The sequence below is a fragment of the Micromonospora wenchangensis genome, from assembly GCF_002210435.1.
In the GTDB taxonomy this organism is placed as follows: Bacteria; Actinomycetota; Actinomycetes; order Mycobacteriales; family Micromonosporaceae; genus Micromonospora; species Micromonospora wenchangensis.
Genome location: NZ_MZMV01000010.1, coordinates 113,836 through 161,953, shown reverse-complemented (window position 1 = coordinate 161,953; position 48,118 = coordinate 113,836). Strand labels below are relative to the sequence as shown.

Below are 48,118 nucleotides of genomic sequence, written 5' to 3'. Positions count from 1 at the left end.
GCCGCCGCCCTGTCTGTCCGTGCGCCGGGCGCGACCACCGCCGGCCGGATGCGGTCCGGTCAGCCGGGAAGCGGTTGGGCGGCGGGACCGTCCCCGATGAGCCGGAAGTGCTCCTCGCCGACCGGCTCCACCATGCCGTCCTTGACCAGCGCGGCGAGCGCGCGGGCCCGCTGCACGTCGTCGTGCCACACCTGGTCGAGCCGCTGGTGCGGCACCGGGCCGGTGGCGTCCCGGAGCACCCCGAGCAGCAGTCCGCGTACCTGACGGTCGGTGCCGGCGTACCGCTGGACCTTGCGGGTCGGACCGGTGGGCGCTGCCTGGCCGGAGGCCCGCCAGGCGCAGATCGACTCGACCGGACAGCCCGTGCAGCGCGGCGAGCGGGCCGTGCAGACGATCGCCCCGAGTTCCATGAACGCGGCGCTGGCCAGTGCGGCGGCGGCCGGCTCCACCGGCAGCAGCTCAGCGCAGGCGACCAGGTCGGCCGGCGTGGTGGCCGGGCCCGCATCCGGTTCACCGGCGACGGCCCGGGAGACGACCCGCCGGACGTTCGTGTCGACCACCGGGTGCCGCTGGCCGTAGGCGAACGCGGCGACCGCCCGCGCCGTGTACGTCCCGATGCCGGGCAGCGCCAACAACTGGTCCAGTTGGTCGGGCACCAGGCCGCCGTGCCGTTCCACGATCGCCACCGCGCACTCGCGCAGCCGTACCGCGCGGCGTGGGTAGCCGAGCCGGCCCCACATCCGGATCGCCTCGGCCGGAGTGTCGGCGGCGAGGGCGGCGGGATCGGGCCAGCGGGCCAGCCAGGCATGCCAGGCGGGCAGGACACGTACCACCGGGGTCTGCTGGAGCATGACCTCGCTGACCAGGATCGGCCAGGCCCCGATGCCGGGTACCCGCCAGGGCAGGTCGCGGGCGTTCTGCTCGTACCACCGGCTGACCAGGGTGGTGAATGTGGGTTCAGTCATCGCGCCGACGATGATGTCACGCGATGCCTTCCCGCTGGTTGGGCGGGCCGGGCGGGGCGTCGTCGGGTCGCCGGGCGGATCGGGCAGAATGCCCGGATGAGCGAGCTCGCGATCACCGTCATCGGCCGGGACCGGCCCGGCATCGTGGCCGACGTCGCCGAGGTGCTCGCCGGGCTCGGCGCGAACCTCACCGACTCCACCATGACCCGGCTACGCGGTCACTTCGCCATGACCCTGATCTGTGTCGGCCCCGCCGCCGCCGAGGTCGAGGCCGCCCTGACGCCGCTGGCCGCCGACGGTCAACTCCTGGCCACCGTACGCGCGGTCACCCCGGACGGTACGGCGACGCCGGCGGGTGAGCCGTACGTGCTGGCGGTGCACGGCGCGGACCGGATGGGCATCGTGGCCGCGATGACCCGGGTGATCGCCGAGGCGGGTGGCAACGTGACGGATCTGAGCACTCGCCTGGCCGGCACGCTCTACGTGGTGGTGGCCGAGGTGGACCTGCCCACGGGCCGCGCCGACGAGCTGGCCGGCCGACTCGCCCGGACGGCCGCCGACCTGGGGGTCGGGGTCTCCCTGCGCCCCGCCGACCCGGATCTCCTGTGAGCGCGAGGAGTGAGCGGGGTTTGCGAGCCCCGCAGTCGCGAACGAAAGACGGATCTGTGAGCGCGAGGAGTGGGCAGGGTTTGCGAGCCCCGCAGTCGCGAACGAGAGACGGATCTGTGAGCGCGAGGAGTGAGCGGGGTGTGCGAGCCCCGCAGTCGCGAGCCGAGGTGAACCCGTGAGCGCGGAACCGTACGTCGGGCTCGGTGGCTGGACCCCGGCGGACCTGGGCGTGCCGGGGGAGGTACGTCGGGTGGTCTGTGCCCCCGAGCCGGTGCTGAGCCGGTCGGGGCCGGAGGTGGACCCGACCGCCGAGGAGACTCTCCGGCTCGCCGCCGACCTGGTGGCCACGATGCGGGTGTCCCCGGGCTGCGTGGGGTTGGCGGCACCGCAGGTCGGCGTGGAGGCGCAGGTGTTCGCGGTGGACGTGACGGGGCATCCCAAGGCGGTGACGGTGCACGGCACCTTCGTGCTCTGCAACGCCCGGGTGGTGGAGGCGAGCCGGTGGAAGCCGGGTCGGGAGGGCTGCATGTCGGTGCCCGACCTGACCGGCGACGTGAAGCGGGCCAGCCGGTTGGTGGTCGAGGGGGCGCTGCCCGGCAGTGGCACACCGGTCCGGCTGGTCACCGACGGGTTCGAGGCGCGGGCCCTGCAACACGAGATCGACCACTGTGCCGGGCTGCTCTTCCTCGACCGGGTGGCCGGCGCGCACGCGGTCTACCAACGCAAGGTCTACCTGTGACCCGGCCGGCCGCCACGGCGTCGGCGCGGGTTCCCGACGGAGCGGGCCGGCCGACTGTCGTCAGTGGAACGTCGTTCGCCGCCCGGTGGCCGATGTCCGGCGAGTCGTGGCAGGTTCACGTGCGCGACGCCGCTACGGTGGGGGCATCATGCGTCTGACGGTCGGTCCCCTGCCTTCCGCCGTGTACTGGCGGCGTCGCGCCGTCGTACTCGGAGCGGGGCTTCTGCTCCTGGTTGTTCTGCTCTACTCGTGTGCCCGATCGGGGGACACCGGTGCCACACCGGGGGCCGGGGCCACGTCGTCGGCCCCCGCTGCGGGTGCCGCCACCCCGACGGCCGCCTCGCCGCCTGCCGGGTCCGCGTCCCCGTCGGGTGGGTCCGACGCGGGGGGCCCGCCGGCCGGTCCGACCGCCGACCCGGACACGAGCAACGTCCCGGCCGGCGATCCGCCCGCCCCGCCTACCAATCAGGCCCGGGCCGACGACGGCACCTGCACCGACAGCGAGATCGTGGTGACCCCGGTGGCGCTGCCCGCCGAGGTGAGCAGCGGTGCCCCGGTCGACCTCAGCCTCAAGGTCAGGAACAAGTCCCAGCGGACCTGCAACCGGGACGTCGGCGCGGACGCCCAGGAGCTGTTCATCAAGTCCGGGGCGGAGAAGGTCTGGTCGTCGGACACCTGCGGCACCGGCCGGGGCTCCGACGTGCAGACGTTCACCCCCGGCTTCGAGCGCTCCTACCAGCTCACCTGGAACGGCATGGACGCCAGCCGGTGCAAGCAGGGGGTGGCTGCGGGCCCCAACCCGCCGGCCGGCAACTACCAGGTCTTCGCCCGGGTGGGCACCAAGCTGAGCGAGCCGGTCAAGCTGGTCGTCACCGGCTGACCGGCCCCGGTCAGACGTACCGTTCCAGGATGGACGCCTCGGCCAGCCGGGACAGGCCCTCCCGGACGCCCCGGGCCCGTGCGTCGCCGACGCCCTCGACGGCCTGGAGGTCCTCCACGGTCGCGCCGAGCAGCCGCTGGAGGCTGCCGAAGTGCAGCACCAGCCGGTCGACGATGGCCACCGGCAGCCGGGGCACCTTGGCCAGCAGCCGGAACCCGCGCGGGCTGACCGCCGCGTCGAGCGCGTCGGAGGCGGCCGGGTAGCCGATCGCCTTGGCGACCGCGACCAGGTCGATCAGCTCGGTCGCGCCGAGCAGGTCCAACTCGACCAAGGCCTCGTCGAGGGTGCGCGACTTGCGGCCGGCGGGCAGGTAGTCCCGGATGACCAGGGTACGGTCGGCGTCGACCCCGGCCATCAGCTCGTCGAGTTGCAGGGCGAGCAGGCGGCCGTCGGTGCCCAGCTCGACCACGTATCCGGCGATCTCGTCGGCGATCCGGCGGACCATCTCCAGCCGCTGCACCACGGCGACCGCGTCGCGGACGGTGACCAGATCCTCGATCTCCAACGCGGACAGGGTGCCGGAGACCTCGTCGAGGCGGAGCTTGTACCGCTCCAGGGTGGCCAGGGCCTGGTTGGCCCGGGAGAGGATCGCCGCCGAGTCGTCGAGCACGTGCCGCTGCCCGTTGACGTAGAGGCTGATGATCCGCATCGACTGGCTGACCGAGATGACCGGGTAGCCGGTCTGCCGGGCCACCCGCTCGGCGGTGCGGTGCCGGGTGCCGGACTCCTCCGTCGGGATGGACGGGTCGGGCATCAGGTGCACCCCGGCCTGCACGATCCGGGTGCCGTCGCTGGAGAGCACCACCGCGCCGTCCATCTTGCACAGTTCACGGACCCGGGTCGCGGAGAACTCGACGTCCATCGGGAAGCCACCGGTGCAGATCCCGTCGACGACCTTGTCGTAACCGAGGACGATCAGTGCGCCCGTCCGACCGCGCAGGATGCGTTCGAGCCCGTCGCGCAGCGCGGTGCCGGGTGCCATCAGGGCGAGGTTGGCCCGCAGCGGATCACCGGCGCTGCCGGTGGCCCCGGCGACGCTCACACTGATCGGACGGGTGGGCGAGCCCACGGCGGCGGCGCGGGTGTGGGGCGTCGCGCCGGCAGGCTTGGCGGCGTCGCGGTCGGTCGGCACGCGCACAGTCTACGGACTGCCCTGCGGTGGGTGCTCTCGTGGTTACTGTGATGTGTCACGGCGTCGGATTCTTCCCACCGGTCGGACCTGCCGGACGTCGACCGGTATGGCCCGACCGGTACCCCGCCGTCGCCACCCTCGGTCACTCCGCGGATGCGCGGGCGACCGCCTGGAGCGCCGACCGGACGTCCGTGACCTCGGTCACCCGCATGTTTCCCGGGCCGGCGCCGGTGCTCTCGGGGCCGCAGCCGGGCGGTACCAGCGCCATCCGGAAGCCGAGCCGGGCCGCCTCGGCGAGCCGCCGGGGGACCGCGCCGACCCGGCGTACCTCGCCGGTCAGCCCGACCTCGCCGATCGCCACCAGGTGCGGCGCGATGGCCAGGTTGAGCCCGCCGGAGGCGACCGCCAACGCGACCGCGAGATCGGCGGCCGGCTCGACCACCCGGATGCCGCCGACGGTGGCCGCGAAGACCTCCCGGTCGTGCAGGGTCAGCCGTTCGGTACGGCGTTGCAGCACCGCCAGCACCATGGCCAGCCGGGCCCCGTCGAGCCCCGAGACGGTACGCCGGGGCGACCCGGCTACCGTCGCGCCGATCAGCGCCTGCACCTCGGTCAGCAGCGCCCGCCGCCCCTCCATCGCCACGGTGACGCAGGTGCCCGGGACCGGCTCGGAGTAGCGGGTGAGGAAGAGCCCGGACGGGTCGGCCAGGCTGCTGATGCCCCCCTCGTGCATCTCGAAGCAGCCGACCTCGTCGGCCGCGCCGAACCGGTTCTTGACCCCCCGAACCATCCGCAGCGAGGAGTGCTTGTCCCCCTCGAAGTGCAGCACGACGTCGACCAGGTGTTCCAGCACCCGGGGGCCGGCGACCTGACCGTCCTTGGTGACGTGACCGACCAGCACGGTGGCGATGCCGCGCTCCTTGGCGACCGCGACCAGGGCGGCGGTGACGGCCCGTACCTGGGTGACCCCGCCCTGCACCCCCTCGGTCCCGGTGGTGGAGATGGTCTGCACCGAGTCGAGGACGAGCAGGCCCGGCTTGACCGCGTCGAGGTGCCCCAGCACGGCGCTCAGGTCGCTCTCGGCGGCCAGCCAGAGCTGTTCGTGCAGGGCACCCATCCGCTCGGCGCGCAACCGGACCTGGCTGACCGACTCCTCGCCGCTGACCACCAGTGACGGGCTGCCGGCGTTGGCCGCCCACTGCTGCGCCACGTCGAGCAGCAGGGTGGACTTGCCGACCCCCGGTTCACCGGCCAGCAGGACCACCGCGCCGGGGACCAGGCCGCCGCCGAGGACCCGGTCGAGTTCGCTGACCCCGGTGGGGCGGGCGCGGGCCGGCGCGGCGCTGATCGTGGCGATCGGCCGGGCCGGCTCGGCAGGCATCCGGGAGCTGACCACCCGGCCGGAGACGACCGGCCCGGTGACGGTGGACTCGACCACCGAACCCCACTCGCCGCACTCCGGGCACCGCCCCACCCACTTGGGCGGCTGGTGGCCGCAGGCGTCGCACTCGTAGGCGGGGCGGGGCTCGCGGGCGGCCCGGCCCCGGGACGCGCCGGCCCCGCTGCGGGCGGGCGTCGATCGGGAGGTGGTCACCCCAGGACGCTAACCCCCACCGGTGACGAAAACACCGCCGGCGTGGTGGTCACCACGCCGACGGTGTCGTCGGTGTCTCGGGCCGGCCGGTCAGCCGCCGTGGCCGGAGCTGCCCTCCTGGCCGCTCTCCTCGCCGCCCTCGCGGTGCACGATCGGGGAGGGCCGGGCGGCCGGGCTCAGCGGCACGCCGACCGGGACCGGGGTGCTGACGGTACGGCCGTCGCCGAAGTCGAAGGTCAGGTTGACCTGCTGACCGGTGAGCAGCGCCTCGTTCAGCCCGACGAGCTGGAGGTGCTGGCCGTTCTGCACGTTGAGCTGCACGTAACCGAGGGCCGGGATCTCGATCCGGGCCGGCTGACCGGCCGGCGCGGACGGGCTGGCCGACGGCGAGGCCCCCTCGGACGGCGAGGCACCCTCCGACGGCGATGCCCCCTCGGAGGGGGAGGCCCCCTCGGCCGGCGAGGCGCTGCCCGACGGCGACCCGGTCTCGGACGGCGAGGGGCTCCCGGACGGCGAGCCGCTCTCCGAGGGGGAGGCGGAGCCGGAGGGGCTGGCCGAGCCGGCGGCCCCGGTGAGCACGATCTGCCGGGCGCTGTCGGTGGTGACGGTGACGGTGACCGGGTCCCGGGTGTCGTTGTAGATCACGGCGTTGAGCGCGGCGTTGGCGCCGGCGGTGAGACCGTCCTCGCCCGGGTAGGCGACGTAGAGGCCACGTACCTTGTACGCGTTGTCCGACGTCTGGACGTTGACCCCCTGGACCGACGGCTGCTTGTTGGCGGTCTCGGACACCTGGCCCGCCCCGCAGCCCGTCGCCAGCAGGGCGGTCGCCCCCGCCAGGCCGGACAGCAGCAGGGTGGCCCGCCGGGAACCCCTGATCGAGCGCGTCACGTCGGTCCTCCTCGTCACGATCCCCACCCGGTGCCTACCCCGGGGTGTGGGGTGGTCATACCCGCGCAGACCGCGCTCCAGGGTAGTTGGGGCTGATCGAGGGCCGCACGCGGACCCGGTGCCGCCACCCGGGTGGGTGCCGGTCAGACCACCCGACCGCTCGCCACCAGCAACAGCACATCGATCAGGGCCACCACCAGCACCGCCCGGAACGCGGCCGCCGAGCGGCCGTCGCGCCGGGTGGCGGCGCGGCCCGCGTACCAGCCGACGGCCGGCACCGCGACGGCCGCGGCGACCGCCGACCAGCCGACCCACGACGGTGGCCCGGGTGGCCCGATGACCAGGGCGACGGTGGCGGCGAGCAGCAGCCCGGCGGCGGCCAGCCGGCTGCCGGTGGCACCGAGCCGGTGCGGCAGGCCGCGTACCCCGGTCCGGGCGTCGTCGGCCAGGTCGGGCAGCACGTTGGCGAAGTGCGCCCCCGCGCCCAGGCAGGCCGCCGCGACGACCAGCCAGAGCGGCGGCGTGGGCGCCCCCGGCAGGGCGAGCACCACGAACGCGGGCAGCGAGCCGAAGGAGACCGCGTACGGCAGCACCGAGACCGGGGTGGACTTCAGCGGCCAGTCGTAGAGCAGCGCCGAGACCAGACCCACGGTGTAGCAGAGCGCGGCGACCGGGTTGGTGGTCAGCGCCAGCAGCGGGGTGGCGAGCGCGGCCAGCACGGCGGCCACCACCACCGTCCGGCGGCCCACCGCCCCTGCGGCGACCGGCTTGTCGGTACGCCCCACCGTGGCGTCCCGCCCGGCGTCCACCGCGTCGTTGGTCCAGCCGACGGCGAGCTGGCTGGACAGCACGGTGAGCACCACGGCCACCGTCCCGGCCGGACGGTGACCGACCGCGACGGCGAGCAGCCCGGCCACCGTGGTCACGGCCAGGCCCGGTTCCGGGTGACTCGCCTTGACCAGCCCTAACACCGTCCGCCACATAAGGGAAGTCTGGTCGTTACCGGCCGGTCGTGCCACGCTCTGTGCCATGGGTGACGGTCCGGTGTCCGACGGTGTACGCGTGCTGCCCCCCAACGACCTTCGCCAGTACGACGACCTGGCCGGCGAGTGGTGGCGGCCCGACGGCGCGTTCGCGATGCTGCACTGGCTGGCCCGGGCCCGCGCCGCCCTGGTGCCGCCGGCGTCCCGGCCCGACGCGGTCCTGGTCGACCTGGGCTGCGGTGCCGGGCTGATGGCCCCGCACCTGGCCGGCAAGGGTTACCGGCACGTCGGGGTGGACCTGACCCGGTCGGCGCTGGAGCAGGCGGCGGCGCACGGCGTCACCACGCTGGCCGGTGACGCCACGGCGGTGCCGCTCGCCGACGGGTGCGCCGACGTGGTGGCGGCCGGTGAGGTGCTGGAGCACGTGCCCGACTGGCGGGCGGCGGTCGCCGAGGCGTGCCGGCTGCTGCGCCCCGGCGGGCTGCTGGTGCTGGACACCCTCAACGACACGGTGCTGGCCCGGCTGGTCGCGGTGGAGCTGGGTGAACGGCTGCCCACCGTGCCGCGGGGCATCCACGACCCACGGTTGTTCGTGGACGACCGCGAACTGGTCGCCGAGTGTGCCAGGCACGGTGTCGCCCTGCGGGTACGCGGGGTACGCCCGGGGCTGCGGGCGACGCTGGGCTGGCTGGTGCGGCGTAACCGTGGGGGTGCCGTCCGGGAGGTCACCCACGACGGGCCGGCGATCCGTCCGACCTGGTCGACGGCTGTGCTCTACCAGGGCCGGGGGGTCCGGCACGGGTAGCCGCCCCGGTTCGGGGTACCAGGAACACCCAGGAAGGGGGCCGTATGACTGTGGACGCACCGGCGGTGGCCCGTCGGTTGGCACCGAGGTTCGCCGCCCGGGCCGCCGGGCACGACCGGGACGGCACGTTCCCGGCCGACGACTTCGCCGACCTGCGGGAGTCCGGGCTGTTCGGGCTGATGGTCCCGGCCGCGCTGGGCGGCGCGGAAGCCTCCTTCGCCAGGTACGCGGCGGTCGCCACCGAGCTGGCCCGGGGCAACGGCGCGACCGCGCTGGTGTTCAACATGCACGCCTCGGTCACCGGCGCGCTCGGCGCGGTCACCGAGGAACTGGCCGAGGCGCTGGGCGTACCGGACGAGGCGCTGGCCGCCCGCGACCGGCTGCTGCGTGCGGCGGCCGAGGGCGCCTGGTACGCGGTGGCGATGAGCGAACGCGGCGCGGGGGCCCGGTTGTCCCGGCTCAGCACGGTCTACGAACCGGTCGACGGCGGTTGGCGGATCAAGGGGAGCAAGACCTTCTGCTCCGGGGCCGGGCACGCCGACGGCTACCTGGTGGCCGCCCGCAGCGCCGCCGACCCGTCGCTGGTGTCCCAGTTCCTGGTGCCCGCCGGTGCGGGGGTGACCGTGGAGCCGACCTGGGACGCCCTGGGTATGCGGGCCACCTCGTCGCACGACCTGCACCTGGACGTGACGGTGCCGACGGACCGGCTGCTCGGTGGCGTGGAGGGGCTGGCCCTGGTGGTCGCCCAGCTCATGCCGCACTGGCTGGTGGCCAGTTACGCCGCCGTCTACGTGGGGGTCGCCCGGGCGGCGGTGGACGCCGCCGCCGAGCACCTCACCGCGCGGGACCTCGGCGGCCTGCCGGCGGTGCGGGCCCGGCTCGGCCGGGCGGACGCGGCGGTGGCGGCGGCGGAACTGGTGGTGGCCGAGGCGGCCCGCCGGGTCGACGACGCGCCCGGCGACGCCGAGACGAACCGGTGGGTGTGGCGGGCGAAGCTGCTCGCCGGCACCACGGCGGCGGAGGTGGCGGCGTCCATGCTGGAGGCGGCCGGGACGTCGGCGACCCGCCGGGGGCATCCGCTGGAACGGCTCTACCGGGACGCCCGCTGCGGCTCGCTGCATCCGGCGACCTCGGACGTGTGCGCCGACTGGCTCGGGGTGGCGGTGCTCGGGGGTGACCCGGACCGCGACGGAACGGCCCCTCGTTGGTGAGGGTGACGGGGGTCGGGGCGACCACCGGACGGGCAGTGCGGACGAGAGGCGGGACAGATGGCCGTGCCGTTGATCGCGGGGCTGGGGGCGGCACACCCGCCCGGCGCCGCCCAGGACGAACTCTGGACGGGCTACTTCGCCCGGCACTTCTCGGGGGCCACCCGGGCGCTCGCCGAGCGGATCTTCGCCAACTCGGGGGTGTCCCACCGGCAGGCGGCGGTGAACCCGCTGCTGGAGGACGTCTCCGACTGGCCGACCGACAGGCGGATGCGGCGCTACCAGGTGGAGGCGCTGCCGCTGGGCAAGGAGGCGATCGGCCGGGCGCTGACCGCCGCCGGCCTCGCCGCCGGTGACCTCGGGCTGTTCGTGGTCTGCTCCTGCACCGGTTACGCCACCCCCGGGCTGGACATCCTCCTCGCCCGGGACCTGGGCATGGCCCCGGACTGCCAGCGGATGTTCGTCGGGCACATGGGCTGTTACGCGGCCCTGCCGGGGCTGGGCGCGGCGGGTGACTTCGTGACCGCGCGGGGCCGACCGGCGCTGCTGCTCTGCGCCGAGCTGACCAGCCTGCACATCCAGCCGTCCTCGGCCCGGATGGACACCCAGCAGATCATCTCGCACGCCCTCTTCTCCGACGCGGCGGTCGCCACCGTGCTGGTCCCCGGGACCGGCACCACCGGCCGGGGGTACGCGCTGCGTGAGGTCGCCTCGGTGACCGACACGTCCACCGCCGACCACATGACCTGGGACGTCACCGACACCGGGTTCCGGATGGGTCTGTCGCCGAAGGTGCCGCAGGTGCTCTCGGCGCACGTCCGGGGGCTGGTGGAGGGCCTGCTGGCCCGGCACGGCACTACGGTCGCCGAGGTGGACGGCTGGGCGGTGCACCCGGGCGGCCCGCGCATCCTCAACGTGGTGGAGCGGGAGCTGGCCCTGCCCGACGACGCGTTGGCGGCCTCCCGGGCGGTGCTGGACGCGCACGGCAACTGTTCGTCGCCCACGGTGCTGCTGATCCTGGACCGGCTGCTGCGGGCGGCGGCACCGCCCCGGTGGATCGTGCTGCTCGCCTTCGGCCCGGGACTGACCCTCTACGCCGCCCTCCTCGAACGCCGTTCCTGAGCCGCCGTCGCCCACCCGCCAGCCATCCCGGCCCGCACCGGGTCCAGGGCGGCCCGGAGCCGCCGGCGGCCGGCCGGGAGTGCTCAACGTGGGGTGGACGACCTGGTCAGCGCAGGTGGGGCCGGCGCTGCGCCGAGCGTCGGCGTCGGCCGCTGGTTACCCTCGCCGGGTGGGGATCGACAGGGGCGGCGGTGATCGGCTGCGCGGTGCGGTGCTGGCCGGCGCGGCCCTGCTCGCCCTGGTCGGGGGCGGCTGGTGGTGGTCGGCCACCGCCCCGGCGGTCGACCCGGTCGGCTCGGCGGCGACGGTGTCACCGCAGCCGTCGGTCGGCGCGGAGGCGACCCGGCGGGTGGTGGTGATCGACGCCCGCACCGGGCGGCTGCTGGGCGCGACCGAGCTGCCCGGGACCTCCGGCGACCCGGACGTGGGGTTGCCGACGTTCACCGACACCACCTGGCGGGAGCGGATGACCCTGGTGTCCGGCCGGGCGCCGGTGCGTCGGGAGTCGGCCCCGGACGGCGCACGGCACCTGTTCCAGTACCGCTGCTCGGGCGACGGGACGCTGCTGATCTCGGTGCTGCACGACGATCCGCCGCAGCACCGGCGGACGGCCTGCGACGGCGAGCTGGTCGCCTGGGAGTTGCGCGGTCCGGACGGGGGCACCCGGTTGGAGTTCTCGGTGGTCGGGCCGGGCTCGGTCGAGCTGGAGGCGCAGGTCGTCGCGGTGCCCTGAGCGCCCGGCCTCAGCCGCCGAGCCGGACCAGGTCGCCCCGGTAGTCGGCGGCGGCGCCCAGCTCGGGTAGCACCCGGACGACCGTGCCGGCCCGGTCCACCAGCAGCGCCGGGGCGGCACCGGCCTGGGCGGGCAGGTGCAACGCGGCGCGTAGCTCGCCGGCGGGGTCGGCGAGGGCGCGGACCGGTCCGCCGACCGGGGGCGCGGGGGTGACCTCCCGTCCGGCGGCGACGCTCACCACCTGCACCCCGTCCGGGGCGGCGCTGGCGGCGGCGGCCACCTGCTCGGCGCAGGCACAGCCGTCGACCAGGATGATCATCGCGGGTAGCAGGCCGCGCAGCGGGACCGGCCGCTGGTCGACGTCGACCAGGTCCAGCGCGGGCAGCGACCGCCCGACCAGTGGTGTCGGCGTACCCGTCTGCGGCAGGACGGTGGGTCGTTCGGTGCCCCGGGACGACCGGGGCCAGGTGACGGTGACCAGCCCGACGGTGGTGGCGAGCACCGCCACCAGGAGCATCAGCAGGGGCAGGCCGAGCGGTGGCCGACCGTCGGGGTGGGCGGTCAACCCCAGCCGGCGTCGCCACCGGCCGGACCGGGCCTGCCGGCGCAGCTCGCGGCGGAGCTGGGCGGCCTCGTCGGCGAGCGCCGACGCGTCGTCCGGCACCACCACCCGACCCCACTCCGGTGGCAGGTCGGGCAGGCCGTCGGTCGGACCGTGTCCCTCGGCGTCGGGCATGCCCATCGGACCCCCCGGTCAGCGGTGCGGCGAGCGGTGTGCGGTACCCCTCCAGCGTCCCGCACGGACCCTCCTGCCGCCAGACGTGGGCGGCCGGGACGCCGCCGGGCTACCATGGGAGGAGCGCACAGCTGGAGAAATCCGCGCTCCGATCACCCGTACCGGGTTGTCATCCGCTGCTCACGGAGCGTGTTTGAACCACTGGTTTGGCCGCCTGTCAAGCCGAAGCAACGCCTCTCACAGGGCCCCTGAGCTGCGCCAACGGTCAGGACGGCAGCGGGACATTGGTGCCTGAGCGTGTTACCCTAGACACAGCGAAAGGGGTTTCGAACCTATGGTTTTCAGCGTCGGCGAGACCGTTGTTTACCCCCACCACGGGGCCGCACTCATCGAGGCAATCGAGACTCGGGTCATCAAGGGCGAACCCAAGCAGTACCTCGTCCTGAGGGTCGCGCAGGGTGACCTGACGGTCCGGGTGCCGGCCGAGAACGCCGAGATCGTGGGTGTGCGTGAGGTGGTCGGCGAAGAGGGCCTGGGAAAGGTCTTCGACGTGCTCCGTGCACCGCACACCGAAGAGCCGACCAACTGGTCGCGGCGTTACAAGGCGAATCTGGAGAAGCTGGCCTCCGGCAACCCGCTGAAGGTCGCCGAGGTCGTCCGCGACCTGTGGCGTCGGGAGCGGGAGCGGGGCCTGTCCGCGGGTGAGAAGCGCATGCTCGCCAAGGCCCGCGACATTCTCGTCGGCGAGGTCGCGCTGGCTGAGAAGAGCACCAAGGACGAGGCGGAGACGCTGCTCGACAAGGTCCTCACCGAGGCCTGATCCCACCGCATCGTCGCACCCACCCCGCAGCGAAGAATTCCCGAGGACCGCGACGTGACCGCGCAGCTCAATCCGCGCGGTGACGTCGCGGTCCTCGTTCCTGCGGCCGGTGCCGGGGTACGGCTCGGGCCCGGCGGTCCCAAGGCGCTCCGGCTCCTCGGCGGCGAACCCCTGCTGGTGCACGTGGTACGCCGGATCGCCGCCGCGCCGTCGGTGCACACGGTCGTGGTCGCCGCCCCGGCCGCCGAGGTCGACGCCGTCCGGCAGCTACTGACCCCGGTCGCCCCGGTCCTGGTGGTGGCGGGCGGTGCCGAACGTCAGGCGTCGGTGGCGAACGCGCTGGCAGCGGTGCCCTCCGGCCCCGACATCGTGCTGGTGCACGACGCCGCCCGGGCGCTCACCCCGCCCGCACTCGTCGAGGCGGTGGCGGCGGCCGTGCGGGCCGGCCACGACGCGGTGATCCCGGTGCTCCCCGTCAGCGACACGATCAAGCGGGTGGACGCTGCCGGCGTCGTCCTCGCCACCGTCGACCGGTCCGCCCTGCGGGCCGTGCAGACCCCGCAGGGTTTCCGCCGGGAGGTGCTCGCCGCCGCGCACGCCGCCGCCGGTGACCCGCTCACCGACGACGCCGGCCTGGTCGAGCAGCAGGGGGTGCCGGTGTTCTGCGTCCCCGGCTCGGAGTACGCGCTGAAGGTCACCCGCCCGTTCGACCTGACCCTGGCCGAGCACCTGCTGGCCGCCGGGCACTGACGCGTACCCTCGATCCATGATCGTTCCCAGGGTCGCCGTCGGCACCGACATCCACGCCTTCGCGGCCGGCCGGCCGTGCTGGCTGGCCGGCCTGCACTGGCCGGGCGAGGACGGCCTGGCCGGGCACTCCGACGCCGACGTGGTCGCCCACGCCGCCTGCAACGCGCTGCTCTCCGCCGCCGGGCTCGGTGATCTCGGGGCGAACTTCGGGGTGGACCAGCCGGAGTGGGCCGCCGCCTCGGGGGTCACGCTGCTCACCGAGTCCGCCCGTCGGGTACGCGCGGCCGGGTACGCGATCGGCAACGTCTCGGTGCAGGTCGTCGGCAACCGGCCCCGGATCGGGCCACGGCGCGACGAGGCGCAGCAGGTGCTCTCCGCGGCGGTCGGCGCACCGGTCACCGTCACCGCCGCCACCAGCGACGGGCTCGGCTTCACCGGGCGGGGCGAGGGCCTCGCCGGCATCGCGGTGGCCCTGGTCTACGACGCGTCGGCCGGGTAGGGCCGCGATGACCGACGACGAGTCGCCCCTGGACGGCTACCGGCAGCGGGCCCAGCTCCTGGCCGAGCTGGGCCGCCACGACGAGGCCACCGAGGAATTGGGCTTCGCGCTCGCCCTGGCCCCCACCGACCCGGCCGCGTTGACGCTGCTGGCCCGGCTGCACCTCGCCGCCGGCCGCCCCGGCGAGGCGGTCGCCGCCGCCGACGCGGCGATCGCCCCACCCCGCCCCGACCCGCCGCAGCTCTCCGGACCGCCACACCCGCCCGCGCCGCCGGGGCCGGTTGCGCCACCGGGCCCGGGTGGGTCGTCGCGGCCGGCTGACCCGTCAGGTGCGCCCGCCCCGGCCGGCCCCGCGGGAGGGTGGGCGGCGCCGGGACAGCCGGGCCCACCGACGTCGCCCGACCCGTCCGGGTCGTCGCCGGACCGGCCCACACCGCCGGTCGGCTCCGACCGGCCGGGGACACCCGCCTTCTCCGGCCCGGCCGGCGTGCCCGGTGCACCCACCCCCGCCGGCCCGGCCGGGGGAGCCGGTGCGTCGGGGGCGGCCGGGGCGAGGGTGCCGACCGCTGCGCTGGTCGTCCGGGCGATCGCCCTCGCCGACCTGGGGGAGTACGCCGAGTCGGCGCGTACCGCCGACCGGATCCTGGCGGCCGGGCCGGGTGACGCGTACGCCCAGCGGAGCGCGGCGGCGATCCTGGCCGAGGCGCGCAACGGCCAGCCGGCGCTGAACGCGGCCTGGCGCGGGGTGGAGCTGGCCCCCGACGAGCCGCAGGCGCACCTGGTGCTGGCCCTGGTCGCCGGCCGGCTGGAGTTGTTCGACCTGGCCGAGCGGGCCTACCGGGAGGCGTTGCGGCTCGATCCGGAGCTGGCCGAGGCGCGGCACGACCCGGGGGTGCTGCGGTTGGAGCGGCGGCGCTGGGTGCTGGCGCTGGAACAGGTGGCCGCGTTGGCGCCGGTGCAGCCGGCGCGGGCCGAGAAGCTGCCACTCTGGGCGGGGCTGCGCCGGCTCGTCCTGATCGGCAGCGGCTGGTCGCTGGTGGCCAGCCTGCTGCTCGCGTTCCTGGCTGCCGGTGGCGCGGGGGCGAGCCGGGTGGTGGCGGTGCTGGCGGCGGCCGGTGGCGCGCTGCTGGCCTGGCGGCTGTCCCGGCGCGTGCCCGAGCTGGGCCGGGTGGTCCTGCCGGCGCTGCGCCGCGAGGACCGGGCGTTGGCGTTCGCCGTGTACGCCGTTCCGGCCGGCCCGGCCCTGCTGCTGCTGTTCGCCCTGGTGGGCAGCCCGTGGCCGCTGGTGCTCGCGATCGCCCTCGCGGTGCCGGCCACCCTGGTCGCCGCCACCCGCGCGGGCGTCTCCTAGCCTCCGGGGCCCGGGGCCCGGGCCCCGGAGTCCGGGGGTCAGGGCTGGCGCTTCCAGGTCCAGGCGTAACCCGGGTCCTCGCACTCGACGGCGGCGTCGCAGAGGTCGAGGGGGCGGAAGGTGTCGACCATGACGGCCAGCTCGTCGAAGAAGTCGACGCCGATCGAGCGTTCCGCCGCGCCGGGCTGCGGGCCGTGGGTGAAGCCGGACGGGTGCAGCGAGATCGAGCCCTGCCCGATGCCGGAGCCGCGCCGGGCCTCGTAGTTGCCGCCGGTGTAGAAGAGCATCTCGTCGGAGTCGACGTTGTGGTGGTGGTACGGCACCGGGATCGCGTCCGGGTGGTAGTCGACCTTGCGGGGCACGAACGAGCAGATCACGAAGTTGGGGCCCTGGAAGGTCTGGTGCACCGGTGGCGGCTGGTGCAGGCGGCCGGTGATCGGCTCGAAGTCGTGGATGGAGAACGCCCACGGGTACTGGTGGCCGTCCCAGCCGACCACGTCGAACGGGTGGTGGGCGTAGACGTGCCGGGTCCAGGCGGTGCCGGTGGCCGTCCGGGCGCGGTGGCGGACCAGCACCTCGACGTCGGTGCCGTCGACCAGCAGGGGCGCGTCCGGCCCCCGGACGTCCCGCTCGCAGTAGGGGGAGTGTTCCAGGAACTGGCCGCGTACGGACAGGTAGCGCTTGGGTGGGCCGATGTGCCCGGTGGCCTCGATGGTGAGCAGCCGGACCGGGGTGTCGCCGGTGGGGACCAGCCGGTGCACCGTCGAGGTGGGGATCACCGCGTAGTCGCCGGCGACCAGGTCGAGCGTGCCGAAGGTGGACTCCAGGCGCATGGTGCCGGCCTCGACGTACAGGCACTCGTCGCCCGTGGCGTTGCGGTAGAGCGGGGACGGCCGGTCGGCCAGCACGTACCCGATCCGGACGTCGTCGTTGGCGAGCAGCTGACGCCGGCCGAGCACCGGGTCGGCCCCCGCGCCGTCGAGCTTGTGGGTCTGCAGGTGGCGTGGCTTGAGCGGATGGTTGGGCAGCCGGGTGTAGCCGGGCGGGGTGAACTCCTCGGCGGCGACGATCGCGGTCGGCGGGTGCCGGTGGTAGAGCAGGGACGAGTCGGCGGAGAAGCCCTCCTGACCCATCAGCTCCTCGGTGTAGAGGCTGCCGTCGGGCTGGCGGAACTGGGTGTGCCGCTTGCGGGGCACCTCGCCGACGCTGCGGTAGTACGGCATGTCGCCTCCCGTATTGTCCCGATATCCGGCCGGTGGCGTCCGATAACCGGACGTTGCTGTCCGTTCCTTGACAGCGTCCCGTAGATTCTTGTCTCGTGTCAACGCAGGTCCCCCGCCTCCTCGCCGGACTCGTCGACGACGCGGCCGTCTTCCCGCCCGGCAGCGCGTCGCTGCCCGACGCGATCGCGGCACACCGCGAACACCGCACCTCCTGGTACGCCGACCTGGTCGGCCCGCTGCTGGTGCCCGCCTCCGCCGTCGGCGCGCTGGACGGCCTGCCCGAGGGCACGGTGACCGGGCTGATCGGCGACACCGGCGTCGCCGGGGTGCCCGCCGCGCTGGCCGGCCTCGCCGCCGTCGGCATCGCCATCCGGCAGGTCGAGGTGGCCGTCGCCCGGCGCGGCGAGGACCCCCAGCCGGGCCTGGCCGCGCTGCGCGGCGTGCTCGCCCGCCACGGTGACCTCGACTGGTACGCCGAACTGCCGCTGACCTTCGGGCTGACCGCCGGGCTGGACACCCTCGCCGAGGCCCGCGCGGCCGGCGAACCGGTCGCCGCGAAGTTCCGCACCGGCGGGCTGGCCGCCGAACTCTTCCCCACCCCGGTCGAGCTGGCCGCGGTGATCTGCGCCTGCCGGGACCGCGCGCTGCCGTTCAAGCTGACCGCCGGGCTGCACCACGCGCTGCGCCAGATCGACCCGGAGACCGGCTTCACCCACCACGGGTTCGGCAACGTGCTGGCCGCCACCCTCGCCGCCGCCGGCGGCGCCGAGGTGGACGCCGTCGCCGCGCTGCTCGCCGACACCGACCCGGTGCGGGTGGTCGAGCCGGCGCGGGCGGCCCGGGACGACGACCGTCCGCTGTGGATCGGGTTCGGCTCGTGCAGCGTGCGGGAACCACTTACCGATCTGATCCGGCTGGGGCTGGTGAACGGGGGATTCGACCGATGAGCTGGGTGACGGGCGCGGACGGCTCGGCGTACGGGGTGACCAACCTGCCGTACGGGGTGTTCCGGCACGACGGGCGGCCACCCCGGATCGGCGTACGCGTCGCCGACCTGGTGTTCGACCTGGCGGCGGCGGAGGAGGCCGGGCTGGTCCTCGCCGCCGGGGCGTTGCGCCGGCCCACCCTCAACGACTTCATGGCGCTGGGCCGCCCGCAGTGGACCTCGGTCCGGCAGCGCCTCGTCGAACTGCTCACCGACCCGGCGCACCGGGTGGCCGTCGAGCCGCTGCTGCTGCCGCTGGCCGCGGTCGAGCTGCTGCTGCCGTTCGAGGTGGCCGACTACGTCGACTTCTACTCCTCCGAGCACCACGCCGGCAACGTCGGGCAGATCTTCCGCCCCGGCCAGCCGCCGCTGCTGCCGAACTGGAAGCACCTGCCGATCGGCTACCACGGCCGGGCCGGCACGGTGGTGGTCTCCGGCACCCCGGTCGTCCGCCCGAGCGGGCAGCGCGCCACCGGCGAGGGCCCCACCGTCGGCCCGTCGGTACGCCTCGACATCGAGGCCGAGGTGGGCTTCGTGGTCGGCGTGCCGAGCGCGCTCGGCGACCGGGTGCCCACCGGCGACTTCGCCGACCACGTCTTCGGGGTGGTGCTGGTCAACGACTGGTCGGCCCGGGACATCCAGGCGTGGGAGTACCAGCCGCTCGGGCCGTTCCTCGGCAAGTCCTTCGCCACCTCCGTCTCCGCCTGGGTGACCCCGCTGGACGCGCTGGCCGACGCGTTCGTGCCGGCCCCGCAGCAGGACCCGCCGGTGCAGGACTACCTGCGGCAGACCCCGCACCTGGGCCTCGACCTGCGGCTTTCGGTGGAGTGGAACGGTGAGCGGGTCACCGAGCCGCCGTTCGCCGGCATGTACTGGACCCCCGCCCAGCAGTTGGCCCACCTCACCGTCAACGGCGCGTCCCTGCGGACCGGCGACCTGTACGCCTCGGGCACCGTCTCCGGCCCCGAACGCGGCCAGGTGGGCTCGTTCCTGGAACTGACCTGGGGCGGGGCCGAACCGGTCACCGTCGGCGGGGACACCCGCACGTTCCTCGCCGACGGCGACACCGTCACGCTGCGGGCCACCGCGCCCGGCCCGGACGGCACCACCATCGCCCTCGGCGAGGTCACCGGGCGCATCCTGCCCGCCCGCTGAACCGACGCCCGACGGTCGCACCCGCTGTCCGACCGTCAGCCGCTCCTGCCGCGTTTCTCCCACCGGATTCCGCCGTACGCCCCGCGCCGCCGTCTCCCGTCGGCGGCGCGGGGCGCGTCGGCGTGGCACGTCCCAGTGGAGAGGAGGTACGAGCATGAACGATCTCGTCGGCGCGGTGTGGCGCACCAGTAGCCGCTCGAACGACCAGGGGCTCTGTGTGGAGGTGGCGGACAACCTCGTCCGCACCCGGGCCGTGGTCGGGGTACGCGACTCCAAGGACCCGTCGGGCCCGGCCCTGGTCATCGGCCCACCGGGTTGGACGGCGTTCGTCGACGCCGTCCGGCAGGGGACCTTCCGTCCCTGACCGCCCCCGTCACCGGCGTCCCACCCCGGGACGCCGGTGACGGAAATTTCACCGTACGGCCCCCCGTCGGTCGCTCACCCGCCGTACGGTGGACGCCACGGGAGGTGCCATGTCGACGGTCGCGGTCACCGCTGTCATCGAGGCGTCGGCCGTCGACGTGTGGGAACTCCTGACCGACCTGCCCGTCCGGGTCGACTGGCTCTGCACGGTCAGCTCGACCGAACTGCTCACCCCCGGGCCGTTCGGGCCGGGCACCGCCTGGCGGGAGACCCGTACCCGCCCGGACGGCGGCGACCAGGCGGAGGAGTTCCTGGTCCTGGCCGCCGAGCCACCGCACCGCCTGGTGCTCGCCTCCCCGGGCACCGGGGTGGACTACCGGATCACCTGGACCCTGCGCGCCGTCCAGCGCCGTCGCCGGGGCTGCACCGCCGTCGCGGTCGAACACCTGGCGCTGCCGACCACCCCGTACGGGCGGGTGCTGGCGCTGCTCTTCGGCGGCCTGGCCGCCCGGACGGTGGAGGGCGCGATCCGGCACGACCTGACCGCGCTGGCCGCCACCGTACGCAGCACCGGCCGGGCCACCGCCGCCTGACCCGCGTGCGGGCACCGGCGGCCCGCCGGCCCGACTTCCTTGGCGCGACGCGACGCGACCTGACCGGTCCCGAGGGGGGACGCCTGGGTAGGGTGCCGGGCGGAGGTGGGCATGGGATTCCCGAAGGGACGGCGGCGACCCGTGGTCGCGGTCGCCACGCTGCTCACCCTCGTGGCGGTCGCCGGCATCGGCTACCGGGTGCTCGCCCCCGCCGAGGTCGTCACGCCCGCCCGGGGCGCACCGCCACCCGCCGGCACCCCGGCGGTCGGCGTGGTGGGCCGGCTGCCGGTCGCGCCGCTGGTGGTGGCGGGACGGCTGCGGGTCTACGCCGCCGAGCGTCAGCTCTACGCCGACCAGCCCGCCGACAGCCGTAACCGGGTCACCCCGTTCTGGTCGTACCGGCGCTGGCCGGCCACCCTCGACGGAGTGCTGGCGGCCGGCACGACGGTGCTCAGCCGCTGGTCGGACGGGAAGCTGGTGGCGCTGGACGGGCTCACCGGCACGGTCGCCTGGCGGGCCGACGGGCCGACGCCGTACGCCGTGGCCCCCGCCCGGCGTACCGGGGCGGCCACCGTCTGGGACCCGCACGGCATCTCCGTCGCCCCCGCCCCCGGGAACCGGACGGTGCTGGTCGTCTCCGGCCGGGACGGTCTGCGCGGCTACGACCTCGCCGACGGGCGGGAGCTGTGGCGGGTCGACGGCGGCCGGGACTGCCGTACCGACCTGGGCACCACCGCCGCCGGGCAGGTCTTCTCCGTCGACTCCTGCGCCGGCCCGACGGTGGTCGAGTTCCGCGCCGTCGGCACCGGCACGGTGGGCACCCGCTGGCGGCCCCCGGACGCACCCGAGCGGTTCACCGTCACCCCGGTCGGCTGCCTCACCCCCCGCTCGCAGTGCCGGGGGCTGCGCACCGACGGCGGCTCCGGCGGCCGGGGCTGGCAGGTCGGCCCGGGTGCGCCGATGGCCGCCCCGGCCCTGGACGCCGCCGGCACCACCCTGGTCGGCGAGCTGGCCGTCGGCGACGACGGCGGGGTGCTCAAGGGCCGGGAGGCACGCAGCGGCAGGGGCCGCTGGCAGCGCGGTGACCTGGGCCCGGTGACGATCCTCGCCACCGAGGCCGGCCGGCTCTACGTGCTGACCGAACGCCGGGAACTGGTCACCCTCGACCCGGTCACCGGCGCGCAGCGGTCCCGGTTCCCGATGACCGCCGGCCGGGACGGCATCGGCTGGAAACCCGGCCGGGCGTACGCGGCCGGCGGCTACGTCGCGGTGGAGCGGCTGCGGGAGCGCGCCGACCCGGACGACGACGACCAGGCGTACTTCCTGATGGCCGAGCCGGTGGTGCTCGCCGCGACCTGACCCGGCCATCCGGCCGCCCCCGGCCGACGGGCCGGGCGGTGGTTCAGGACAGGGCGGCCTCCGCCACGGCCAGGAAGGCGTCGTTCTCGGCCGGGGTGCCGATGGTGACCCGCACGCCGTCGCCGGGGAACGGACGGACGATCACGCCGCGCGCCTCGCAGGCCCGGCCGAACTCCACGGCCCTCTCGCCCAGCGGCAACCAGACGAAGTTGGCCTGGCTGGACGGCACGTCGGGGACGAACCTGCGCAGCGCCGCGGTGACCCGGTCCCGTTCCGCCACGACCAGCGCGCAGCGGCGTTCCACCTCGTCGGCCTGGGCGAGCGCGGCCAGCGCCCCCGCCTGCGCCGCCATGCTGGTGGAGAACGGGGTGACCACCTTGCGGACCGCGGCGGCCACCTCCGGGGCGCCGACCAGCCAGCCGATCCGCAGCCCGGCCAGGCCCCACGCCTTGGACAGGGTGCGCAGCACCACCACGTTGGGCCGGTCGAGGTAGGTCAGGCCGTCGGGCACCTGCGGGTCGGTGACGAACTCCCGGTACGCCTCGTCGATGACGACCAGCACGTCGTCGCCCACGGCGTCGAGGAAACGGTCCAGTTCCGGCCCGTGCACGGCCGTGCCCGTGGGGTTGTTGGGGTTGCAGACCAGCACCATCCGGGTCCGGTCGGTCACCGCCGCCGCCATCGCCGCCAGGTCGTGCCCGTGCCCGGCGTCGTTGGGCACCCGTACGCTGCTCGCGCCGCTGGTCGCCGCGATGATCGGGTACGCCTCGAACGAGCGCCACGAGTAGAGCAGTTCGTCGCCGGGCAGGCAGGTGGCCCGGACCAGGTGCTCGGCCAGCGCCACCGACCCGCAGCCGGTGGCGATCCGGTCCGGGTCCACGCCGTACCGCTCGGCGAGCGCGGCACGCAGCGCCACCACGCCCATGTCCGGGTAGCGGTGCGACCCGGCGACCGCCTCGGCGACCGCCTCGACCACCCCGGGCAGCGGCCCGTACGGCACCTCGTTGCTGGCCAGCTTGATCGCCTCGGCCAGGCCCAGCTCGCGGGCCAGGTCGGCCGGGCTGCGTCCGGGCACGTAGTTCGGCAGGGCGTCCAGGTCGGCGCGGGTCAGCCGCAGCGGGGGCTGGTGGCGTCCGGTGTCGGTCATGGGGTGTCTCCCGGGGGCTCGGGGTCGGTGCGGTCGGTGGCGGGGTCGTCGGCGGGGGTGTCGGTGCGGTCGGTTCGCGGCACCTGCACCACGACCGTCTGGGCCCGCTTGTCGTGCAGCGCCTGCCGCAGCGGGTGGTCGAACAGCGCGGAGACCGCGTCGACGAACTGGAGCAGCAGGCCGAAGCCGCAGCAGAACCAGAGCAGGGTGGGCATGCCCATGGTGCTCCACCGCCGGGTGGCCCGGCCGAAGCCGAGCGGCTGGTCGGCGTCGACCGGCACCGCCCGGATGCGCAGCAGCCGCTTGCCAAGGGTCTGCCCGCCGGAGGCCATCGTCGGCACCTCGTAGGCGAACCAGAGCGCGGTCGCGATGACCAGGATGGCGATCTGGAGGCCGCTGGCCTGCTCACCGATGGCGGGCAGCCCCTCCTGGGAGGAGTCGCCGGCCATCGCCCGACGGACCGCCTCGCGCAGGTAGGGCGCGGTCTCCTCGAAGTACCGCCAGACGAACCAGCCGTTGACCACCGCGTTGAGCGCGAAGACGACCCCGAAGTCGACCAGCCGGGCGAGCAGCCGGGCACCGTAGCCGGCCAGCGGCACGCCGTGCGGCCGGGGTTCCGGCGGACGCCCCGGCCAGGTCGGGTACGGCCAACCGGGCGGCGGCCCGCCGGGCTGTCCCGTTCCCGGTTGCCCGGCCCAGGGCTGTCCTGCCGTACCCGGCTGTCCCGTCCCAGGCTGGCCTGCCCCGGGTTGCCCGGTCCAGGGTTGGCCCGCCCAGGGTGGGCCGGGCGCGTCCGGCGTGCCGGGAGCGGCCGGCGGGTGCTGGCCGGACGCCGGGGCGGCCCCGGCGGGGGAGGTCGGGGCGGGCGGCTCGGCGGCGGGCTCCGGCTCGGGCGGGGGCGGGCCGTCGGGTGGGGTGGCGTCCACCGGGATCGGGGCGCCGATCCAGCCCTCGCCGTCCCACCACCGTCGGGTGGTCGGCTCGGCCGGGTCGACGTACCAACCTGGTTGCACGCTCACGGTCTCGCCCTGCGCTGTCCGGTGCGGTCGCTCTGCTCGCTCACCCGGCAACCTTAACGACGATGGTGCCGGCGAACTTGTCGTGGAGGCACTGCTGCCACGGCTTGTCCCAGAGCTGCCACAGCCCGTCGAGGTAGCTGAAGACGGGAATGACCGCCCCGCCGATCTGGTAGGCGGCCCACCGCTTGGCCGCCGCCGTACGGTTCAGCGTGGCGGCCGGGTCGAGCGGCACCACCTGGATCCTCATCACCCGCTTGCCGATGGTCTGCCCGGTCTTGAACATCATCTCGACCTGGTAGACGTAGCTCAGGGCGAACGCCACCACGAAGATCACGCCCTGCAACACCAGCATCGGAATCAGGAAGTTGGTGAACGGGTCGGAGGTGGCCCGGCCGTCGGCGGTGGTGGTCAGGTCGGGCAGGACCATCCGGAAGAAGACGATGAAGGCCGGCACGATGAAGACCATGCTGGCCGCGATGAGCACCGCCCCGTCGATGAGCACGGCGAGCAGCCGGTCACCGAAGCTGGCCAGCGGCAGCCCACGCGGCGACATCCCGGGCGGCGGCATCCCGGGTGCCGGCGGCGGGTACCCGGGCATCCCGGCGTACGGGCCGGGTCGCGGGTACCCGCCGGGCGGGGCGGCGTAGGGGCCGGGTTGCGGCGGCACGGCGTACCCCTGGGGGTGTGGGCCGGCGGGCGGCGCGAAGCCGCCGGCGGCGGGCCTGGGCCCACCGGCCGGCGGTGTCGGGTAGCTCGGAGGTTGCGTCACGCGAGACAGTGTTACAAATTGCCGCGCGCTTCCTGCTCACGCTCGATGGCTTCGAACAGCGCCTTGAAGTTGCCCTTGCCGAAACCGAGCGAGCCGTGCCGCTCGATCAGCTCGAAGAAGACCGTCGGCCGGTCCTGCACGGGCTTGGTGAAGATCTGGAGCAGGTAGCCGTCCTCGTCCCGGTCGACCAGGATCTTGCGGGACTTCAGCTCCTCGATCGGCACCCGCACGTTGCCGATCCGGGCCCGCAGCTCGGGGTCGTCGTAGTACGAGTCCGGCGTGTCGAGGAACTCGACGCCGGCCGCCCGCATCGCGTCGACGCTGGCCAGGATGTCGTTGGTGGCGACCGCGATGTGCTGCGCGCCGGGGCCCTGGTAGAACTCCAGGTACTCGTCGATCTGCGACTTCTTGCGGGCCACCGCGGGCTCGTTGAGCGGGAACTTCACCTTCCGGGTGCCGCTGGCGACGACCTTGCTCATCAGCGCCGAGTAGTCGGTGGCGATGTCGTCGCCGATGAACTCCGCCATGTTGGAGAAGCCCATCACCCGCTTGTAGAACTCCACCCACTCGTCCATCCGGCCCAGCTCCACGTTGCCGACCACGTGGTCGACGGCCTGGAAGAAACGCTTCGGCTGGAGCCCGGCGGCGATCATCGGCTGCCGGTCCACGATCGGCCCCCGGGCCACGAAGCCGGGCAGGAACGGGCCGGTGTAGCGGGACCTGTCGACCAGGCTGTGCCGGGTGTCGCCGTACGCGGCGATGGTGGCCAGCCGGACGGTGCCGTACGCGTCGGTCACGTCGTGCGGCTCGATGAGGCCGGTCGCGCCCTGGGCCACGGCGTGCGCGTACGCGGCGTCGACGTCAGGCACCTCCAGCGCGATGTCACTGACCCCGTCGGAGTGCTTCGCGACGTGGTCGGTGCCGGCCGCGTCGGGGCGGACCGCGCCGGTCAGCACGAACCGGGCGGACCCGCTGGTCAGCACGTACTCGGCGTGGTCCCGGTAGCCCTGCTCGGGCCCCCGGTAGGCCACGCAGGTCATGCCGAACGCGGTGGAGTAGTAGTGCGCGGCCTGCTTGGCGTTGCCGACCAGGAAGTGCACGTGGTCGAGGCCCTTGACCGGGAACGGGTCACGGGTGATGTCGTGGTCGACTGCGCCGACGAGCGTGTCGACGTCGATGTCCTCGGTCGACTGGGGTCGGTCGATCGCCTGGGTCACGGTGGCCTCCCTCGGTTGCGGCCGGCGTCGTGGGCCGGTGGTCCGTCAGCTCTTGCAGGCAGCATCGCGGGGGGGTCGTCCACTGGGCAACACTCACGTTTTCCCCTGGTCAGGTTGCGCAATCGGTAGGGTGTTCAGCCATGAACGCTGGACAGGGTGTACAGCTCGACGAGCTGGACGGCAGGCTGGTCCAACTCCTCGCCGACGAACCCCGGATCGGGGTGCTGGAATGCTCCCGCCGGCTCGGGGTGGCCCGGGGCACCGTGCAGGCCCGGCTGGACAAGCTGGTCGACCGGGGGGTGATCGGCGGGTTCGGGCCGGAGATCCGCCCGGCGGCGATCGGGTTCGCGGTGACCAGCTTCGTCACCCTGGAGATCAGCCAGCGGCACGGCCACGACACGGTCACCGCCCACCTGGCGGCGATCCCCGAGGTGCTGGAGGCGCACACCATCACCGGGGCGAGCGACCTGCTCTGCCGGATCGTGGCGCGTTCCAACACCGACCTGCAACGGGTGATCGACCAGATCGTCTCGTCCGAGGCGATCCGCCGGGCCTCCACGATCATCGCGCTCGCCGAGCAGATCCCGTACCGCACGCTGCCGTTGCTGCGGTCCGCCGTCGGATCGTGATCAAGCCACCTGGGCTGATATAGCGGCATCCGAAGGCTCTGTTGGCGCTATATCGGCGATGTTGTGATGCGTCCGGTCTGCCCGACGGGTGCGCCGTCCGCCGGGGAGAAAGCGGGGCGACACTCCGGCGCGGGGGCGGGGCGGGGAGGTGATCGTCGCTACGGTGTCCGGTGTGAAGGGCCTTGGCGGGGTGCGGGGAGGGCTGCTGCTCGGGCTCGTCATCGTGATCGCGCTCGCCGTCACCGGCGTGTGGAACCCGTTCCCCGGGGTGTGGGACTGGGTCGACCGCAGCGAGCCGATCTCCGAACCGGACGTGTCGTGGCAGCAGCGGGTCGGCGGCACCCCGAAGAGCGTCACCATCGTCGGCGACACCGTCGTGGTCGAGCAGCGTACCCGCACGGAGGTGCGCAGCCTCGCCACCGGCGCTCCGCTGTGGGAACGCAAGGCGGACTGGTCGGCGGTGGCCGGCGGCGACCGCGACGCCGTCGTCGCCGTGGGCAAGCTCCTGGTCAAGGGGTACGAGCTGCTCGACCCCACCACCGGGGCGGTACGTCGACGCGACGGCGACGCGGTGGCCGTCTGGACGTACCGGAACATGCTGCTGGACGCCCGCTGCGTGGCCGCCACCGACTGCACGCTGAGCGCCTGGGACCCGCGCGGCACCAGCCCACTGTGGACGGCGTTCCTGCCCGGCGTCAGCAGCGGACTGTTCGCCGACAACCCGGGCCTGCTCGGCACCCGGCGGCTCACCGCACACCGGATCGACGAGGCGGTGGCCGGGCCGGAGGCGGCGCCGCCGCTGCTCGGCTTCCCGGTCGACGGCCGGGTGCACGTGGTGGACACCGCCACCGGCCGGGTGGTGCAGGACGTCGAGCCGGGCCGGGACGAGCGGTTGTCGGTGGTCGGCGGACGGCTGCTCAGGATCCGCGCGGTGTCGGTCGACGGCAGTTGCCAGTACGCCGTCTCGGCCCGTGACCCGGCCACCGGGCAGGAGGTGTGGCGGCGCAGCGGGTTCAACCTGCGCACCGCCGACAGCGCCGGATGCGCGCAGCGGGAGGACCCGCAGGGGGCGCGCAGCGTGCTGATCGGGGTGGCCCCCGACGGGCGGGAGGCCGTCCTCGACGGCTACGACGGCCGGCTGCTGCTGGTGGACGCCGAGGGCGAGAAGCTGCTCGCCGTCGACGACAGGTACGCCCTGGTCCGCAGCGCCGACAAGGAATCGGTCATCGCCCGGGACCTGGGTACCGGCAGGGCCCGCTGGAACCGGCCGGCCGGCGCGAAGGCGGGCGCGGCGCTCACCCCGTACGCGGCGGTGCTGACCGGGGACAAGCCGAACCGGCTGGTCGCCGTGGACCCGCGTACCGGCCGGGAACTGGTGGTGTTGCGGACCAGCGCCAACGCGCTCGCCGTCGGCCCGAACGGCATGGTCGTCGGCGAGGGGCGGGAGATCGGGTACGTCCGGTTCGGCGCTGGTGCCGGCGCGCCCCCGCCCGCCGCGCCCCCGGCCGGTTCGGACGGCGGTACCGGTACCGGCTCCGGCCCGGGACGGACCGGCGGCGCGCCGGACCCCGAGGACAGTTGCGGGCCGAAGCGGGAACTCTGCGCCAACGGCAACGGGTGAGAGCGGCGTCCCACGACCCACCCGGCGGGTGTCACCGATCGCCCGGTCTGCCCTAGGCTTTTCCGTCATGAGCAGTGCCGCCGCGTTCTCGTACGCCCCCTTGCTGCCGACCGGTCCGGATCAGACCGAATACCGCCTGGTCACCGACGAGGGCGTCGACGTCGTCCACGGCCCCGGGGGCCGCCGTTTCCTGACCGTGGAGCCGGCCGCGCTGACCGCGCTGACCGCCGAGGCGATGCACGACATCGCCCACTTCCTGCGCCCGGCGCACCTGGCCCAGCTCAGGTCGATCATCGACGATCCGGCGGCCTCGCCGAACGACCGGTTCGTCGCGCTGGACCTGCTGCGCAACGCCAACATCGCCGCCGGTGGCGTGCTGCCGATGTGCCAGGACACCGGCACCGCCATCGTGATGGGCAAGCGTGGCCGGCACGTGCTCACCGACGGCTCCGACGCCGAGGCGATCTCGCGTGGCGTCTACCAGGCGTACACGCGGCTGAACCTGCGGTACTCGCAGCTCGCCCCGCTGACCATGTGGGACGAGCGGAACACCGGCAGCAACCTGCCCGCCCAGGTGGAGCTGTACGCCGAGGACCCGGACGGGCACCCCGACGCGTACAAGTTCCTGTTCATGGCCAAGGGCGGCGGTTCGGCCAACAAGTCGTACCTCTACCAGGAGACCAAGGCGCTGCTCAATCCGACGCGGATGATGCAGTTCCTGGAGGAGAAGCTGCGGCTGATCGGCACCTCGGCGTGCCCGCCGTACCACCTGGCGATCGTCATCGGCGGCACCTCGGCCGAGTACGCCCTCAAGACCGCCAAGTACGCCTCCGCGAAGTACCTCGACGCGCTGCCCACCTCCGGTTCGATGACCGCGCACGGCTTCCGGGACCTGGAGTTGGAGGCCGAGGTGCTGGAGTTGACCCGCAACTTCGGCATCGGCGCGCAGTTCGGCGGCAGGTACTTCTGCCACGACGTGCGGGTGGTCCGGCTGCCCCGGCACGGCGCGTCCTGCCCGGTGGCGATCGCCGTCTCCTGCTCGGCCGACCGGCAGGCGATTGCCAAGATCACCCCGTCCGGGGTGTGGCTGGAGCGCCTGGAGACCGACCCGGCGCGCTACCTGCCGGACGTCACCGACGAGACCCTCGACGCCTCCGACGTGGTGCGGGTCGACCTGAACCGGCCGATGGACGAGATCCGGGCCGAGCTGTCGAAGTACCCGGTGAAGACCCGGCTGTCGCTGACCGGCCCGCTGGTCGTCGCCCGGGACATCGCCCACGCCAAGATCGCCGAGCGGCTCGACGCCGGGGAGCCGATGCCCCAGTACCTGCGCGACCACGCCGTCTACTACGCCGGCCCGGCCAAGACCCCCGAGGGGTACGCGTCCGGCTCGTTCGGCCCGACCACCGCCGGCCGGATGGACGCGTACGTGGCGAAGTTCCAGGCCGCCGGCGGCTCCCAGGTGATGCTGGCCAAGGGCAACCGGTCCGCCCAGGTGACCCGCTCCTGCCAGCAGCACGGCGGGTTCTACCTCGGCTCGATCGGCGGCCCGGCGGCCCGGCTCGCCCAGGACTGCATCAAGCACGTCGAGGTGCTGGAGTACGCCGAGCTGGGCATGGAGGCGGTCTGGAAGATCGAGGTGGAGGACTTCCCCGCGTTCATCGTCGTCGACGACAAGGGCAACGACTTCTTCGCCGAGGTCACCAAGCCGGTGCTGACGGTCGGCCGCCGCTGATCGTTCCCGGAGCCGCGAAGGGGGCGCCGGAGGCTTCGGCGCGTGAGCGTCCAGGGCTGTTCGTGCTGTTCGTCGTCTGCCTAGCGTGCTGGGCCTAGCCTGGTAGGCTTCTGTGGGTGGACCGGTACTCCGAGGACGAGCTGCGGGCGGTCGTCGCCAGGTACGAGGCGACCCGGGCCGCCGCCCTGACCGAGCGGGACGAGCAGTTGCGGGTGTTCCACGCAGCCGGCTGGCGGCCGGTCGACCTGCAACGGATCACCGGGTACAGCCGGGAGACGATCCGCCAGGCGCTACGACCGGAGATCCGGCAGGCGGCCAACCTCAGTCGCCGCAAGACTTCGCCGCAGCCACCGACGGACTACCGCCCCTACGGTGACCGCAAGCCCTACGTCGTGGCCGACACCCTCGCCGCACTGACCGGCCCGACCGCGGGCGTGGTCACCCTTCCACGTCATCTGGACTGGTCCGGTCACGCCGAGTACGACCTGAGTCGGCCCGCACGCCTGTCCAGCATGTACAAGGTGGTGCTCACCGAAGCCGGCACGGTCGACGACCTGAATGCCTGGCTCGACGGCGACCAGCTCCGGCGGCTCTGGCCCACCCTCTGGCTGCCGCCCCGGCTCCGACGACTCTGGGAGGACGCCTTCCCCGAACTCGTCACCGCCGGCACGAACGCCGCGTAACGGTGGATGCCTTCCACGAGAGGCTCGCCCGCACCGGGCTCGCCGCCGCCCGACGGTACGGTTTCGCCCTCGCCGGTGGCTACGCCGTGCAGGCCGCCGGGATGCTCGAACGCCCCAGCGAAGACGTCGACCTGTTCACCGCCTGGGACCGCCGTGACGAGTTCGGCACCGCAGTCTCGGCCGTCGTGGACGCCTACCGTGACGATGGTCTGACCGTCGACATCGAGCGACAGTACGACACGTTCGCCCGGCTGACCGTTGCCGACGGCGACCGTGCCGCCAAGGTGGAACTCGGCGTGGACTGGCGTGCCAACGAACCCATCCTCATGACCATCGGACCGGTACTGCATCCCGACGACGCGGTCGCGAACAAGATGAGCGCGCTCTACGGACGGGCGTTCGCCCGTGACTTCGTCGACATCGACGCCGCGCTCCGATCCGGTCGCTACACCCGGGAAGCGCTGCTCCACCTTGCGCACCGCGCCGATCGCGGGTTCGATCGACGCGTCTTCGCCGAGGCTCTCGGACAGGCCAGCCTGCTCGATCCCGACGACTTCGCCCGGTACGGCGTCACCGGTCGGGCACTCGACGATCTCCAGAGCCGATTCGCCAGCTGGCGCGGTGGACTACTCGACGAACAGCGTCCGCCGAGTGACGAGGCAGCAGGCCCGTCGGAGTGAGCGATCATCTGCGGTCCGACCCAGGGCGGGGCAGGATGGGACGGGTGACGACTCCAGACGCAGCGGGCTACCGGATCGAACGTGACTCGATGGGCGAGGTGGAGGTGCCCGCCGAGGCGTTGTGGCGGGCACAGACCCAGCGCGCGGTGCAGAACTTCCCGATCTCCGGCCGGGGCATCGAACCGGCCCAGATCAAGGCGCTGGCCCAGATCAAGGGTGCCGCCGCCCTGGTCAACGGCGAGCTGGGGGTGATCGGCGCGGACGTCGCCGAGGCGATCGCCACCGCCGCCGCGCACGTGGCCGACGGCGGGTACGACGACCAGTTCCCGATCGACGTGTTCCAGACCGGCTCGGGCACCTCGTCGAACATGAACACCAACGAGGTGATCGCCACCCTGGCCACCCGGGAGTTGGGCCGGGACGTGCACCCGAACGACGACGTGAACGCCTCGCAGTCCAGCAACGACGTCTTCCCGTCCTCGATCCACCTGGCCGCCACCCAGTTCGTGGTGGAGGACCTGCTGCCGTCGCTGCGCCACCTGGCGGAGGCGTTGGAGGCGAAGGCGGCCGAGTTCGAGACGGTCGTCAAGGCGGGGCGTACCCACCTGATGGACGCCACCCCGGTCACCCTCGGTCAGGAGTTCGGCGGGTACGCCGCGCAGGTGCGCTACGGCGTCGAGCGGTTGGAGTCGGCGCTGCCCCGGCTGGCCGAGCTGCCGTTGGGCGGCACCGCCGTGGGCACCGGCATCAACACCCCGCTGGGCTTCGCCGGCAGGGTGATCGAGAAGCTGCGCGCCTCGACCGGGCTGCCGTTGACCGAGGCCCGCAACCACTTCGAGGCGCAGGGGGCGCGGGACGCGTTGGTCGAGACGTCCGGCCAGTTGCGTACCGTCGCGGTCGGGCTCTACAAGATCGCCAACGACGTACGCTGGATGGGGTCCGGGCCCCGGGCGGGCCTGCGGGAGCTGCGCATCCCCGACCTCCAGCCCGGCTCGTCGATCATGCCGGGCAAGGTGAACCCGGTGGTCGCCGAGGCGGTGCGGCAGGTCTGCGCGCAGGTGATCGGCAACGACGCGGCGGTCGCGTTCGCCGGCAGCCAGGGTGACTTCGAGCTGAACGTGATGCTCCCGGTGATGGGCCGCAACCTGCTCGAATCGATCAAGTTGCTCTCCGCGTCCAGCCGGCTGTTCGCCGACCGGCTGGTGGCCGGCCTGGTCGCGGACGCCGAGGTCTGCCTGGCGTACGCGGAGGGGTCGCCGTCGATCGTCACCCCGCTCAACCGCCACCTCGGGTACGACGAGGCCGCCTCGATCGCCAAGGAGGCGCTGGCGAAGCAGGTCTCCATCCGCGAGGTGGTGATCTCCCGGGGGCACGTCGACTCCGGCAAACTCACCGAAACCCAGCTCGACGAGGCCCTCGACCTGCTCCGGATGACCCACCCCTGACCGGTTCCTGCTCGATCAACTCCTGTGGGGCCGATGTAGCGGTGTCAGGCGGATTTGATAGCGCTACATCGGCCCCCGCGAGTGGATCATGGCTCGGTCGGCGGGCGGGTGCGCGGAACCCAGGCGAGGAAGCGGGCGAAGAGGGTCGCCGGGTCGGGCCCGGTGTCGGGATAGAGGCGGTACAGGTCGGCGGCGGCGTCGTGCAGCACCGTGCAGAGGTAGATGTTGAGCGCGACCCGATCGTGGGCATACTCGGAGACGAGGGTGAGTCGGGCGGTCCCGCAGGGCCACGGCGCGGCGCACACCCGGCACAGCCAGAGCGGGCGCAGCGGCAGGTGGGGGCGCGAATGTGCCGGCCCCGGCCCGCTGCGGCCGACCGGGTCGGGTGGTCCGCCGGTGTGGCGCGGCCCGTCCGGACCGGCCGCCGCGTTCACCGCCGTCCCCGGTTGGCGCGCCATTCCTGGGCGAGCGTGAGCCAACCGACCCGCCCCACCCGGGGAAACGAGAGGGTGGTGTCCTCCCACCCGGGCGGACCCGACCCGGTGCCCGGAGGTACCTCCGCTCCAGTGTCCGGGGTCGGATGGGCGTCCGGTCCGCTGGCCCGGTAGGGGGCCGGGTGGGTGGCTGGCCCGGTGGTCGGGGACGGGGCCGGATGAGCGCCCGGTCCGCTGGACGGGGACGGGGACAGCGACGGGGGTGGGGATGGGGTCGGGTGGGTGGCCGGTCCGGCGGGCGGGGGAGCGGGCCGGCCGGGTGGGGCCGCTTCGGGGAGCCGGGCGGGTCGGAATCTGCGGGCAAGCCGGTGTCGCCAGGTGAGCCGGGGCATCGCGTCGCCTCCATGATGGGTCGGCTGGTCGTCTCCCCCGGCGGTGGGACCGCCGGCCGGGGAGCGGGCCGTCCCACCGCGACACCGGCCCGCCCGGGGGGAGAGCGGTCGATGTCGCACTTCACAGTCTGCTGATGAAACCACTACCGTGTGAAGGGTTGTTGTCGGCTTCCGGTCTTGTCCTGTGTCAGCGGCGTCCCTGGTCGGCGTGGTGTCGGAGTCGATCGTCGGCGCGGTGGAGGGCGGCTGGAGATGACGGACGGGCGGATGACGGCGGCGGCCTTCCTCGTCGCCGAGCTGCGGCGGGCCCGGACCCGGCGGGGCTGGAGCCAGGACGACCTCGCCAAGGCGGTCAACTACTCGGCGTCGATGGTCAGCGCGATCGAGCTGGGTCAGCAGCCGCCCACCGCGAAGTACCTCGAACTGGTCGACAGGGCCCTCGACACCGGCGGCATCTTCGGCCGGATGCTCACCGACCTGGTCGCGCTCGACCGGGCCCGGGTGTGGCAACTCGGCTGGCGGGCACTGATCGAGCAGGCGCGCGCGGTCCGCTGGTACGAGCCGCTGTACGTGCCCGGTCTCTTCCAGACGGAGGCGTATGCCCGAGCCGTCTTCGAGGCCGGCGCGTTGCTCGACGGGCCCGAGGTGGAGCGGCGGCTGACCGACCGGCTGGAGACCCACGCGGTGCTGTACCGCGACCAGCCGCCGCAGGTGGTCGCGATCCTCGACGAGGCTGCCCTCCGCCGTCAGGTCGGCAACCGGAAGGTGATGGGTGAGCAGGTCGCGCACCTCGCGCGGGTGGCGACGGAGCACCCCCGGGTGCGGCTGCACCTGGTGCCGGGCACGGCCGGGGAGTACCCGGGGCTCGCCGGGGGTTTCGTGCTGGCGACCCTGCCAGACGGCGTGGAGCTGGGGTGTGTCGGCGGGCAGGTCCGCACCCAGGAGTTCACCGAGCCCGACGTGCTGATCCGGATGCGGGAGGTCTGGGAGTCGACCCTGGGTGAGGCGTTGCCCCCGGCAGAGTCCATCGAGTTGATGCGGGAGGTGGCGGAGTCGTGGAACTGACCGGTGCGGCAGGTCGTGCGGTTCCCGGGCCGAGCGGCCCGGTCTGGCGCAAGAGCAGCCGCAGCAGCCAGAACCACGACTGTGTCGAGGTGGCGAACCTGGTCGGGGTGGTCGGGGTGCGGGACAGCAAGGACCCGGCGGGTCCGGTGCTCACCTTCCCGGCGTACTCCTGGCGGGTCTTCCTGGCCGCGCCGCCGCGCTGACGGGACCGGAAAAACCGGTCGACCGCACGGCCGGCGGCCGGCATGATCCGGGGCGTGACCGGCTCGGACGGGGTGCTGTTGACGACGGCCCGGCTGCGGCTGCGCCGCTTCACCGGCGACGACGTGCCGCGACTGGTCGAGTTGGACGGCGACCCGGAGGTGATGCGGTTCCTCACCGGCGGCCGGCCGACCCCGCCCGCCACGGTCCGGGACGAGCAGCTACCCCGGATTCTCGACGGGTACGACCGCTACCCGGGGCTGGGCCGGTGGGCGGCCGAGGACACCGTCGACGGTGCCTTCCTGGGCTGGTTCGCGCTCGACCCGTCCGACGGCGGCACCGGGCCGGAGCTGGGGTACCGGCTGCGCCGCCCGGCCTGGGGGCGGGGCCTGGCCACCGAGGGCGCCCGCGCGCTGGTCGACCACGCCTTCACCATCCCGGACGTACGCCGGGTGTGGGCGCAGACGATGGCGGTGAACGTACGGTCGCGGGCGGTGCTGGCGAAGGCCGGACTGCGGTACGTCCGCACCTTCCACCTCGACTGGCCCGACCCGATCGCCGGAACAGAGCACGGCGAGGTGGAGTACGAGCTGCTCAGGGTCGACCACCTGCCGCCTTGCGGGCCCGGTAGGCGCTGACCGCGACCCGGTTGCCGCAGCCGGCGTCGCAGAACCGGCGGGACCGGTTCTTGGACAGGTCGACCAGCACGTTGGGGCATTCGGGGTGGGCGCAGTGCCGTAGCCGGCCCAGTTCGTCGCCCCGGACCAGGTCGGCGACGGCCATCGCCGCCTCGACGGCCATCCGGGTGGCCAGCGGGGCGTCCCGGGGCACCGCGTGCACGTGGTAAGGCTCGTCGTCGTGCCGGATGAGCTGCGGCAACGCCCGGGACTCGCGGAGCAGGTCGTTGACCACGGCGACGACGGTGTCCGGGTCGTCGTCCCAGAGCCGGCGTAGCCGGGGGCGCAGCGCCCGGACGGCGTGCAGTTCGGCGTCGGTGCGCTCGTGTCGGCCGGTCCACTGGTTGGCGGTGACGAAACGGTCAAGCGCGGCGATGTCGGGCAGCCCTTCGCCGTCCCGGCCGTCGGTGTTGACCAGGGCGGCGGCGGCGGTCAGCCCGCACTCCGTGTCATGGGCGAAAAGCAACTTGACCCCTGTCGTCGTCGACGGCTAGCGTCATCGGCGTAATCCTACTTTGCTGATGTCACGTCGGAGGAGTCCCGATGCCGCACCGATCCACCGCCGGCACCGGCCTGGCACTCGCCCTGCTCTCCGCCGTCACGTTCGCCACCTCCGGCACCTTCGCCCGGTCGCTGATCGACGCCGGCTGGTCGGCGGAGGCCGTCGTGGTCGCCCGGGTCGGCCTGGCCGCCCTGGTGCTGGCCGTCCCCGCCGTGCTCGCGCTGCGCGGCCGGGCCGGGGTGCTGCGTCGCAACCTCGGCCCGGTCACCGTCTTCGGCCTGCTCGGCGTCGCCACCGCCCAGGCCTGCTTCTTCAACGCCGTCCGCTACCTGCCGGTCGGGGTGGCCCTGCTGCTGGAATACCTCGGCATCATCCTCGTGGTCGGCTGGCTGTGGCTGGTGCACGGGCAGCGCCCCCGCCGGCTCACCGTCGCCGGTTCGCTGGCCGCCCTGGTCGGGCTCGTCCTGGTGCTCGACCTGACCGGCACCGGCAGGCTCGACCCGGTCGGCGTGCTCTGGGGCCTCGGCGCGGCCGTCGGGCTGGCCGGCTACTTCGTCCTCGCCGCCCGGGTCGACGCCGACCTGCCCTCGGTGACCATGGCCAGCGGCGGGATGGCCGTCGGCGCGGCCGTGCTCGCCCTGCTCGGCCTGGTCGGGGTGCTGCCACTGCGGGCCACCTTCGGCGCGGTCGACTTCGCCGGGCAGCGCACCAGTTGGCTCGTCCCGATCGTCGGGCTGTCGCTGGTCGCCGCCGTGGTGGCGTACCTGACCGGGATCGCCGCGACGCGCCTGCTCGGCGCCCGGCTGTCGTCGTTCGTCGGGCTGACCGAGGTGATGTTCGCGGTGCTCATCGCCTGGCTGGTGCTCGGCGAGCTGCCGGTGCCCGTGCAGCTCGCCGGGGGTGTGCTGATCGTCGCCGGGGTGGCCCTGGTCCGCCTCGACGAGCTGCGCGCGGGCCGCACCGAACAGGCGGCGGCCCGGACGGACGAGCCGGCACTGACCTGAGCCGCCCGATGATCGCCCCGGGGTGACCGGGCGGCACGCTGCCCAGTGCGTGGGGGCGACCTGCCCGGCCCTGCCGCCGCCGGGGCGGCCTGCTCGGCGTGGCCGGGTGCGACGAACGTGAGAGGGTGTCGGACATGCTCAGCGTGGTGGTGTTCGACGCCGACGAGACCCTGATCGACCTGCGCCCGGCGGTCACCGGGGCCCTGGTGGCCGTACTGGAGGAGATGCGTCGCCGGACGCCGGTGGCGGCCGGGGTGACCTTCGCCGAGGTGGAGTCCGACTGGCAGGCGGTGTTCGGGTCGATGACCGCCGCGCCGGTGATGGAGATCCGCCGGGCCGCGCTGGCCCGGTCCCTCGACCGGGCCGGGCTGGTCGGTCAGCTCGACGAGTTCGCCGAACTCTTCTTCACCAGGCGCTACGCGCTCAGCCACCCGTACCCCGACGCCCTGCCGGCGCTGGCCGCGCTGCGGGCCGACTTCACCCTCGGTTACGCCACCAACGGCAACAGCCGCGCCGAACGCTGCGGCCTGCCCGGAGAGTTCGCCTTCGAGTTGTACGCCCACGAGGGCGGCCTGCCCAAGAAGCCCGACCCGGCGTTCTACGCCGCGATCGTCGCCGCCGCCGGGGTGCCGGCGGATCAGATCGCGTACGTCGGCGACTCGATCGCCCACGACGTGCTGGGCCCCCAGCAGGCCGGGATGCGCGGCATCTGGCTCAACCGGCCCGGACTCCCCCTCCCCGAAGGGGTACGCCCCGACGCCGAGGTGCGCACGCTCACCGACCTGCCGGCGGCGCTACGCAACCTGCAACCGACGAATGCCTGATGCGGGACGAATTCGGATTTGTATCTGGCGGAATCGTCGCCGGTGCTATGGGATGGCTGCCACGTCCCTCAACGAGAGGATCTGATGTGGTGAGCAAGCGCTTCACCGCCGGAGCCGTCGCGACCGCGGCGGCCCTGGCACTTACGGTGACCGGCCTGACCGTCCCGGCGAACGCCGGGCCGACCACCAGCCGGACGTTCACCGTGGTGGCCGAGGACGGCGTTTCGGCGGACGCGGCTATCGCCGCGATCCGTGCCGCCGGTGGCACCGTCGTGTCCCGTACGGACGACGTCGGTCTCTACCAGGTCACCAGCGACCGGGCCGACTTCGCCGGCCGGGTCACCGCCGCTTCCGCGCTGGTCGGCGCGGCCGAGCAGCGGGCCATCGGCCGCAAGCCCAAGCTGGACCGGGTCGCGCAGGAGAACCTGCTGACCGAGACCCGGAAGGCGGCCAAGGCGGCGGCCAACGCCAAGGGCAAGAAGCTGGACCCGCTCGACGACAAGCTCTGGGGTCTCACCATGATCGGGGCCGACAAGGCCCGCAAGGTCATGCCGGGCGACAAGCGGGTCACCGTGGGCATCCTGGACACCGGTGTCGACGCCAGCCAGCCCGACCTCGCGCCCAACTTCAACTGGGCGCTGTCGCGCAACTTCGCCCCGGACATCGCCGAGGTCGACGGCCCGTGCGAGGTGCCGAGCTGCCTCGACCCGGTCGGCACCGACGACGGCGGGCACGGCACCCACGTCGCCGGCACCATCGGCGCGGCCGCCAACGGCTTCGGCCTGTCCGGCGTCGCTCCGAACGTCTCGCTGGTGGAGCTCAAGGGCGGCCAGGACTCCGGGTACTTCTTCCTCAACCCGGTCGTCAACGCACTGGTGCACGCCGGCAAGTCCGGCCTCGACGTGGTGAACATGTCGTTCTACGTCGACCCGTGGCTCTACAACTGCACCGCCAACCCGGCCGACTCGCCCGAGTCGCAGGCCGAGCAGCGGGCCGTCATCAAGGCGATGAAGCGGGCCCTGAACTTCGCCCACAACAAGGGCGTCACCCTGGTCGGCTCGCTGGGCAACAACCACGAGGACCTCGGCGCGCCCCGCACCGACGTGTCCAGCCCGGACTACGGCGCCGACCCGTACCCGCGCCCGATCGACAACGAGAGCTGCTGGGACTTCCCGGTGGAGGGCCCGCACGTGATCGGCGTGTCCGCCATCGGCCCGTCCGGCAAGAAGGCCGACTTCTCCAACTACGGCACCGAGCAGATCTCGGTCGCCGCGCCGGGTGGCTGGTTCCGCGACGGCTTCGGCACCGACACCTACCGCACCGACGCCAACATGATCCTCTCGACGTACCCGAAGAAGGTGCTCCAGGAGGAGGGGTCGGTCGACGAGAACGGCAACGTCGTGCCGGGCTTCGAGAACTCGGTGTTCAAGCAGTGCACCACCGCCGGTGAGTGCGGCTACTACACCTACCTCCAGGGCACCTCGATGGCGTCGCCGCACGTCAGCGGGGTCGCCGCGCTGATCGTCAGCAAGTGGGGCAAGAAGGAGGGTAAGGACGGCTACGGCCTGGCACCGGCCAAGGTGGAGCAGCACCTCTACCGGACCGCCACCGAGCACGCCTGCCCGGAGCCGCGTCTGCAGAGCTACGCCAACGAGGGCCGGTCGACCGAGTTCGACGCGTACTGCGCCGGGTCGCTGAACTTCAACGGCTTCTACGGGTACGGCATCGTGGATGCCAACGCGGCGGTCCGCAGCCCGCTCAAGCCGAACGTCAACCCCTGACGCCACGGCCCTGGGAGAGGCCCGGACGACCCCGGTCGTCCGGGCCTCTCCGTGTCCGGCCCCTTCTGCTCCTGCATGACGGGGCCGATGTTGCGGTGTCGGGGCCGATTCTGCGCGACGGGGCCGATGTTGCGGTGTCGGGGCGGGGGGACAGCGCAACACCGGCCCAAGGGGGCGGATCATCGGCGCCAGCCGTGTCGGGTGAGGACCATGCGGACCTCGCCGGCCACGGTGGGGAAGTCGTCCCTCAGTTGGCGGCTGGTCACGTGCAGGACGGTCCAGCCGGCGGCGACCAGGTGGTTGAGCCGGCGACGGTCATGGTGCAGTTGCCCGGGATCGCTGTGCCAGTGCCCGTCGTACTCCACCGCGACCCGGAACTGTGGCCAGGCGAGATCGGGGTGCAGCACCAGCCCCGACGGCAGCAGTACGGGGTGCTGCGCGACCGGACGGGGCAGGCCGGCCAGCACGAGTCGTACCCGCAGGTGCGACTCGGGCGGTGACTGCGCGGCCGGATCGGTCAGGTCGAAGACCCGGCGGGCCCGCACCCCACCCCGCCGGTCGGCGAAGCGCGCGGCGATCTCGGCGAGGGCGGTCTGGTTGGTCAGGCCCCTGCCAAGCAGCGAGTCGACGATGCCGACCGCCCGGACCGGGTCCAGCCAGGCCGCCGTCTCCCAGGCGGCGAGCGCGGGGGACGACCGGGGCAGGACGGGCGGTGCCGTCGCGGTGGGGGGACCGGACAGCGCCGGAGGTGTGGGCAGGGGCGGCTGGGGTTCCGGGGCCGACGTGGGTGTGCCGGGCCGGAGCCGGACCTGCGTGGTGAGACTGGCCGATGTGAGGTGGTGGGCTTCTGGTGGCGTGGGCGTGGCGTCCTCGGGGAGCTGGTGGGACGCATACCGTCGCGGATGAGCGACCGGCTCACCGGGGATGGCGACGCTGTGCACCCGGATACCGCCCGGCGGACCAGGCCACCCGTCGCCCGCGCCCGACCATCCACCGGCCGCGCCGGGCCACCCACCAGCCGCGTCGCGTCGAGCCCCGTCCGCTTCGAGCCGGATTCTGCTGGTACCGGCGGTACGGCGGAAGGAGGACGTGACCGCCCCCTGGGAGCCGACCCGGGCCGCCCGGGGGACGAGCACGTGCACCTCGTCGCCGAAGCCGGCGGCGTGCTCGATCCCGTGCAGGTACGCCGCCGACGGGCCGGCGACGAGCGTGCCGGCGGGCATCCGGAGGAGGGCGGCGCGGCAGGTCAGGGCGTGGTTGCGGGCGAGTCGGGCATCGGCGTACACGTCGTGGCCGAGCCGGAGCCAGGATGCCCCGCGCAACTGGTGTCGGGTGAGGAGGCCCTGGCGGATCGCGTCCGAGCCGCGGAACACCTGCCCGACGAGGGCGGCCGGACGATGAGGTCGAGGTGGCATGACCTCAGCGTCGGGCCTGGCGGACGCCCGGCGACACCCCTGTGGACAACCGCCCCTGTCCGTGAATCCACCCCCTGTGGACAAACCCCCACCGCCCGCCGGAGCGTGGTATGGCGCGGTCTCCTTCCCGTCAGCGCGCCCCGACCATCACCCGCCCGCTCTCCGCTCCTGGGCGCTCCACGCCCCGCCCCGCGAGCGCTGGCGAGGGAAGATCGCCGTGATCGACTCATCTGGGCCGAAGTTGCGGGGTGGAGGCCGGCGGGATACCGCTGTTTCGGCCCAGAGGAGTCGATCACGGCCGAGCCGAGCCGGGCCGAGCCGAGCCGGACCCGGGGCCGGGTCCGGTAGGGCGGGGGGAGGGTCAGGACAGGGCGGTGGCGATCGTCCGGGCGGCGGCGGTGACCTGCGGGCCGACCGTGTCGACCGGCAGCGGGGCCAGCGAGATTACCCCGACGCTCGCCTCCAGGCCGGGCACCCCGAGTACCGGCGCGGCCACCCCGTACGCCCCGGCCTGGAGTTCCCCGGTGGTGCTCACCGGGCCCGCGTGACCGGCCCGCCCGGCGAGGACGGCCCGCCCGGCGGCCCCGCGTTCCAACGGGTGCCGCGCCCCCGGCCGGTACGCCACGTGGAACGACGTCCAGCTCGGCTCGACCACGGCCAGGGCGACCCCCTCGCCGCCCTCCACCACGGTCAGGTGCGCGGTCGCCCCGGTCTGTTCGGCGAGCCGCCGCAGCGCCGGCAGGGCCCCCTCGGCCAGCAGCGGCTGGGCCCGCCGGGCCAGGTGCAGCACGCCGACGCCGAGGCGCAGCCGGCCGTCACCGCCCCGGCGCAGCATCCCGTGCCCGGTCAGCGCGCCGACCAGCCGGTAGACGGCGGCCCGACCGATGCCGAGCCGGTGGGCGGCCTCGGTGACGGTCAACCCGGCCGACGCGTCGGCCACCAGGTGCAGCAGGCGCAGACCCCGGTCCAGGGTCTGCGCCGTCTCGCCCCCGGCGGGAACCTGCTGGCCGGGTCCGTCACCGGCAGGCACGCGGCGGCCCTGATCGTCGGCAGGTACGCGGTGGCCGGGGTCGTCACCTGCGGGCACCCGGTCGCCCGGCTCGTCGGGGGCCGCCGTCGTCTCCACAGCAGGCAGCGTACGACCCGGCTCGGGCCGACCCGGGGGAGCACGGACAGCTACCCTGGTACGGTGACGCTACGCCTGTATGACACCGCCGCCCGATCGGTGCGGGACTTCGTTCCGCGGCAAGCCGGCAAGGTGGGCGTCTACCTGTGTGGTCTCACCCTCCAGGCGCCGCCGCACATCGGCCATCTTCGCTCCGGCGTCAACTACGACGTGTTGCGGCGCTGGCTGTCGGCCGCCGGCTTCGAGGTCACCTTCATCCGCAACGTGACCGACATCGACGACAAGATCCTCGTCAAGGCGCAGGAGCAGGGCCGCCCGTTCTGGTCCATCGCGTACGCCAACGAGCTGGTCCTGGCCCGCTCCTACCGGGCGTTGAACGTGCTGCCGCCGACGTACGAGCCGAGGGCGACCGGGCACATCCCGGAGATGCACGAGCTGATCGCCCGGCTGATCGAGACCGGTCACGCCTACCCGGCCACCGACGGCTCCGGCGACGTCTACTTCGACGTGGCCTCCTGGCCGGCGTACGGGTCGCTGTCCGGTCAGTCGCCTGACGACATGCAGTCCGCCGGGGACGCCCCGGAGCGCGGCAAGCGGGACCCCCGGGACTTCGCGCTGTGGAAGGGCGTCAAGCCGGACGAGCCGGCCGACGCCTACTGGCCCTCCCCGTGGGGTCGGGGCCGTCCCGGCTGGCACATCGAGTGCTCGGCGATGTGCCTGCGTTACCTCGGCGCGGAGTTCGACATCCACGGCGGCGGGCTCGACCTGACCTTCCCGCACCACGAGAACGAGATCGCCCAGTCGCAGGCCGCCGGGCTGCCCTTCGCCCGCTGGTGGGTGCACCACGGGCTGCTCAGCATCGGCGGCGCCAAGATGGGCAAGTCGCTCGGCAACGCCCTCGACCTCGACTACGTCGACTCGCTCGGGGTGCGCCCGGTGGAGCTGCGCTACTACTACGCGGCGGCGCACTACCGGTCCCGGATCGACTACTCGGAGGACGCGCTGCGCGAGGCCGCGGTGGCGTACCGGCGGATCGAGGGGTTCGTCCAGCGGGCCGTGGAGCGGGTCGGCGCGGGGCAGCTCGGTGAGCTGCCCGCCGGGTTCGTGGCCGCGATGGACGACGACCTGAACACCTCGGCCGCGCTCGCCGTTCTCCAGGCGACCCTGCGGGACGGCAACACCGCGCTGGCCGACGGCGACGATGTGACGGTCCGCACCACCCTCGCCGCCACCCGGGCGATGCTGGATATCCTCGGCGTCGACCCCCTCGACCCGGCCTGGACCGGTGGCGGTCGTGTCGACGACCTGCGGGGCGTGGTTGACTCCCTGGTCGCGTTGGCCCTGGAGCAGCGCGCGCAGGCCCGCAGCCGCAAGGACTGGGCGGCCGCGGACGCCGTACGCGACCAGCTCAAGCAGGCCGGCGTGGTGGTCGAGGACACCCCGCAGGGCCCCCGTTGGACTATTGGAGAGCAGGACTGATGGCCGGCAACTCGCAGCGCCGTGGCCGGCGACTGACGTCGAAGGCGGGTGCCCCCAAGGGCTCCGGCGGCAAGAACAAGGACTCCCTCGCGGGCCGGGGCAAGACCCTGCCCGCCGACGAGCGTCCCTGGCACAAGGCGTACTCGGGGACCGAGAAGCTGCCCCAGCGCACCGCCTGGAAGCAGGACAAGGAGCGCCGGGCGGCGGCGGAGGAGGGCCGCGCCCCCAAGATCGGTCAGCCGGGCACCAAGGACACCACCTGGGGCAGGGGCACCCGGGGCGTGGCCCCCGTCCGGGCCGGCGGCGGTGGTCGGTCCGGCGCGGGTGGCCGGGGTGGTGCCGGCGCGGGCCGCAGTGGTCCCCGGGTCGCGCCGGGGCGGAAGTCCAATCCGTCGCGGGACAGCCCGGAGCTGTTGGTGGGCCGGAACCCGGTGCTGGAGTCGCTGCGCGCCCAGGTGCCGGCGACCGCCCTCTACACCGCGCAGGGCATCGACGCCGACGACCGGGTCAACGAGATCACCCGTACGGCCGCCGACCGGGGCATCGCCATCCTGGAGATCAGCCGGGCCGAGCTGGACCGGATGACCGGCGGCGTGCTGCACCAGGGTGTCGGTCTCCAGGTGCCGCCGTTCGCCTACGAACTGTTCGAGGATCTGCTGGCGGCCTCCCTGGAGCAGCCCGCTCCGCTGCTGGTCGCGCTGGACGGGGTCACCGACCCGCGCAACCTGGGTGCGGTGATCCGGTCCGCCGCCGCGTTCGGCGCGCAGGGCGTGTTCGTACCGGAGCGGCGGGCTGCCGGGATCACCGCGACCGCCTGGCGGACCAGTGCCGGCGCGGCGGCGCGGGTGCCGGTCGCCCAGGTCACCAACCTGACCCGGTCGTTGAAGGCGTGTCAGGACGCCGGCTTCATGGTGGTCGGCCTGGACGCCGACGGCGACACCGACCTGTACGACCTGGAGGCCGCCGTCGGCCCGCTGGTCGTGGTGGTCGGCTCCGAGGGGCGCGGGCTGTCCCGGCTGGTCGGGGAGACGTGTGACCTGACCGTCAGCATCCCGATGATCTCCGACGTGGAGTCGTTGAACGCCAGCGTCGCCGCCGCCGTCACCCTCGCCGAGGTGGCCCGCCGCCGCGCTGCGGAGGGCTGATCCGGCGCGGGCACCCGTGCCCGGGACGAAGACACGACGAGAAGGGGCGGCCCGCCGAAGCGGACCGCCCCTTCTTCCGTGCGGTGGGATCAGATGCGGTGGCCGGTGGCCGCGTTGAAGACGTGGCTGCGGCCGGCACGCGGCTTGACGAACACGGTGTCACCCATGTTCGGCATGTTCCGCCGGTCGGTGCGGACCACGAAACGCTCCTCGTGACCCTCCAGCGCGGCGTGGCCGTAGACGTTGGCGTCCGAGCCGAGGTCCTCGACCAGCTCGACCACGACCGGCATGCCGCCCTCGGTGGGGCTGACCAGGTCGCAGTCCTCGGGGCGGAAGCCGACGGTGACCCGGTTGTCGCCACCCTCGCTGCGGGCCGCCTCGACCTGCTCGCGGGTCAGCGGGATGTGCATCTCGGCGAAGGCCGCACCCCGCTCGTTCAGCGGAACGGTCTTGATGTTCATGGCGGGGGAGCCCATGAAGCCGGCGACGAACACGTTGGCCGGGGTGTCGTAGAGCGCCCGCGGGGTGTCCACCTGCTGGAGGACGCCGTCGAGCATGACCGCCACCCGGTGGCCCATGGTCATGGCCTCGACCTGGTCGTGGGTGACGTAGACCGTGGTGATGCCCAGCTTGGCCTGGAGCGAGGCGATCTGGGTACGGGTCTGCACGCGGAGCTTGGCGTCGAGGTTCGACAGCGGCTCGTCCATGAGGAAGACCTGCGGCTCGCGGACGATCGCCCGGCCCATCGCGACCCGCTGGCGCTGACCGCCGGAGAGCGCCTTCGGCTTGCGGCTGAGGTACTCCTCCAGCTGGAGCAGGCCGGCGGCCTCCTTGACCCGCCGGTCGATCTCGGCCTTCGGGGTCTTGCGCAGCTTGAGGGCGAACGCCATGTTCTCGTACACCGACATGTGCGGGTAGAGGGCGTAGTTCTGGAAGACCATCGCGATGTCGCGGGCCTTCGGCGGGAGGTGGGTGACGTCCCGGTCGTCGATGTAGATCGCGCCGTCGTCGACGTCCTCCAGGCCGGCGAGCATCCGCAGGCTGGTGGACTTGCCGCAACCCGACGGGCCGACCAGGACGAGGAACTCGCCGTCGCCGATCTGGAGGTCGAGCTGGTTGACGGCGGGGCGTTCGGTGCCCGGGTAGATCCGGGACGCCTTCGCGTACGTGACCGTAGCCATGGTGGTGCGCTTCCTTTCACCGGCAGGAACGTGCCGGACGATCCGAGTGAAGGAGCTGTCGGCACCCACGGTGCCGACCCGCGGACCACATCCGGAGGCAGCCTTGACCGACCCCGGGTGTCATCCGTGTCACTGCACGGTAAACGGGATTTCCAGCTGTGCCAAGACGGGATACACCGAGTGGGACGGACGGCATACGCATTTCGGTCAGGCGGGCACGGCCGGGCATCAATCCCCTCGCCTGACGGGGCTCCGGTGCGTCGATTCGTCGGCGGCGCGGGCGTGGGATTGACGTTTTCCATGCTCGGGCACCCTGCCGGCCGGGATTTCCCGACGTCAGTCGCTATGCTGACCTCGCACCACGCGCCCCTGTAGCTCAGCTGGCCAGAGCACTCGCCTTGTAAGCGAGATGTCGCCGGTTCGATCCCGGCCGGGGGCTCCAATTCCACAGCACGGCCGCCACTGGCGTTGCCGCTTGTCGATCCGTCGGCGGCGCGCGGGAGCGGCCGACGCCCGCTCCGGCTCCCCGCCGGGGCGTCGACGCCCCGGCGCGGGCCCCACCGGCCGGGTCCGGCTGGGTAACCTGGGTCGGCGCGAAACGGGGACGACGGGCGGGGGCCGATGAGTCGTGCGGTGGAGCAGTCGAACCGGGCAATGTTGCGGGCCCGGGACGCGATGGACCGGGCGTACGCCGAACCGCTGGACATCCCGGCGCTGGCCCGGATCGCGCTGGTGTCCGAGGCGCACTTCATCCGTACCTTCCGGGCCACCTTCGGCGAGACCCCGCACCGCTACCTGCAACGACGTCGGGTGGAACGGGCGATGTCGATGCTGGTGGAGACCGGCCGGGACGTCACCGACATCTGTTTCGCCGTCGGGTTCAGCAGTCTCGGCTCGTTCAGCCGCACCTTCCGGCAGATCGTGGGCGAGTCACCCAGCGAGTACCGCAGCCGCCGGTCGGCAGGCGACGCGACGGTGCCGAGCTGCTTCACCAAGGCCTGGACCAGGCCCAGCAGTTTTGGATAAGCAGCAGGTCAGCGGCCTGGCATAGCGTTCCGGGCATGACGATGAACGCGATCACCCGCTCCCAGCTCTACGTCCTCGACCAGGACGAGGCGCTCGACTTCTACGTCGGCAAGCTGGGCTTCGAGGTCAACACCGACCAGGATCTGGGCTTCATGCGGTGGCTGACGGTCAACGTGCCCGGCGACCCGCAGCGGGAGGTGCTGCTGGAGAAGCCCGGCCCGCCCGCGCTGGACCCGGCGACCGCCGAGCAGGTCCGGGAGCTGCTGACCAAGGGCGCGATCGGCGGGTGGCTGAGCATCACCACCGACGACGCGCACAAGACGTACGAGGATCTGGTCGCCAAGGGCGTCGACATCACCGACGAGCCGACCGAGCGGCCGTACGGCATCGACTTCGGCATCCGTGACCCGTTCGGCAACCGGATCCGGATCGGCCAGATGTTCCCCCGGGCCTGACCCGGCGACGCCCGTATCGCGGGTGCGGGCGGGGTGGTCACCGGGCTACCGTCGCCCGGTGACCACGCCGAGTTCTTCCGACCTGCCGAAATGCGAGTTCGCCTTCCCCGGCCCGCTGCGTGACCAGCTCGTCGCCGCCGTGCTCAGCGGGGCGAAGACCTCCACCACGGGCCTGCTCCAGGACTACGAGCGCGACGGCGAGCCGTTACCGGTGGTGGGCGACCGGTCGGTGGTGGTCGACTCCGCCGACCGGCCGGTCGCGGTGATCGAGGTGACCGGGGTGCGGGTGGTCCGGCTCGGCGACGTCGACCTCGACCACGCCCGTGACGAGGGGGAGGGGTACGACTCGATGGCGGCCTGGCGGGCCGGCCACGAGGAGTACTGGCACGGGTCGGACTACCTGGGCTGGCTGGGTGATCCCGGGTTCCGGGTGGACGACGACACCCTCGCCGTCGTCGAACGCTTCCGGGTGGTGCCGGGCGTCCCCGGTTGACCCGGGGTGGCGGGCCGGTCAGCCGGTGGGCTGTTCCAGCTCGTCGCGGATGGTGAGGAAGTCCTCCTTGCGGTCCGGCTGTTTGGTGGCGGTCAGGAACACCACCACCCCGGCGACCTCCGGGTCGGCCCAGGCGCAGGCGGTGAGGTGGCCCTCGTCGGCGGTCCGCCCGCGCCCACACCGGGCCTCGCCGCCGTACCTGCCGAACTCCACCGACCGGGGCTTCGGAATCCGGTACGGCTTGAGCAGCCGGTCCAGTGTGGCCTGCGGGTCGGCGACGGTGCCCGAGACGGCGCTCACCACGATCGTCTCGGGGGCGGGCCGACCCCGCCCGTAGACCCCCTCGACGGTGCTGGTGGCCGGGGTGGCCTCGCGGGTCAGCTCGTTGAGCCGGAACCGGGGCAGCCCGGCGGGCAGTGGC

The 48,118-nt window shown here is 73.7% G+C and carries 50 protein-coding genes and 1 tRNA gene (1 of these 51 cut by a window edge); 34 read left to right on the top strand and 17 right to left on the bottom strand.

Annotation, left to right across the window (positions count from 1 at the left end):
- Positions 1-59: 59 nt before the first annotated feature.
- A complete protein-coding gene (locus B5D80_RS08670) occupies positions 60-965 on the bottom strand; it encodes an HhH-GPD family protein (RefSeq protein WP_088643265.1) in 906 nt (301 codons plus the stop codon).
- 96 nt (positions 966-1,061) lie between these two features.
- Here B5D80_RS08670 and B5D80_RS08665 point away from each other — a divergent pair, with 96 nt between their 5' ends.
- From B5D80_RS08665 to B5D80_RS08655, 3 genes are all read left to right on the top strand, one after another.
- Positions 1,062-1,574, top strand: coding sequence for a glycine cleavage system transcriptional repressor (locus B5D80_RS08665; protein WP_088643264.1), 513 nt, complete (start codon positions 1,062-1,064; stop codon positions 1,572-1,574).
- Positions 1,575-1,749: 175 nt separating this feature from the next.
- Positions 1,750-2,313, top strand: coding sequence for a peptide deformylase (locus tag B5D80_RS08660; RefSeq protein ID WP_088643263.1), 564 nt, complete (start codon positions 1,750-1,752; stop codon positions 2,311-2,313).
- Positions 2,314-2,461: 148 nt separating this feature from the next.
- The gene (locus B5D80_RS08655; protein ID WP_088643262.1) at positions 2,462-3,193 is read left to right on the top strand and encodes a hypothetical protein; all 732 of its coding nucleotides are present in this window, start codon (positions 2,462-2,464) and stop codon (positions 3,191-3,193) included.
- Positions 3,194-3,203: 10 nt separating this feature from the next.
- Here the strand turns inward: B5D80_RS08655 and disA are convergent, their stop codons facing one another.
- The 4 genes from disA to B5D80_RS08635 form a co-directional block, all read right to left on the bottom strand.
- Positions 3,204-4,385, bottom strand: coding sequence for a DNA integrity scanning diadenylate cyclase DisA (gene disA, locus B5D80_RS08650; RefSeq protein WP_088643288.1), 1,182 nt, complete (start codon positions 4,383-4,385; stop codon positions 3,204-3,206).
- Between the two features lie 142 nt (positions 4,386-4,527).
- Entirely contained in the window at positions 4,528-5,979 is a 1,452-nt protein-coding gene (gene radA / locus B5D80_RS08645) for a DNA repair protein RadA (protein ID WP_088643261.1), read from the bottom strand.
- 90 nt (positions 5,980-6,069) lie between these two features.
- The gene (locus tag B5D80_RS08640) at positions 6,070-6,867 is read right to left on the bottom strand and encodes a copper chaperone PCu(A)C domain-containing protein (RefSeq protein WP_088643260.1); all 798 of its coding nucleotides are present in this window, start codon (positions 6,865-6,867) and stop codon (positions 6,070-6,072) included.
- Positions 6,868-7,010: 143 nt separating this feature from the next.
- Positions 7,011-7,850 (bottom strand): UbiA family prenyltransferase, encoded by an 840-nt coding sequence (locus B5D80_RS08635; protein ID WP_088643259.1) that lies wholly within the window; start codon positions 7,848-7,850, stop codon positions 7,011-7,013.
- Positions 7,851-7,896: 46 nt separating this feature from the next.
- Between B5D80_RS08635 and B5D80_RS08630 the strand changes: the two genes are divergently transcribed.
- The 4 genes from B5D80_RS08630 to B5D80_RS08615 all read left to right on the top strand — a co-directional run bounded on the left by B5D80_RS08630 (position 7,897) and on the right by B5D80_RS08615 (position 11,718).
- A complete protein-coding gene (locus B5D80_RS08630) occupies positions 7,897-8,655 on the top strand; it encodes a methyltransferase domain-containing protein (RefSeq protein ID WP_088643258.1) in 759 nt (252 codons plus the stop codon).
- A gap of 44 nt (positions 8,656-8,699) precedes the next feature.
- A complete protein-coding gene (locus B5D80_RS08625) occupies positions 8,700-9,866 on the top strand; it encodes an acyl-CoA dehydrogenase family protein (protein WP_088643257.1) in 1,167 nt (388 codons plus the stop codon).
- Positions 9,867-9,923: 57 nt separating this feature from the next.
- Positions 9,924-10,985 (top strand): type III polyketide synthase, encoded by a 1,062-nt coding sequence (locus B5D80_RS08620; RefSeq protein WP_088643256.1) that lies wholly within the window; start codon positions 9,924-9,926, stop codon positions 10,983-10,985.
- 169 nt (positions 10,986-11,154) lie between these two features.
- Entirely contained in the window at positions 11,155-11,718 is a 564-nt protein-coding gene (locus B5D80_RS08615; RefSeq protein WP_088643255.1) for a hypothetical protein, read from the top strand.
- A gap of 10 nt (positions 11,719-11,728) precedes the next feature.
- Here the strand turns inward: B5D80_RS08615 and B5D80_RS08610 are convergent, their stop codons facing one another.
- Positions 11,729-12,460, bottom strand: a complete 732-nt coding sequence (locus tag B5D80_RS08610) for a hypothetical protein (RefSeq protein WP_088643254.1) — start codon at positions 12,458-12,460, stop codon at positions 11,729-11,731.
- A gap of 328 nt (positions 12,461-12,788) precedes the next feature.
- Between B5D80_RS08610 and B5D80_RS08605 the strand changes: the two genes are divergently transcribed.
- From B5D80_RS08605 to B5D80_RS35075, 4 genes are read left to right on the top strand one after another with little or no spacing between them, the layout of a single operon-like run.
- Entirely contained in the window at positions 12,789-13,274 is a 486-nt protein-coding gene (locus B5D80_RS08605) for a CarD family transcriptional regulator (RefSeq protein ID WP_007073334.1), read from the top strand.
- 54 nt (positions 13,275-13,328) lie between these two features.
- Positions 13,329-14,024, top strand: a complete 696-nt coding sequence (ispD, locus tag B5D80_RS08600; RefSeq protein ID WP_088643253.1) for a 2-C-methyl-D-erythritol 4-phosphate cytidylyltransferase — start codon at positions 13,329-13,331, stop codon at positions 14,022-14,024.
- A gap of 16 nt (positions 14,025-14,040) precedes the next feature.
- The gene (gene ispF, locus B5D80_RS08595; protein WP_088643252.1) at positions 14,041-14,523 is read left to right on the top strand and encodes a 2-C-methyl-D-erythritol 2,4-cyclodiphosphate synthase; all 483 of its coding nucleotides are present in this window, start codon (positions 14,041-14,043) and stop codon (positions 14,521-14,523) included.
- Between the two features lie 7 nt (positions 14,524-14,530).
- Entirely contained in the window at positions 14,531-15,874 is a 1,344-nt protein-coding gene (locus B5D80_RS35075) for a tetratricopeptide repeat protein (protein WP_088643251.1), read from the top strand.
- Between the two features lie 38 nt (positions 15,875-15,912).
- Here the strand turns inward: B5D80_RS35075 and B5D80_RS08585 are convergent, their stop codons facing one another.
- Positions 15,913-17,097 (bottom strand): homogentisate 1,2-dioxygenase, encoded by a 1,185-nt coding sequence (locus B5D80_RS08585; protein ID WP_088643250.1) that lies wholly within the window; start codon positions 17,095-17,097, stop codon positions 15,913-15,915.
- Positions 17,098-17,192: 95 nt separating this feature from the next.
- Between B5D80_RS08585 and B5D80_RS08580 the strand changes: the two genes are divergently transcribed.
- The 5 genes from B5D80_RS08580 to B5D80_RS08560 all read left to right on the top strand — a co-directional run bounded on the left by B5D80_RS08580 (position 17,193) and on the right by B5D80_RS08560 (position 21,552).
- Positions 17,193-18,044, top strand: coding sequence for a hypothetical protein (locus tag B5D80_RS08580; protein WP_088643249.1), 852 nt, complete (start codon positions 17,193-17,195; stop codon positions 18,042-18,044).
- Positions 18,041-19,237 carry a fumarylacetoacetase gene (gene fahA / locus B5D80_RS08575; protein WP_088643248.1) on the top strand — a complete coding sequence of 399 codons (1,197 nt, stop codon included), beginning with the start codon at positions 18,041-18,043 and terminating at the stop codon, positions 19,235-19,237. The genes B5D80_RS08580 and fahA overlap by 4 nt, the downstream gene beginning before the upstream one ends.
- Before the next feature lie 154 nt (positions 19,238-19,391).
- The gene (locus B5D80_RS08570; RefSeq protein ID WP_088643247.1) at positions 19,392-19,601 is read left to right on the top strand and encodes a DUF397 domain-containing protein; all 210 of its coding nucleotides are present in this window, start codon (positions 19,392-19,394) and stop codon (positions 19,599-19,601) included.
- 109 nt (positions 19,602-19,710) lie between these two features.
- Positions 19,711-20,193 carry an SRPBCC family protein gene (locus B5D80_RS08565; protein WP_088643246.1) on the top strand — a complete coding sequence of 161 codons (483 nt, stop codon included), beginning with the start codon at positions 19,711-19,713 and terminating at the stop codon, positions 20,191-20,193.
- Positions 20,194-20,304: 111 nt separating this feature from the next.
- Positions 20,305-21,552 (top strand): PQQ-binding-like beta-propeller repeat protein, encoded by a 1,248-nt coding sequence (locus B5D80_RS08560; protein WP_088643245.1) that lies wholly within the window; start codon positions 20,305-20,307, stop codon positions 21,550-21,552.
- 43 nt (positions 21,553-21,595) lie between these two features.
- Here the strand turns inward: B5D80_RS08560 and hisC are convergent, their stop codons facing one another.
- Genes hisC through hppD form a run of 4 tightly spaced genes read right to left on the bottom strand, consistent with a single transcriptional unit; the run spans position 21,596 to position 25,704 of the window.
- Entirely contained in the window at positions 21,596-22,699 is a 1,104-nt protein-coding gene (gene hisC / locus B5D80_RS08555; protein WP_088643244.1) for a histidinol-phosphate transaminase, read from the bottom strand.
- A complete protein-coding gene (locus B5D80_RS08550; RefSeq protein ID WP_088643243.1) occupies positions 22,696-23,718 on the bottom strand; it encodes an RDD family protein in 1,023 nt (340 codons plus the stop codon). Before B5D80_RS08550 ends, hisC begins: the two co-directional genes overlap by 4 nt.
- 40 nt (positions 23,719-23,758) lie before the next feature.
- Positions 23,759-24,487 carry an RDD family protein gene (locus B5D80_RS08545; RefSeq protein ID WP_088643242.1) on the bottom strand — a complete coding sequence of 243 codons (729 nt, stop codon included), beginning with the start codon at positions 24,485-24,487 and terminating at the stop codon, positions 23,759-23,761.
- A gap of 11 nt (positions 24,488-24,498) precedes the next feature.
- Positions 24,499-25,704: a 4-hydroxyphenylpyruvate dioxygenase gene (hppD, locus tag B5D80_RS08540; protein WP_088643241.1), complete on the bottom strand. Its 1,206-nt coding sequence runs from the start codon at positions 25,702-25,704 to the stop codon at positions 24,499-24,501.
- A 140-nt stretch (positions 25,705-25,844) separates the two neighbouring features.
- On the opposite strand from hppD, the gene B5D80_RS08535 reads away from it, so the two are divergent.
- The 6 genes from B5D80_RS08535 to B5D80_RS08510 all read left to right on the top strand — a co-directional run bounded on the left by B5D80_RS08535 (position 25,845) and on the right by B5D80_RS08510 (position 32,497).
- Positions 25,845-26,333, top strand: a complete 489-nt coding sequence (locus tag B5D80_RS08535) for an Lrp/AsnC family transcriptional regulator (RefSeq protein WP_088643240.1) — start codon at positions 25,845-25,847, stop codon at positions 26,331-26,333.
- A 163-nt stretch (positions 26,334-26,496) separates the two neighbouring features.
- Entirely contained in the window at positions 26,497-27,954 is a 1,458-nt protein-coding gene (locus B5D80_RS08530) for an outer membrane protein assembly factor BamB family protein (RefSeq protein WP_245854344.1), read from the top strand.
- Between the two features lie 67 nt (positions 27,955-28,021).
- Complete coding sequence (locus tag B5D80_RS08525; protein WP_088643239.1) at positions 28,022-29,689, top strand: fumarate hydratase; 1,668 nt, start codon at positions 28,022-28,024, stop codon at positions 29,687-29,689.
- A gap of 116 nt (positions 29,690-29,805) precedes the next feature.
- Positions 29,806-30,372, top strand: coding sequence for a hypothetical protein (locus B5D80_RS08520; protein ID WP_088643238.1), 567 nt, complete (start codon positions 29,806-29,808; stop codon positions 30,370-30,372).
- Positions 30,373-30,374: 2 nt separating this feature from the next.
- Positions 30,375-31,052: a nucleotidyl transferase AbiEii/AbiGii toxin family protein gene (locus tag B5D80_RS08515; RefSeq protein WP_088643237.1), complete on the top strand. Its 678-nt coding sequence runs from the start codon at positions 30,375-30,377 to the stop codon at positions 31,050-31,052.
- A gap of 44 nt (positions 31,053-31,096) precedes the next feature.
- Positions 31,097-32,497, top strand: a complete 1,401-nt coding sequence (locus tag B5D80_RS08510) for a class II fumarate hydratase (RefSeq protein WP_088643236.1) — start codon at positions 31,097-31,099, stop codon at positions 32,495-32,497.
- 86 nt (positions 32,498-32,583) lie between these two features.
- Here the strand turns inward: B5D80_RS08510 and B5D80_RS08505 are convergent, their stop codons facing one another.
- Positions 32,584-32,832 (bottom strand): hypothetical protein, encoded by a 249-nt coding sequence (locus B5D80_RS08505; protein ID WP_088643286.1) that lies wholly within the window; start codon positions 32,830-32,832, stop codon positions 32,584-32,586.
- A gap of 743 nt (positions 32,833-33,575) precedes the next feature.
- Between B5D80_RS08505 and B5D80_RS08500 the strand changes: the two genes are divergently transcribed.
- The 3 genes from B5D80_RS08500 to B5D80_RS08490 are packed head-to-tail and all read left to right on the top strand — an operon-like array spanning position 33,576 to position 35,227.
- The gene (locus tag B5D80_RS08500; RefSeq protein ID WP_088643235.1) at positions 33,576-34,388 is read left to right on the top strand and encodes a helix-turn-helix domain-containing protein; all 813 of its coding nucleotides are present in this window, start codon (positions 33,576-33,578) and stop codon (positions 34,386-34,388) included.
- Entirely contained in the window at positions 34,379-34,591 is a 213-nt protein-coding gene (locus B5D80_RS08495) for a DUF397 domain-containing protein (protein WP_245854342.1), read from the top strand. Before B5D80_RS08500 ends, B5D80_RS08495 begins: the two co-directional genes overlap by 10 nt.
- Positions 34,592-34,645: 54 nt before the next feature.
- Positions 34,646-35,227: a GNAT family N-acetyltransferase gene (locus B5D80_RS08490; RefSeq protein WP_245854340.1), complete on the top strand. Its 582-nt coding sequence runs from the start codon at positions 34,646-34,648 to the stop codon at positions 35,225-35,227.
- On the opposite strand, the gene B5D80_RS08485 is transcribed toward B5D80_RS08490, so the two are convergent.
- On the bottom strand, positions 35,184-35,732 hold the full coding sequence (locus tag B5D80_RS08485) for a CGNR zinc finger domain-containing protein (protein WP_088643233.1): 549 nt from the start codon (positions 35,730-35,732) through the stop codon (positions 35,184-35,186). The genes B5D80_RS08490 and B5D80_RS08485 overlap by 44 nt on opposite strands.
- Before the next feature lie 77 nt (positions 35,733-35,809).
- Here B5D80_RS08485 and B5D80_RS08480 point away from each other — a divergent pair, with 77 nt between their 5' ends.
- The 3 genes from B5D80_RS08480 (at position 35,810) to B5D80_RS08470 (ending at position 39,377) form a co-directional block, all read left to right on the top strand.
- Positions 35,810-36,772, top strand: coding sequence for an EamA family transporter (locus B5D80_RS08480; protein ID WP_088643232.1), 963 nt, complete (start codon positions 35,810-35,812; stop codon positions 36,770-36,772).
- Positions 36,773-36,906: 134 nt separating this feature from the next.
- On the top strand, positions 36,907-37,596 hold the full coding sequence (locus tag B5D80_RS08475) for an HAD family hydrolase (protein ID WP_088643284.1): 690 nt from the start codon (positions 36,907-36,909) through the stop codon (positions 37,594-37,596).
- Positions 37,597-37,685: 89 nt separating this feature from the next.
- Positions 37,686-39,377: a S8 family serine peptidase gene (locus B5D80_RS08470; protein WP_169733043.1), complete on the top strand. Its 1,692-nt coding sequence runs from the start codon at positions 37,686-37,688 to the stop codon at positions 39,375-39,377.
- A 179-nt stretch (positions 39,378-39,556) separates the two neighbouring features.
- Here B5D80_RS08470 and B5D80_RS08465 read toward each other — a convergent pair whose 3' ends face one another.
- On the bottom strand, positions 39,557-40,792 hold the full coding sequence (locus B5D80_RS08465; RefSeq protein ID WP_088643230.1) for an endonuclease domain-containing protein: 1,236 nt from the start codon (positions 40,790-40,792) through the stop codon (positions 39,557-39,559).
- Between the two features lie 361 nt (positions 40,793-41,153).
- Positions 41,154-41,822 (bottom strand): IclR family transcriptional regulator, encoded by a 669-nt coding sequence (locus B5D80_RS08460; protein ID WP_088643283.1) that lies wholly within the window; start codon positions 41,820-41,822, stop codon positions 41,154-41,156.
- Between the two features lie 159 nt (positions 41,823-41,981).
- Between B5D80_RS08460 and cysS the strand changes: the two genes are divergently transcribed.
- Together cysS and rlmB are read left to right on the top strand one after the other, a co-directional pair.
- Positions 41,982-43,397 carry a cysteine--tRNA ligase gene (gene cysS, locus B5D80_RS08455; protein WP_088643282.1) on the top strand — a complete coding sequence of 472 codons (1,416 nt, stop codon included), beginning with the start codon at positions 41,982-41,984 and terminating at the stop codon, positions 43,395-43,397.
- Positions 43,397-44,542 (top strand): 23S rRNA (guanosine(2251)-2'-O)-methyltransferase RlmB, encoded by a 1,146-nt coding sequence (gene rlmB / locus B5D80_RS08450; RefSeq protein ID WP_088643229.1) that lies wholly within the window; start codon positions 43,397-43,399, stop codon positions 44,540-44,542. Before cysS ends, rlmB begins: the two co-directional genes overlap by 1 nt.
- A gap of 89 nt (positions 44,543-44,631) precedes the next feature.
- Here the strand turns inward: rlmB and B5D80_RS08445 are convergent, their stop codons facing one another.
- Positions 44,632-45,723, bottom strand: coding sequence for an ABC transporter ATP-binding protein (locus tag B5D80_RS08445; protein ID WP_088643228.1), 1,092 nt, complete (start codon positions 45,721-45,723; stop codon positions 44,632-44,634).
- Between the two features lie 365 nt (positions 45,724-46,088).
- Between B5D80_RS08445 and B5D80_RS08440 the strand changes: the two genes are divergently transcribed.
- The 4 genes from B5D80_RS08440 to B5D80_RS08425 all read left to right on the top strand — a co-directional run bounded on the left by B5D80_RS08440 (position 46,089) and on the right by B5D80_RS08425 (position 47,697).
- A tRNA-Thr gene (locus tag B5D80_RS08440) sits at positions 46,089-46,165 on the top strand.
- Positions 46,166-46,344: 179 nt separating this feature from the next.
- Positions 46,345-46,749, top strand: a complete 405-nt coding sequence (locus B5D80_RS08435) for a helix-turn-helix domain-containing protein (RefSeq protein ID WP_088643227.1) — start codon at positions 46,345-46,347, stop codon at positions 46,747-46,749.
- A gap of 35 nt (positions 46,750-46,784) precedes the next feature.
- A complete protein-coding gene (locus B5D80_RS08430; RefSeq protein WP_088643226.1) occupies positions 46,785-47,204 on the top strand; it encodes a VOC family protein in 420 nt (139 codons plus the stop codon).
- Between the two features lie 58 nt (positions 47,205-47,262).
- Positions 47,263-47,697 (top strand): ASCH domain-containing protein, encoded by a 435-nt coding sequence (locus B5D80_RS08425; RefSeq protein WP_211291432.1) that lies wholly within the window; start codon positions 47,263-47,265, stop codon positions 47,695-47,697.
- Between the two features lie 18 nt (positions 47,698-47,715).
- Here the strand turns inward: B5D80_RS08425 and B5D80_RS08420 are convergent, their stop codons facing one another.
- Positions 47,716-48,118, bottom strand: partial view of a hypothetical protein gene (locus tag B5D80_RS08420; protein WP_144081609.1) — the 3' portion only. It continues 221 nt past the right edge of the window; the window shows 403 of its 624 coding nt (coding positions 222-624); the start codon falls outside the window, past its right edge; the stop codon is at positions 47,716-47,718.

Bases quoted from the DNA above. Each gene is read 5' to 3' on its own strand.
- B5D80_RS08670 (WP_088643265.1), bottom strand. From the start codon at position 965: ATGACTGAACCCACATTCACCACCCTGGTCAGCCGGTGGTACGAGCAG.
- B5D80_RS08665 (WP_088643264.1), top strand. From the start codon at position 1,062: ATGAGCGAGCTCGCGATCACCGTCATCGGCCGGGACCGGCCCGGCATC.
- B5D80_RS08655 (WP_088643262.1), top strand. From the start codon at position 2,462: ATGCGTCTGACGGTCGGTCCCCTGCCTTCCGCCGTGTACTGGCGGCGT.
- B5D80_RS08635 (WP_088643259.1), bottom strand. From the start codon at position 7,850: ATGTGGCGGACGGTGTTAGGGCTGGTCAAGGCGAGTCACCCGGAACCG.
- B5D80_RS08630 (WP_088643258.1), top strand. From the start codon at position 7,897: ATGGGTGACGGTCCGGTGTCCGACGGTGTACGCGTGCTGCCCCCCAAC.
- B5D80_RS08625 (WP_088643257.1), top strand. From the start codon at position 8,700: ATGACTGTGGACGCACCGGCGGTGGCCCGTCGGTTGGCACCGAGGTTC.
- B5D80_RS08620 (WP_088643256.1), top strand. From the start codon at position 9,924: ATGGCCGTGCCGTTGATCGCGGGGCTGGGGGCGGCACACCCGCCCGGC.
- B5D80_RS08610 (WP_088643254.1), bottom strand. From the start codon at position 12,460: ATGGGCATGCCCGACGCCGAGGGACACGGTCCGACCGACGGCCTGCCC.
- B5D80_RS08605 (WP_007073334.1), top strand. From the start codon at position 12,789: ATGGTTTTCAGCGTCGGCGAGACCGTTGTTTACCCCCACCACGGGGCC.
- ispF (WP_088643252.1), top strand. From the start codon at position 14,041: ATGATCGTTCCCAGGGTCGCCGTCGGCACCGACATCCACGCCTTCGCG.
- B5D80_RS35075 (WP_088643251.1), top strand. From the start codon at position 14,531: ATGACCGACGACGAGTCGCCCCTGGACGGCTACCGGCAGCGGGCCCAG.
- B5D80_RS08585 (WP_088643250.1), bottom strand. From the start codon at position 17,097: ATGCCGTACTACCGCAGCGTCGGCGAGGTGCCCCGCAAGCGGCACACC.
- fahA (WP_088643248.1), top strand. From the start codon at position 18,041: ATGAGCTGGGTGACGGGCGCGGACGGCTCGGCGTACGGGGTGACCAAC.
- B5D80_RS08570 (WP_088643247.1), top strand. From the start codon at position 19,392: ATGAACGATCTCGTCGGCGCGGTGTGGCGCACCAGTAGCCGCTCGAAC.
- B5D80_RS08565 (WP_088643246.1), top strand. From the start codon at position 19,711: ATGTCGACGGTCGCGGTCACCGCTGTCATCGAGGCGTCGGCCGTCGAC.
- B5D80_RS08560 (WP_088643245.1), top strand. From the start codon at position 20,305: ATGGGATTCCCGAAGGGACGGCGGCGACCCGTGGTCGCGGTCGCCACG.
- hisC (WP_088643244.1), bottom strand. From the start codon at position 22,699: ATGACCGACACCGGACGCCACCAGCCCCCGCTGCGGCTGACCCGCGCC.
- B5D80_RS08535 (WP_088643240.1), top strand. From the start codon at position 25,845: ATGAACGCTGGACAGGGTGTACAGCTCGACGAGCTGGACGGCAGGCTG.
- B5D80_RS08525 (WP_088643239.1), top strand. From the start codon at position 28,022: ATGAGCAGTGCCGCCGCGTTCTCGTACGCCCCCTTGCTGCCGACCGGT.
- B5D80_RS08500 (WP_088643235.1), top strand. From the start codon at position 33,576: ATGACGGACGGGCGGATGACGGCGGCGGCCTTCCTCGTCGCCGAGCTG.
- B5D80_RS08480 (WP_088643232.1), top strand. From the start codon at position 35,810: ATGCCGCACCGATCCACCGCCGGCACCGGCCTGGCACTCGCCCTGCTC.
- B5D80_RS08475 (WP_088643284.1), top strand. From the start codon at position 36,907: ATGCTCAGCGTGGTGGTGTTCGACGCCGACGAGACCCTGATCGACCTG.
- B5D80_RS08465 (WP_088643230.1), bottom strand. From the start codon at position 40,792: ATGCCACCTCGACCTCATCGTCCGGCCGCCCTCGTCGGGCAGGTGTTC.
- rlmB (WP_088643229.1), top strand. From the start codon at position 43,397: ATGGCCGGCAACTCGCAGCGCCGTGGCCGGCGACTGACGTCGAAGGCG.
- B5D80_RS08445 (WP_088643228.1), bottom strand. From the start codon at position 45,723: ATGGCTACGGTCACGTACGCGAAGGCGTCCCGGATCTACCCGGGCACC.
- B5D80_RS08435 (WP_088643227.1), top strand. From the start codon at position 46,345: ATGAGTCGTGCGGTGGAGCAGTCGAACCGGGCAATGTTGCGGGCCCGG.
- B5D80_RS08430 (WP_088643226.1), top strand. From the start codon at position 46,785: ATGACGATGAACGCGATCACCCGCTCCCAGCTCTACGTCCTCGACCAG.